Annotated in this window: 42 protein-coding genes, 1 tRNA gene and 2 pseudogenes (2 of these 45 cut by a window edge); 27 read left to right on the forward strand and 18 right to left on the reverse strand. The window is 68.2% G+C overall.

All coding sequences use genetic code 11. The features are described from left to right. The 5 genes from AB0B61_RS11705 to AB0B61_RS11725 form a co-directional block, all read right to left on the reverse strand. Window positions 1-680, reverse strand: partial view of a DUF2637 domain-containing protein gene (locus AB0B61_RS11705; RefSeq protein WP_358431008.1) — the 5' portion only. The gene continues 28 nt to the left of window position 1, outside the view; 680 of the gene's 708 nt are visible here — the first part of the coding sequence; its start codon is at window positions 678-680; the stop codon falls past the left edge of the window. Between the two features lie 27 nt (window positions 681-707). Next, complete coding sequence (locus AB0B61_RS11710) at window positions 708-2,042, reverse strand: FtsK/SpoIIIE domain-containing protein (protein ID WP_358431011.1); 1,335 nt, start codon at window positions 2,040-2,042, stop codon at window positions 708-710. Continuing rightward, window positions 2,035-2,364: a hypothetical protein gene (locus AB0B61_RS11715; protein WP_358431013.1), complete on the reverse strand. Its 330-nt coding sequence runs from the start codon at window positions 2,362-2,364 to the stop codon at window positions 2,035-2,037. The genes AB0B61_RS11710 and AB0B61_RS11715 overlap by 8 nt, the downstream gene beginning before the upstream one ends. Window positions 2,365-2,686: 322 nt before the next feature. Next, window positions 2,687-3,889 (reverse strand): helix-turn-helix domain-containing protein, encoded by a 1,203-nt coding sequence (locus AB0B61_RS11720; RefSeq protein WP_358431016.1) that lies wholly within the window; start codon window positions 3,887-3,889, stop codon window positions 2,687-2,689. Next, window positions 3,886-4,194: an antibiotic biosynthesis monooxygenase gene (locus AB0B61_RS11725; RefSeq protein ID WP_358431019.1), complete on the reverse strand. Its 309-nt coding sequence runs from the start codon at window positions 4,192-4,194 to the stop codon at window positions 3,886-3,888. Before AB0B61_RS11725 ends, AB0B61_RS11720 begins: the two co-directional genes overlap by 4 nt. A gap of 174 nt (window positions 4,195-4,368) precedes the next feature. Here AB0B61_RS11725 and AB0B61_RS11730 point away from each other — a divergent pair, with 174 nt between their 5' ends. Continuing rightward, window positions 4,369-4,797, forward strand: coding sequence for an ATP-binding protein (locus tag AB0B61_RS11730; protein ID WP_358431023.1), 429 nt, complete (start codon window positions 4,369-4,371; stop codon window positions 4,795-4,797). On the opposite strand, the gene AB0B61_RS11735 is transcribed toward AB0B61_RS11730, so the two are convergent. Next, window positions 4,790-4,960, reverse strand: coding sequence for a hypothetical protein (locus AB0B61_RS11735; protein ID WP_358431025.1), 171 nt, complete (start codon window positions 4,958-4,960; stop codon window positions 4,790-4,792). The genes AB0B61_RS11730 and AB0B61_RS11735 overlap by 8 nt on opposite strands. Before the next feature lie 827 nt (window positions 4,961-5,787). On the opposite strand from AB0B61_RS11735, the gene AB0B61_RS11740 reads away from it, so the two are divergent. The 6 genes and pseudogenes from AB0B61_RS11740 to AB0B61_RS11765 all read left to right on the forward strand — a co-directional run bounded on the left by AB0B61_RS11740 (window position 5,788) and on the right by AB0B61_RS11765 (window position 14,997). Beyond that, window positions 5,788-11,928, forward strand: a complete 6,141-nt coding sequence (locus AB0B61_RS11740) for a DNRLRE domain-containing protein (RefSeq protein WP_358431028.1) — start codon at window positions 5,788-5,790, stop codon at window positions 11,926-11,928. Between the two features lie 76 nt (window positions 11,929-12,004). After that, window positions 12,005-13,039 carry a hypothetical protein gene (locus tag AB0B61_RS11745; protein ID WP_358431029.1) on the forward strand — a complete coding sequence of 345 codons (1,035 nt, stop codon included), beginning with the start codon at window positions 12,005-12,007 and terminating at the stop codon, window positions 13,037-13,039. 186 nt (window positions 13,040-13,225) lie between these two features. After that, on the forward strand, window positions 13,226-13,648 hold the full coding sequence (locus tag AB0B61_RS11750) for a transposase family protein (protein WP_358431031.1): 423 nt from the start codon (window positions 13,226-13,228) through the stop codon (window positions 13,646-13,648). A 32-nt stretch (window positions 13,649-13,680) separates the two neighbouring features. Beyond that, complete coding sequence (locus tag AB0B61_RS11755; protein ID WP_358431033.1) at window positions 13,681-14,397, forward strand: ISAs1 family transposase; 717 nt, start codon at window positions 13,681-13,683, stop codon at window positions 14,395-14,397. Then, window positions 14,394-14,611 (forward strand): annotated as a pseudogene (locus AB0B61_RS11760) (polymorphic toxin type 30 domain-containing protein). Before AB0B61_RS11755 ends, AB0B61_RS11760 begins: the two are co-directional and overlap by 4 nt. Window positions 14,612-14,628: 17 nt before the next feature. Continuing rightward, window positions 14,629-14,997, forward strand: a complete 369-nt coding sequence (locus AB0B61_RS11765) for a hypothetical protein (RefSeq protein ID WP_358431393.1) — start codon at window positions 14,629-14,631, stop codon at window positions 14,995-14,997. Between the two features lie 612 nt (window positions 14,998-15,609). Here AB0B61_RS11765 and AB0B61_RS11770 read toward each other — a convergent pair. Together AB0B61_RS11770 and AB0B61_RS11775 are read right to left on the reverse strand one after the other, a co-directional pair. Continuing rightward, window positions 15,610-15,732 (reverse strand): annotated as a pseudogene (locus AB0B61_RS11770) (hypothetical protein); the annotation flags it as partial. A 584-nt stretch (window positions 15,733-16,316) separates the two neighbouring features. Then, the gene (locus tag AB0B61_RS11775) at window positions 16,317-16,907 is read right to left on the reverse strand and encodes a TetR family transcriptional regulator (protein ID WP_358431036.1); all 591 of its coding nucleotides are present in this window, start codon (window positions 16,905-16,907) and stop codon (window positions 16,317-16,319) included. Between the two features lie 51 nt (window positions 16,908-16,958). On the opposite strand from AB0B61_RS11775, the gene AB0B61_RS11780 reads away from it, so the two are divergent. The 3 genes from AB0B61_RS11780 to AB0B61_RS11790 all read left to right on the forward strand — a co-directional run bounded on the left by AB0B61_RS11780 (window position 16,959) and on the right by AB0B61_RS11790 (window position 18,934). Beyond that, window positions 16,959-17,732: an SDR family oxidoreductase gene (locus AB0B61_RS11780; RefSeq protein ID WP_358431041.1), complete on the forward strand. Its 774-nt coding sequence runs from the start codon at window positions 16,959-16,961 to the stop codon at window positions 17,730-17,732. A 226-nt stretch (window positions 17,733-17,958) separates the two neighbouring features. Next, window positions 17,959-18,690 carry a hypothetical protein gene (locus AB0B61_RS11785; RefSeq protein ID WP_358431044.1) on the forward strand — a complete coding sequence of 244 codons (732 nt, stop codon included), beginning with the start codon at window positions 17,959-17,961 and terminating at the stop codon, window positions 18,688-18,690. Between the two features lie 107 nt (window positions 18,691-18,797). Next, window positions 18,798-18,934 (forward strand) — tRNA-OTHER (locus AB0B61_RS11790). Window positions 18,935-19,026: 92 nt separating this feature from the next. Here AB0B61_RS11790 and AB0B61_RS11795 read toward each other — a convergent pair. Then, the gene (locus tag AB0B61_RS11795; RefSeq protein ID WP_358431046.1) at window positions 19,027-19,611 is read right to left on the reverse strand and encodes a TetR family transcriptional regulator; all 585 of its coding nucleotides are present in this window, start codon (window positions 19,609-19,611) and stop codon (window positions 19,027-19,029) included. 186 nt (window positions 19,612-19,797) lie between these two features. Beyond that, window positions 19,798-20,169 carry a hypothetical protein gene (locus AB0B61_RS11800; protein WP_358431048.1) on the reverse strand — a complete coding sequence of 124 codons (372 nt, stop codon included), beginning with the start codon at window positions 20,167-20,169 and terminating at the stop codon, window positions 19,798-19,800. Between AB0B61_RS11800 and AB0B61_RS11805 the strand changes: the two genes are divergently transcribed. After that, window positions 20,153-21,718: a hypothetical protein gene (locus AB0B61_RS11805; protein WP_358431050.1), complete on the forward strand. Its 1,566-nt coding sequence runs from the start codon at window positions 20,153-20,155 to the stop codon at window positions 21,716-21,718. The two genes, AB0B61_RS11800 and AB0B61_RS11805, sit on opposite strands and share 17 nt — an antisense overlap. 81 nt (window positions 21,719-21,799) lie before the next feature. On the opposite strand, the gene AB0B61_RS11810 is transcribed toward AB0B61_RS11805, so the two are convergent. Together AB0B61_RS11810 and AB0B61_RS11815 are read right to left on the reverse strand one after the other, a co-directional pair. Then, entirely contained in the window at window positions 21,800-22,837 is a 1,038-nt protein-coding gene (locus AB0B61_RS11810; RefSeq protein WP_358431052.1) for a class I mannose-6-phosphate isomerase, read from the reverse strand. A gap of 24 nt (window positions 22,838-22,861) precedes the next feature. Then, window positions 22,862-23,851, reverse strand: coding sequence for a tagatose 1,6-diphosphate aldolase (locus tag AB0B61_RS11815; protein WP_358431055.1), 990 nt, complete (start codon window positions 23,849-23,851; stop codon window positions 22,862-22,864). 428 nt (window positions 23,852-24,279) lie between these two features. Here AB0B61_RS11815 and AB0B61_RS11820 point away from each other — a divergent pair, with 428 nt between their 5' ends. Next, on the forward strand, window positions 24,280-25,059 hold the full coding sequence (locus AB0B61_RS11820) for a DeoR/GlpR family DNA-binding transcription regulator (protein ID WP_358431058.1): 780 nt from the start codon (window positions 24,280-24,282) through the stop codon (window positions 25,057-25,059). A 13-nt stretch (window positions 25,060-25,072) separates the two neighbouring features. Here the strand turns inward: AB0B61_RS11820 and AB0B61_RS11825 are convergent, their stop codons facing one another. The 4 genes from AB0B61_RS11825 to AB0B61_RS11840 all read right to left on the reverse strand — a co-directional run bounded on the left by AB0B61_RS11825 (window position 25,073) and on the right by AB0B61_RS11840 (window position 28,802). Next, a complete protein-coding gene (locus AB0B61_RS11825; protein WP_358431060.1) occupies window positions 25,073-25,873 on the reverse strand; it encodes an ABC-2 family transporter protein in 801 nt (266 codons plus the stop codon). Beyond that, window positions 25,866-26,660 (reverse strand): ABC-2 family transporter protein, encoded by a 795-nt coding sequence (locus tag AB0B61_RS11830; protein WP_358431063.1) that lies wholly within the window; start codon window positions 26,658-26,660, stop codon window positions 25,866-25,868. The genes AB0B61_RS11825 and AB0B61_RS11830 overlap by 8 nt, the downstream gene beginning before the upstream one ends. Beyond that, window positions 26,657-27,583: an ATP-binding cassette domain-containing protein gene (locus AB0B61_RS11835; protein WP_358431065.1), complete on the reverse strand. Its 927-nt coding sequence runs from the start codon at window positions 27,581-27,583 to the stop codon at window positions 26,657-26,659. Before AB0B61_RS11835 ends, AB0B61_RS11830 begins: the two co-directional genes overlap by 4 nt. A 229-nt stretch (window positions 27,584-27,812) precedes the next feature. After that, window positions 27,813-28,802: an LLM class flavin-dependent oxidoreductase gene (locus AB0B61_RS11840; RefSeq protein WP_358431067.1), complete on the reverse strand. Its 990-nt coding sequence runs from the start codon at window positions 28,800-28,802 to the stop codon at window positions 27,813-27,815. Window positions 28,803-28,933: 131 nt separating this feature from the next. Between AB0B61_RS11840 and AB0B61_RS11845 the strand changes: the two genes are divergently transcribed. The 11 genes from AB0B61_RS11845 to AB0B61_RS11895 all read left to right on the forward strand — a co-directional run bounded on the left by AB0B61_RS11845 (window position 28,934) and on the right by AB0B61_RS11895 (window position 53,337). Further along, on the forward strand, window positions 28,934-41,926 hold the full coding sequence (locus AB0B61_RS11845; protein WP_358431069.1) for a hemopexin repeat-containing protein: 12,993 nt from the start codon (window positions 28,934-28,936) through the stop codon (window positions 41,924-41,926). A 9-nt stretch (window positions 41,927-41,935) separates the two neighbouring features. Then, window positions 41,936-42,919, forward strand: coding sequence for a T3SS effector HopA1 family protein (locus tag AB0B61_RS11850; protein WP_358431070.1), 984 nt, complete (start codon window positions 41,936-41,938; stop codon window positions 42,917-42,919). Between the two features lie 15 nt (window positions 42,920-42,934). Next, on the forward strand, window positions 42,935-43,939 hold the full coding sequence (locus tag AB0B61_RS11855) for a T3SS effector HopA1 family protein (protein ID WP_358431072.1): 1,005 nt from the start codon (window positions 42,935-42,937) through the stop codon (window positions 43,937-43,939). A 113-nt stretch (window positions 43,940-44,052) separates the two neighbouring features. Next, the gene (locus AB0B61_RS11860; RefSeq protein WP_358431075.1) at window positions 44,053-44,754 is read left to right on the forward strand and encodes an FCD domain-containing protein; all 702 of its coding nucleotides are present in this window, start codon (window positions 44,053-44,055) and stop codon (window positions 44,752-44,754) included. A gap of 17 nt (window positions 44,755-44,771) precedes the next feature. After that, window positions 44,772-46,019, forward strand: coding sequence for an extracellular solute-binding protein (locus tag AB0B61_RS11865; RefSeq protein ID WP_358431077.1), 1,248 nt, complete (start codon window positions 44,772-44,774; stop codon window positions 46,017-46,019). An 11-nt stretch (window positions 46,020-46,030) separates the two neighbouring features. Continuing rightward, complete coding sequence (locus AB0B61_RS11870; protein ID WP_357653893.1) at window positions 46,031-46,858, forward strand: sugar ABC transporter permease; 828 nt, start codon at window positions 46,031-46,033, stop codon at window positions 46,856-46,858. Continuing rightward, a complete protein-coding gene (locus AB0B61_RS11875) occupies window positions 46,855-47,664 on the forward strand; it encodes a carbohydrate ABC transporter permease (protein ID WP_357653894.1) in 810 nt (269 codons plus the stop codon). Before AB0B61_RS11870 ends, AB0B61_RS11875 begins: the two co-directional genes overlap by 4 nt. Next, a complete protein-coding gene (locus tag AB0B61_RS11880) occupies window positions 47,664-50,675 on the forward strand; it encodes a hypothetical protein (protein ID WP_358431080.1) in 3,012 nt (1,003 codons plus the stop codon). Before AB0B61_RS11875 ends, AB0B61_RS11880 begins: the two co-directional genes overlap by 1 nt. Continuing rightward, window positions 50,672-51,904: an enolase C-terminal domain-like protein gene (locus tag AB0B61_RS11885; RefSeq protein ID WP_358431082.1), complete on the forward strand. Its 1,233-nt coding sequence runs from the start codon at window positions 50,672-50,674 to the stop codon at window positions 51,902-51,904. Before AB0B61_RS11880 ends, AB0B61_RS11885 begins: the two co-directional genes overlap by 4 nt. Window positions 51,905-51,994: 90 nt before the next feature. Beyond that, window positions 51,995-52,387, forward strand: coding sequence for a peptidase inhibitor family I36 protein (locus tag AB0B61_RS11890; protein WP_358431084.1), 393 nt, complete (start codon window positions 51,995-51,997; stop codon window positions 52,385-52,387). A 188-nt stretch (window positions 52,388-52,575) separates the two neighbouring features. Continuing rightward, window positions 52,576-53,337, forward strand: coding sequence for a hypothetical protein (locus AB0B61_RS11895; protein ID WP_358431086.1), 762 nt, complete (start codon window positions 52,576-52,578; stop codon window positions 53,335-53,337). Between the two features lie 50 nt (window positions 53,338-53,387). Here the strand turns inward: AB0B61_RS11895 and AB0B61_RS11900 are convergent, their stop codons facing one another. Together AB0B61_RS11900 and AB0B61_RS11905 are read right to left on the reverse strand one after the other, a co-directional pair. Beyond that, window positions 53,388-54,293, reverse strand: coding sequence for an aminoglycoside phosphotransferase family protein (locus AB0B61_RS11900; protein ID WP_358431087.1), 906 nt, complete (start codon window positions 54,291-54,293; stop codon window positions 53,388-53,390). 127 nt (window positions 54,294-54,420) lie between these two features. Next, a complete protein-coding gene (locus tag AB0B61_RS11905; RefSeq protein WP_358431089.1) occupies window positions 54,421-55,029 on the reverse strand; it encodes a TetR family transcriptional regulator in 609 nt (202 codons plus the stop codon). Window positions 55,030-55,140: 111 nt separating this feature from the next. Between AB0B61_RS11905 and AB0B61_RS11910 the strand changes: the two genes are divergently transcribed. The 4 genes in view from AB0B61_RS11910 to AB0B61_RS11925 are tightly spaced (at most 39 nt apart) and all read left to right on the forward strand, a layout consistent with a single transcriptional unit that may run on beyond the window. Beyond that, the gene (locus AB0B61_RS11910; protein ID WP_358431091.1) at window positions 55,141-56,004 is read left to right on the forward strand and encodes an oxidoreductase; all 864 of its coding nucleotides are present in this window, start codon (window positions 55,141-55,143) and stop codon (window positions 56,002-56,004) included. Between the two features lie 39 nt (window positions 56,005-56,043). Further along, on the forward strand, window positions 56,044-56,655 hold the full coding sequence (locus AB0B61_RS11915; protein ID WP_358431093.1) for a TetR/AcrR family transcriptional regulator: 612 nt from the start codon (window positions 56,044-56,046) through the stop codon (window positions 56,653-56,655). After that, window positions 56,652-57,326 (forward strand): VC0807 family protein, encoded by a 675-nt coding sequence (locus AB0B61_RS11920; RefSeq protein ID WP_358431096.1) that lies wholly within the window; start codon window positions 56,652-56,654, stop codon window positions 57,324-57,326. The genes AB0B61_RS11915 and AB0B61_RS11920 overlap by 4 nt, the downstream gene beginning before the upstream one ends. Further along, window positions 57,323-57,671 carry the 5' portion of a DUF6069 family protein gene (locus AB0B61_RS11925; RefSeq protein ID WP_358431098.1) on the forward strand. 35 nt of this gene lie beyond the right edge of the window, so 349 of the gene's 384 nt are visible here — the first part of the coding sequence; the start codon lies at window positions 57,323-57,325; its stop codon lies off the right edge, out of view. The genes AB0B61_RS11920 and AB0B61_RS11925 overlap by 4 nt, the downstream gene beginning before the upstream one ends.

Here is a 57,671-nt window from a genome sequence, read left to right on the forward strand (position 1 = left end):
CGGAGCAGGTCCGCGGCGAGTTGGCTGGACACGCCCAGGCGGGCGCGGAGTTGGTCGCGGGTGATGGGCTTGCCGTGGGCGGTGTGGTGTTCGTCGGCGACGCGGCGGGCGTAGTCGATCAGCGCGGGGTCGGGAGCGGGGCCGTCGCCGGGGTGGCTGTCCTGGTCGTTGTCGTGGCCGGGGATGAGCGCGGGCCGGTCGGCTTGTGGGACGGCTTGGGGACGTTCCGGGACGGGCGGGGGCGCCGCTGTCCAGGGCGGGGACGTCTGCGTGACGTCCGAGGGCGGCTCGGGATGGGCTGTGCTGGCGCGACGCTCCAGCATGGAGACGGCGACGAGGAAGGCGGCGGCCGGGGTGGCGGCGGTGATCCGGCCCCAGGCGGTTGGGTCGGCTTGTTGCAGGTTGGCGGCCAGGGACAAGACGATGCCGCCGGTCAGCACGAGGACCGGCCAGGACACGGGCCCGCGCCGGACGCGGCCGGTCTTCTTGTCGCGTTGGCGTTCGCGGGCGGCCATGACGCAGGTCAGGTCGATGCACACCGCTACGGCCCAGGACATCCATCCGTGCTGGCCGTGCTCGGTGGCGGTGTCGCGGATGTGGGTGAACGACCCGGCTCCAGCGATGAGGGCCAGGACCAGGATGGGGCCGGTGTCGAGCAGTCGGGCGGCGAGGTAGCGCATGGTCTGTCCTCCTCTCAGTGCTTCCGGTCAGGCCGTTTGCTGGTCGGGGGTCTCGTATGGTTGGCCGGCCATGACGTCGGCCCATGGCGGGGCGAGGTCGGCGTAGGTGTGGGCGGCGTGTTCGGCCGCTTTCTCGCTGACGTAGAAGGACCGGGCGCGATACCACTGGCCGTCTTGTCCGGCGACGATGGCGACGCCGGGTGTTTCGGCGGCGATGGCTCGCGCGGAGTCCAGCGCGGCGGGGTCGAGGTCGCCGAGGGTCATGGTGGCGGTTTCGGGGTCGTTGACGCGGTGGCAGATCCGTCCGGAGCATTGGGCGCGTAGGGCGGTGACGCCGGGGCCGAGGTCGGAGCCGATGCGTTGGCCGCAGCAGAACAGGTAGATGCCGAACGCCCGGCCGAGTTGGGCGACCCGCAGCAGGGCGGTGGAGGTTTTGGCGATCTCGTCTTTCTCGGACTTGTCGGCCATCAGGTAGAGCTCGGCCAGTTCGTCCACCAGGACCACGACGGGGACTGGGCGCAGGGTGGGCGGGAGTTGCCAGATGTTGCGGGCGCCGGTCATCCGGCAGACGCCCATCCGGTCGGTCATCAGTGTCAGCAGGTCGTCGAGCAGCCCGCCGCATTCAGCTCTGCTTGTCGCGAGTGCGGACAGGCGGGGCGCGTACGGGGTGAACTCCACCCCGCCTTTGAGGTCGAACCCGACCAGCGCCACCGGTTGCGGGGCCAGGCCGACGATGAGGGCGTTGGCCAGGTTGGACTTGCCGGACTGCGTTGCCCCGGCATTGAGCCAGTGCGGCACGGTACGGAAGTCGACGACCCATGGGCGGCCGGTCTCCAGACGGCCCACGGTGATCTTGAGCAGTTCAGTCGAAGGCGGTAGTTCATCGACCTTGACCAGCGGGTCGCGGATGGTGGCGGCCAGGCGTACCCGGCCGGGTTTGTCGGAGGTGACGCGGATGGCGTGCACGCCCCAGGAGTGCGCGAGCCGTTCGGCGACGTCGGCGTAGTCGGCCGGGATCTGGCCTTCCAGGGTGTGCAGGGTGACCCGCCAGCCGTGCCGGGTGGGCAGCGGTAGCCACATGAACGGCTTGGTGTCCACGGCGATGCGCTGCCACTTGCGCCGTACCCGGACGACGCCGGTCGAGGCGACCAGGCCGGGGACGGTGGTGAACCAGAAGCGCTGCCGCTTCTTGGTCAGGCCGCAGCCGAGGGCGACCTTGCGCCAGGACGCCCGCACGCTGACCGCCGTGAGGGGGAACCCGACGACGAGCCAGAACGACGGGTAGTGGAAGCGGCGCCAGGCCCAGAGCCCGGCCGCGACAGCGGCCAGGACCCCGAGCACCCAGATGGGCCGGTCAGACATCGGCGGCCTCCCGTAGCGGGAGGAGCGCGGTGGCGCGGTAGGAGATGCCCCAGCGGCCGGCGATCTCCCAGACGTAGCCGAGCAGGCCGACGGCGTTGACGGGGTCTCCGGCGGTGATGGGCGGCTCTCCAGTGATGCCGATCTTGACGAGTTCGATCCGGCCGAACTCGTCCTCCACGGAGACGGTGACCTCGTAGACGGTGTTGCCGTTCTTGTCGGTCTTGATCTCGCCGGTGTCGCGGTTGAGCACGCGCGGACGCGGGGCCTTCACGCAGGTGATGGTGAGCTTGCTGGCGTCCACAGGGATGGGGACGGTACGCATGGCGAAAACACCTCTCGTCAGCCTGTTGATCAGGCGTTTCAGGACGAGGGAGCCCGTACCGTCAGCTCGGACGCGATAGCATCGAAGCGCCAACTAGGGTGCTAACGCATCCGGCCTGGGCGGGTCTCCCGCTCAGGCCACTTTCATGTGTGGCCTCTCTTCGCTTTCCGTGAGCGGATCTCCTTGATCCACCTCTGAAACGCGAAGAGCGTTTGTGCTGGGCTGCCACCCTCCGGTTACGGAGAGTTCCAGCTACAACACAAACGCTACCTGATACTGAGAGTAACTGCTAGTACTTTCAGTACTACTCAACGTACTTTTTCTACGCGCCCACCCGATCAGCCAGCCCACGCAGGTCAGGCGAAGCAGGATCCTGCATGGACAGCAGGTCAGACGCCAACTGGCGGACCACGCGATGGTTACGGATCTGCTCCGGCGTGATGGACTCGGCCTCCAGGAGCACGGCCACCGCCTCATCGACCTGACGACGCTGTGCATGCGCACGAGCGAGATCGACGTACAGCCGGCCCTTGCGCTCGCTCGACAGCGTCGAGGTGTCCACTGCGGTTCCAACTCGCAGCGCGTGACCGGCGTCGCCCAGCTCGACCGCGACGGCCACCTCGTGGAGGGCGACGTTGGCCGGTCCGAACTCGGTGTTGTAGTCGTTGCGCCCGTCACCGACCCGCTCGGCCATCTCGCGAGCCCGCGCGAGGTGCTCGTAGGCGGTGTCGGCCTGGTTCAGCCGGGAGGCGGCCACGGCGCGTTGCAGGGTCAGGCCGCCCCACAGCGACATCGCTTCGGGCTTGCCCTGATCGGTGAGGAACCACAGGGCGTCGGCGGCGGTGCGAGCGGTCTCTTCTGCCTGGTCGAAGTGGCGCGCTCCGAGAAAGACGAAGCCGAGCCGGAAAGCGCCGGCCGCCATCATCAACGGATCACCCGCACGCTCGGCCGCACTGATGGCTCGGTCGGCGGCGATCCACGCCGCTTCCGGCTCACCCAGCTTCGCCAACGACGCCGAGCACGCCTGATACGTCACCGCCAGCAGCTCGAACAACTCGGCCTGGCGCTCGGCCGGGGCCGAGCGGACCGCGTTCTCCAGGGTGGGCACCAGGCCGCGAAGCAGGTCGGCCAGCTCGTCGTAGCGGGCTTCGTGGGTCAGCTCCCACGCGTGATCCACCCGCGGCTTGAGCTGCTTGGTGGCAGGCACAGGAGTGGCGTGCAACATGGCCTGGAGTGAGTGAGCGCCCGACAGCACGAGGCGCAGACCGGCCGTACCGGGCACCTCGTCGTTGGTGGCGGCGATCACAGGAGCTTCGGCGGCCAGCTCTGAGAGCGGCAGATCGAGCGTCTCGGCGACCTTCTCCAGGACCGACATCCGATCGACCTTGCGCACGCCGCGCTCCACCTGGGAGATCCACGCCACCGATCGGTCCACCAGCCGGGCCAGCTCTACCTGGGACAGGCCGCGCCGTTTGCGCTCCTGGGCGATGCGTCTGCCCAATGCCCGTTGGTACTCGGTGCTCACGACGCCGTGCCCTTCCCGCTCTGCAGTTCCAGCCAGTCAACCTCGACCGAGGCCAGTAGCGCTTCGCGAGCCCCCAGGAACCGCTTGGTGTGCTCGGTCTGCTCGTGGGCGTCGAAGGCTGAACGATCTCGGTACAGCTCGTAGAAGATCCGCTGGAGCGGCTGGCCGTCCACCCGATGTGAGGCGTACACGAGCGTTCCCGGCTCGTGCCGGCGGATCGCCTCGATTGTCTCACCGACGAGCTCGTCGAACGCCGCGGCGCTCGTCTCGTCCTTGCAGGTGAATCGCACCATGAGTCCGAACATGTGCACCCTCCTCGGGCCGCCGCCTCTAACTGGATCTCTGCTCTTTACTTGACCAGTACTTATTGTGCGGCGCAAGTACATCAAGTCGCTTGTACAAGAAGTATAGCACCAGTACTTTAAGTACTGATAGCAGTTGGCAGGGCTTTGACCTGCACGAACGTGAGGTAAGCCGACGTGACAACAGCCTCGAAAAGCCACAAAGAGATTCACCGATGGTGTCGCAACTTCCCAGGCACCAGGAGCCAGGTACGTGAAGCCCGCCGCTTCGTCACCAGCTACCTGGCCGACCGCCCCGAAGCCGACACAGCCGCACTCATCGTCTCCGAGCTGGCCACCAACGCCATCCGCCACTCCCGCAGCGGCCAGGTCGGCGGCAATTTCGGGGTGACCATCCACGCGGGCGGTGAACTGCTGATCCTCGCCGTCCTGGACGATGGCGGCCCGACGGGCCCGCACATCCGGCAAGCCGCCGAACACGAGCAGACCGGTCGTGGCCTTCACCTCGTCGAGGAACTGACGACACGCTGGGGCGTCTACGGCGACGAATACGGTCGGACGGTCTGGGCGCTCCTGGCCTTCGCATCAGCCCCGCCTGTCAGGTGACATCGTGCCTGGCTCCCCATGTGCCGCAGCCGGAGCCGCACTGCACCCCATTGATCTGGATGAAGCCACGCAACGACCCGCGGTGCCGGGTGATCGCCTGGACCTGCGACTGCGACGAGGTCGTATATGAGCTGTGCGCCGCCAGCGGCCAGACCTTCATCAAGCGCACACACCTCAGCAGCCCTACCACCCATGAAACTCACCGCATGAGTACACGCGAGGGAAGAGACATCTGGCGGGCGCTACTGTCCGGGCAAGTGCGATAGGCCAGGTAGTCCGCGCAGCCAGCCAGGAACTGTCTAGGACGCTAGGCACAATCAAGATCATCCAAGACGCGCTCGCAAAAGACGCGCTCGACTCTGGATGAGAACTTTCTCTACGTCTTCAAGGGCGGTCCGCTCCGCGGCCCGCCGCGCGTTGGGCGGTCGCCGGCCGCGCTGCGGCTCTTCGGCCGGTCGCGGCCGCGCCGCCCACACGCTTGCGATCACCGGGCTGACGCCTCGCAAGACGAGAAGGTTCTTTATCGATGTCGTTGAGGTAGCAGCCGTAACAATCGCTCACTTCGGTGCCGGGCTCCACGCGCTCGATGCTCACAGAAACCCACCTGCTCCATCACCGAAAAGGATCTTTACATAAGATCGCAACACATGTGATGATCACTCCGTTTTGTCAATTTCGTTCGAAAGGCTGGAGTGAACACATCACGAACAGCGTCGGGCTTATCCGTCGGGACGCGCCGTCGCGCGGCCCTGCTTGCAGCTCTGACGCTGCCGCTCTCGCTGATGAGCGCACCCGCAATCGCGCAGGGCCTCACGCCACCCCCCCACCACTCCGACAAGCATCCCCACGACGCTTCCGCCGAGCGCGCCCGCCACCCCCACCAGCAAAGCGCTGACGCAGGCGAAGAAGGACAACCGTCGCGTCGAGATCGAGTCGCTACGCTCAGAAACCGCCACCGTCTACGCCAACCCCGACGGCAAGACCCTCCGGATGGAACTGCACAGCCAGCCAGTCCGGGTCAAGAACACCGACGGCAAGGGCTTCACCTCGATCGACACCACGCTCGTCGAACAGGCCGGCGTGATCAAACCCAAGGCGATCAACGGCACCCTCACGCTGTCTGCCGGGCAGGACAAGACTCTGCTCAAGAGCCAAGCAACGGCAGGCGCCGACACCGCGAAGATCACCACACCCTCGACGCTGCCCAAGCCCACACTGACGGGCAACACCGCGCGATACCCAGCCGCCTACGGCAAGGGCCGCGACCTCGTGGTGACCGCGACCGCGACCGGCTTCCGGCAGCAGATCGTCATCACCGAACGGCCCACCGGCCCGGTCACCTTCAAAATGCCGGTGGCACTGCCCGCCGGACTCTCCTTCAGCAAGAACGCTCAAGGCCAGCCCATCATCGTGGGTAAGGACAGCAAGACGCTGACCGAGGTGCGGCCAACGCTCCTGCAGGACGCCACGGCCGCCGACGCCTACGCGCCCATCGACGCGGGCAAGGTCGGCAAAGCCGCCATCAGCCTCGATGACGACGGTAAGTCGCTGGTGTTCACCCCGGACGCCACATTCCTGGCCGACCCAACGGTCACCTACCCCGTGACCATGGCGGCCGTGGCGGCCGACTGGTGGGAGACCCACACCGGCGCAGGCGGCCTGCCCAAGCAGGGCTGGGACACCTTCGTCAACAACGCCGACTACCAGGACAGCTGGGACAACTTCACCCTGGACCGGATCCTGGTCGGCAAGTCCAACAGCGGCACCGTCCGCTGGCGCAGCTACATCAAGTTCCCCGACATGCCCGCCGAGTTCCGCGGCCTCAAGGTACAGAACGCCGACCTGATCCTGTGGAACCACCTGTCCAACGACTGCGGGACCTACGTCGGCTCCGGGATCACCACCCGGCAGGTCACGTCCCCCTGGGACGAGGCGACCATGACGTGGAACAGCCAGCCGTCGGTCACCTCAACGGGCCAGATCACCGAGGGCGCCGCCTACAGCCCCAACTGCACCAGCGGAGCCGCGAGCTGGGCAGGCAAAGAATGGGACCTGGTCTACTCGATCGACGAGATCGCCCAGGCTTGGTCGAACGGCGAAACCAACTACGGCGTCCAACTCACTGCCGGCAGCGAATCGGACAGCACCAACTGGCGCCGCTATCGGACCGACGAAGCAGGCGGCTGCAGGAGCACCCCGCTAGAGGCCTGTAAGGGGCAACTCCACCCACCCATCCTCACCGTCGACTTCCTGCTCCCGCCGAAGGCCTCCGTCGTGATGCTAGACGCGGGTGAGACAGCGCCGACCACGAAGGGAGAGATCGGCCAGCTGGCCGCACGCGGACGCGTATCGAACACTCTGCCTCAACCGGACCCCATCTCGGAGGCCGAGGCGGCGGAGTACCGCCGCAACAGCGACCAGGACTACGTCGCCTCGCCGGAGGACGTTGAGGCACCACTGCCGCCACCGACGGACGACCTAGCCGGCCGCTGGTCCTTCGACGAGGCTTCCGGCACCCAAGCGGCCGACGCGTCAGGGAACGGGCATCACGCCACCGTCAACAGCGGAACCTCCTGGACACCCGGCGTCAGAGGTTCGGCCGTGACTAACATCGCCGCGACCACCGGCTCGAGGCCGCAGCCGGAGAGCCCACAGGCTGCACGAGCGATGGCATCCGGTCTCGCCGCAGGTCAAGGCCGCGACGTGGAGGTCACCGAAGAAACCACCGCCACCAGCATCACCTATGCCTTGCGAGACGGACGTTCGTTCAGAACAGAAGTCGCGGCCGGTCCGGTGCGGACCAAGCGCAACGGGGGGTGGGTGCCCATCGACACCACGCTGAGGACTCAGGACGGCAGATTGACGCCGAACGTGATCGCCGACGGTGTGGCTGTTGAGCTATCCGCTGGTGGCACGGATGCATTCGTCAAGATGACCGCCGACGGGAAGTCCTACGCGCTGCGCTGGCCTACGCCGTTGCCGAAGCCGACTGTCAAGGGCAGTGTCGTCACCTACATCGACGCGGCGGGTGTCGGGGCTGACCTGGTGGTGACGGCGTTGCCAACCGGGTTCCGGTATGAGGTGGTGCTGCGGCAGAGGCCGTCGAAGCCGCTGGAGTTGCGTATCGGCGTAGACGACGACGGCCTGACCCTGACCGAGGGCAAGGCCGGCCGGCTGCTGCTGAAGGGCAAAGACAAGAAGCTGGTGGCCTCGGCACCGCAGCCGGTCATGTGGGACGGCAGCACCAAGGGCCGCCGCCTGCTGGCCAAGAGCTCCAAGGTCGGCACCGAGGTGGTCACCAAGGATGGCCGCACCGAGCTGGTGCTCAAACCCGATCACCGGTTCCTGGCCGATTCCGTCACCATCTACCCGGTCCGGATCCAGCCTATGGCTGCGTCGACGAGCAGTGAGGACGTCACGCTCGCCAGCACCGACAGGGTGGACTGGCCGGCGTCCCCCGGCAGCCCGATCCTGATCGCCGGCGTGCAGCAGGACCAGAAGATGCGCTCGTACCTGCGCTTCCTCACGGGAAGTCTGCAGGGCCAGACGGTGACCGACGCGAAGGTGTCGCTGTACAACTTCGAAAGCTCGGCCTGTGGAGCGTCGGTCGGTGACGGCCTTCAGGTTCGCCGGGTGACCGGCGCCTGGGACGCCGACAACCTCTACTGGGCAAACAAGCCGGCCGCGACCACCGAGGACGCGCAGACCAACAAGGCCGGATACGACCTGACCTGCTCCGGCGGGGCTCAGCGCCTGGAATGGAACGTCACCGGCATCGCCCAGGACTGGGCCGCCGGCGCCGCCGACCACGGCCTGGTGGTGCAGTCACCGACCGAGGGCACCGCGACCAACTGGCGCTACCTCACAGCCTCCGAAGACACCGACTTCAACCAGCCGCCCACGCTGACCATCACCACCAGCGGCCCGGTATCGAAGCCGGTCGTGTCGAACCTCGCCATCACGCCGGCACAGAGCGTGAACGGCGTCACCGTGACAACCTCATTGGCCCCGCAGCTTGCCGCGACCGTCGCCGACACGGCGAGCGGCCGTCTCACCGGCGAGTTCGAGGTCGAGCACGATCCGGCCGCGACCGGGCAGGGCTCCGGCCAGATCTGGGCCGGAGCCTCCGCGGTGGTCACCTCCGGCGGCCAGGCCACGGTGAGCGTCCCCGCCGGGAAGCTGGCCGACGGCTGGAAGATCCGCTGGCGGGCCCGCGCGTCCAACGCGACCGCCGCAACCACCTCGGCATGGTCCGCCTGGCAGACGGCCACAGTCGATGTCCCCAACCCCGCCGTGACCGGTCTTCAGGTGACACCCTCGACCCTGGTCGAGGGTGTCACTGTGAGCACCAGTGTCACGCCGAGCCTGCTCGCTACCGTCACCGACCCCGGCGGGCAGCCCGTCCGGGCCGAGTTTGAGATCGAGCACGACCCGGCTACTACCGGGCAGGGAACCGGCCAGATCTGGACCGGCACCGTCGACAACATCGCCTCCGGCAGCCAGGCCAGTGCCACTGTTCCCGCCGGGAAGCTGACCGACGGCTGGAAGATCCGCTGGCGCGCCCGCGGGGTGAACCCGAGCACCACCGTCGCGTCGCCCTGGGCGGGTTGGCAGAGCGTGATGATCGACGTCGCCGACCCGGTCTCCGAACCGGCGGTGACAGCCCTGCGAGTCGATCCATCGCAGGTCGTCGACGGGAAGACGCACACCGCCTCGCTCACGCCTAGCCTCCTGGCGCAGGTCTCCGACCCGACCGGAGGGAGGCTCAGGGCCGAGTTCGAGGTCGAGCACGACCCGGCCGCTACCGGCCAGGGTACGGGCCAGATCTGGGCGGGTGGCGTCGATGACGTCGCCTCCGGCAACCAGGCCAGTGCCACCATCCCCGCATCCACTCTGGCAGATGGCTCGCAGATCCGCTGGCGAGCCCGCGCCGTGTCGCCGACGGCGGCGTCGGCCTGGTCGGAGTGGCAGTCGCTGGCCGTCGCTCTGCCCAAGCCGACCGTCAGCGGTCTCGCGGTCGCCCCCTCCGCCGTCAACGGCGGAACGACCGTGATCACCAGCCTCACCCCTGCATTCATGGCCACGGTCACGGATCCTGGAGGGCAGTCAGTCGAGGGTGAGTTCGAGGTCGACCACGACCCGGCGGCCACCGGCCAGGGCACGGGCCAGATCTGGGCCGGAGCCTCCGCGGTGGTCACTTCCGGCGGCCAGGCCACGGTGAGCGTCCCCGCCGGGAAGCTGGCCGACGGCTTGAAGATCCGCTGGCGCGTCCGCGCTGTCAACTCCGGGACCTCCATGGCCTCGCCATGGACCGGCTGGTCCAACGGCTCCATCGACCTGACACCCACCCAGGCGGCGCCCCTCGCCCAAACTTCAGGGTCGGTGATGCGGACCGATCAGGCATTCACTGTCGGCGCATGGCTCAAATGGGACGAAAAAGACGGAGGCTATTCCGTCATCGAGCAAAGAGGAGAGCACCAAGCGGCCTTCACTCTCGGGAACGACCCCGAACATGGCCTCGTCTTCACCTTCACCGGCAGCGACCAGGCGGCAGCCGCAGTGGAAGGCGTCTTGTCCGGAGTTGAACCGCCTGTCGGCGAGTGGTTCCATCTCGCTGGCACATTCGACCCGGTCAGCAAGGTCGCGACCCTGTACCTCAATGGCAACTTCATCGGCACGTCGCAGCTCAGCTTCGCGGCTTGGAACGCGAGCGGGCCGACAATGCTGGGCGCCTCCATGAGAGGGATGCTCGACGAGACATGGCTCTTCTCCCGCGCGCTCGAAAGCGGCGAGGTCTTCGCCCTGTACGACGGCAGCTCTGCATCGGCTGCCGAAGGCGCGGGCGTGGCGGCACGAGCCGCGGCTCCAGCGCCGCGCTATGACCGGGTGGATCCCGATGACTGCCGCAAGCTGCACGGCTGGCTCAAGCGCAGCTACGGCTACCTCAAGAACCGATACAGCGGCTGCTGGCGGCACGCCGTCCAGGTGATGGAACCCGACGACGAGGAGGACTCGGGTGAGCGGGACGAAGTCCACGCGATGCAGTCGATCGACATCATGTTCGTCGCGAAGACATGGTCAGGTCTGCGCGAACTGGAGAGCGCCTCGGCGCGCGACATCTGGTTCGACCTCTACATCGGCACGACCGGCAACGTCAATGACGTCTGGAACCGCGTCGAATCGGTCCTCCTCACCATCGGGATAGAACCGGACCGCAGCCAGACCGCCTGTCAGCACGTCACCAGCTTCGGTGGGGCCACGCAGGTAAATCACCTGACGAAGTCTGTCGAGGACTGGACGGCCATGGGTGTCAAGGTCGGGGACACGACGACCCCTTGGAAAAAGGCCGGAACCTTCCGATTGACCGCGCCCCAGAGCGCGTCCCCCGACCCTGTGGACAACATCACCAGCTGCAACTTCCAACCGTACGCCGCAATCAGTTTCGAGGACGAAGGCGACGACGACGGCGAATGGGTGGAGTGGCGTTACGGGACGACCCAGACCAAGATGCACGTCAGATGCGACAACGCGGAAGGCGTGTCCCGCCGTAAGGGCGGATGCATTCTTCCCGTCATCCCCTCGGTCCAGTGGAAACTCGGAAACAGCTACGACGCGGCCTACGTCCACTACTGGAGCGCCTGCTACAACAAGGCCGTGACCTTCCCGTACAACCCGCAGAAGACAATCCCGGGCTGCGCGGTGAACGGTACGGCACGTCCACCCGCCAACGCATATCTGGCCAGAACCGGCAGGACTCCCACCCAAAACCACGACCAACTCGTTGACAACATTCGTGCGAGGGCTGTCACTCGATGCCGCAGTCTGTGGCCGGGCTATGGCGCTGCTGGGCAGGAATGCGACGAGTACCCCTACGCCGCGGCGAGCAACCGGACTGTCGACACGGACAAGGCAGGCCACCTGTCCGTCTGTGCCATGCCCGGAGGAAAGACCGGGCCGAACCGGATCGCCGGCAAGGTGCTCAACCGGCTCTTCAACGAGGATCGGGTCATCTTCGAAGACCACTTCTTCAACCGGTTCGCCACCACACTGACCAATCCACCACGGATGGAGGATCACTGCTGGCCGGGCCACATCAACACCAGCTCGCCGTACTACACCGGCGTAGGATGATCTAGCCGACATCGGTGTCTTGACCGGCGCGGGATTCCGCGCCGGTCAAGACGCTACTCGCAGAGGAGACACATCAGTGATCGGCGATGAGGCGCTCGAGTACTATCACGAACTTCTCCGCACGGACCCCGATCTGGAGTCGAGTCTGTGCTGGACGGTGATCCAGCCCCTCGATGGCCCTCCTTCGCTGCGTGAAACGGCCAGACGTCTCACCGGCGGCGGCCGTCCTGACGTGGTCGACGTAAACCCGGAAGACCCGTACCCACCAATCCATGCACACGAGACTCCATCCGGCATCGCCCTGCTCGAAGAGGATGGGTTCACGTATGCGGGCCTGGATACGGTCCTGTGCCGGCTCAGTCGCCACGCTCGGGTGTGGCATGTCAGCTGGAATGTGGTGGGCGCGTTCTTCTTCTACGCGGCGAATGGTCACATACTCGCGCAGATCAAAGACTTTCCCCTCCCTCGGTCGTATCTGCTCGGCTCGGAGCAGGTGTTTCTCCAAGCAGAAGCAGAGACGCTCGGTTCGGGCGCCTCGCGGATCTGGCCGTCCAAACGGGCCAGGGCATTGGCGATGATCGAGGCACGCTCAGGCGTACGGCTCCCGCAAGGCTTCTTGGATCGACCTCATCTCGGAATTGAGATCGAGCAACCGATCTCAAGCGAGATTCCGCCCCTTGATTTCGCCTGCCACGAGCCAGGGCTGGACGCTTGGATCCGCAGCGCGCCCGCGCCTGTCCGCAACATCATGCTGCGCCGTGTCGCGGTGACTCTCTTCGACATTTTCGGGCCGGAGGGCGCCGCTATTGAGAGCGTCATCGGACAAGCACGCGGTGGTGAGCAGTTCGACGCGGCCATTCTCTCCGAGGTGAAAAGAGACGTCCTAAATCTCGGATCATGGTGGGAGGGACAGCTCTTCGCTCACCGTGATAGCAACGAAGACGTATGGCGGCGATGGGTCGCGGGCAGGGGTATCTACCACTGTCTGCGCTCTGTATCCGAGGGGGCTACGTATCTCGACGGGCTGACGTACGCGAAGTTTGCCTTGGGAGAGGGCTGGGACAATGCAACGCTCTGGATGCGAGAAATGGTTTTGGAAGAAACACGCTGACAACCTGCCCGAGGTACGTCGGACGGTCTATCAGCAGGGCGATTTCAATGTCGCCCATCTGGGGTGATCGTTCCCCTGCGTCCGAATCGGTCTCCGTTACGGAGCGTGACACCGAAACAAGGATGACCTTCTGTCTGTGATCATGGGAGTTCTCACGCTTCCACATCACCTACAAGAAGGCCATCAGTGTCAGTTTCTCACGCCCGTACCGATGTTGGATCACTGCTGGAGATGCTGGCAGGCATCACCGATCCACGTGACTCACGCGGGATCCGGCACCCGCTGGCGGCCGTGCTGGGAGTCGCCGTGGTGACGACGCTGGCCGGCGCCGCCAACTATCGGGAACTGGGCTCGACGGCCGCTGACCTGCCGCAGACCCTGCTCGGCCTGCTGGGCGCGCGCCGGCATCGACTCGGCCCGTACCTCGCCCCCAGCGCGGCCACCCTGCGACGCGTGCTGATCAGCGTGGACGCGAGCGCACTCGACGCCGCGGTGGGCGCATGGCTGCGTGCGCACGCGTCCTGCGATGAGCAAGGGTGGGCGATCGCGCTGGACGGCAAGGACCTTCACGGCAGCTGGAACTCCGACGGGCGACTGGTGCTGTTCTAGGCCATGACACACCGCGGGGACGGCCGGAAGCCGTGGTACTCGGGCAGATCACCGTCCCCGAGGGGACCACCGAGACCACCCAGGTCTGCTCTCTGCTGGCCGGCATCGGCATCGCCGGAGCGCTGGTCACCGCCGACGCGGCGCACACCTGCGCCACCACCGCCCGCGACCTGGTCGAAAAGCATCAAGCCGATTATCTGCTGACGATCAAGGGCAATCGGCCATCCCGGTATGCAGCCGCCCTGACGCTGGGATGCGAACTGATCACCGAAGACCCCGCTCACGTGAGTACCGAACGCGGACACGGGCGGATCAACCGGTGGACCACCTGGGCCACCGACATCACCAGCGATGGCATCGGCCTGCCGCACGCCGCCCGCCTTGCGGTCATCCGCCGCGACGTGGCCGACCTGGCAGGCCAGCCCCGCAGCAAGCAGGTCGTCATCGTGGTCACCAGCCGCGTCCACCTGCCGGCGGCAGAGATCGCCGCCCACGTACGCCGGCACTGGGGCATCGAGAATCTGGAGCATCGTGCCCGCGACACCGTCTGGCACGTAGACGACCATCAGGCCTACCTCGGCAACGGACCGCGAACCATGGCCACGCTGCGCAATCTGGCCCTCGGCCTGTTCACCATCCACGGCATCACCAAGATCAAGGAGACAGTGCAAGCAATCGGCCGCAACCCCCTGCGCGCGCTCCCACTACTCACGCAGCGTCATACTCAGCCATCAGCCAGCCGACTTTGAAATCGCCCTGGGCCCGACCTCGGCCCACACGCGGCCCCAACGCCAACAGCGGCCCCATCTACCGCATCCAGATCGGGCACCAATTCCAGGACCAGTCAGGCGAGCTCTACACGCGAAGATCGGAAACCCGAACAGTCCGAACTATAATGAGGCGGCGATCAACGACCCCCACATTCCGTGGACTAGCCATATATCGGTGCCGTACCCGCACTGAACTGGAAGACGGGACGTATGGAAAGCAAGCATTATGTCGACTTCCTCCGAGACCTTCTGAGTCTCGACGAAGCGGTGCGTACGGAGGCGAGCGACCGCGTTCAGGACTTCGTGAACTTGCTCTCCGGCACCCAAGCCAGAGTGGTAGGGGACCTGATCGCCATGCTGGCCCCGCACGAGGAGTCCCGGGTGGCCCTGGAGGCGCTCCTGCACGCGCTGACCGATCTCGACGGATGCGGAAAGCTCGACGGTGTCGATCTCTCGCCCCTGGGGGAAATCCCGGAATCCGTGATCCACGTGGAACACCGCGAGTACATGGAGGAATTCGTCCCTCGCATCGCCAGCGCGAGTAACGGCACTGCAGAGTGGGATGATCTTCCGCCCTAGGCGACCGTTGCGCTTGTTCGTGCATCTCGCGAAGCTGAGCTGGCTGTGCCATCTCCGCTCTCCTGGCCCTGGTGTTGGTTGGCTGACGCCGTGACGATCGCGGACTTCGGTGCACGCCGTTCGTGGTCGGGGCGATCGCCGCCAGGCCCCTCCTTCGTCGGGTCCTGCCATCGGGTGACCACGGCTGAGGTGACAGCTGTGCTGACGGGAGCATTTCGCGCTGGCCGATCTTGCTAACGCAGTTGCTAACGACGACCATGGACGATCACGGACGTAGATGGACTGGGGTCGCGCGATAGAGGGCCCGTGACCAGCATGTCGAGGCACTTGTGGACAATCGTGGACGATCGTGTTCTCACTCGTAATGAAGGGGTCTCGGGTTCGAATCCCGAAGGCGGCTCCAGGTCGGAAGCCCCCCGCGTGATCGCGGGGGGCTTCTGGGCGTCTAGGTGAGTGACCAAGCCTCCCGATCTCATGTCTTTCCGATCCATGGCCACTGCGCCTTCCTGAAGTACGGGGCGGATCTGCTTGCGGTAGACCAGTTCGGTTACCGCCGTCACTGGCGTGAACGTGGCTTCCGGGGCGGACGACGTAGCCGCCCACTGCTCGCGTGTCGAACAGCCAGCCCAGCGCACCTTGGGTGTTGGCCAGAGGCACGTCGGCAGGGGCGCTGAAGTAGAGGTGCGGTCCGCCTGGAAGGACTCCAGGGGCAGCCTGTGCCCCTTGACGGCGCACAGGGCCGCGAACACGTCGGCACTGTCATGGATCGGGGGTGCCGCAGGTTTTGGCCCTGGCGGCCGCCCGGAAGGGGCAGCCCGCCAGGCGGGCGATCATGAGCCGGAACCGGATGTCGCGCAGGTGGGCTATCGACTTCCGCGACGGGGTCGCCAAGGCGGTCGTCCAGCACCGCGCCGCGCGGGGGTTTCGGCCCTCGACTCTACGGCATCGATGTTCCCAAGGCGGGACGGATCTTTGAAGGTGCTCTGTTCGAGGCGGTCGGTTCGGAAATGCCCTCGATACGCGGGGCACCTGAAAGGTGTGCCGTTCATGATGGGTTCTTTGTGGTCGAGCCTTGGGGTATGAAGCGCTTGTAGAGCTGACGCGGAATACAAGGCGGCTCTTCAGACTGGTATTCATCGTCCATTGCCAGCCGATAGACCGTCGATTCTCTCGCTCGGAAGCCGAGCGGCTCATACAGCATGTTCGCCGCCACGCGATCCAGGCGAGAGGTGAGATCAACGGTGCACGCCCCCGCTTCTCGGGGCAGTCGGAGCGCATGTCCGGGTCAGCACGGCAGCGACGTCATAGGCCCCCGGCCTTCAGAATGCCGTGTCGAAGGCTGAGGTCAGGGCCTGGCGCATGAGGGTGGGGAGGTCCTGCCGGCCGTCGCCTTCGGCCCAGCGGATAAGGGCGACATGGATGACCGCCAGGCAGGCGGCGGTCGTGCTGCGGATGCGGAATTCCAGGTCAGGGTCGGTGGTGCCGGCGCAGAGGGTGTCAACGACGGCGATCTCCGTGGCGTACTGGCTGTCCAGATGGCGGGCTTGCAGGGCGGGTGTGGAGATCATCAGGTTGAGGCGGGCGAGCAGGAGGTCGCGGTCGGAGTTGACGGCCGTGGCGGCGGTCTGCACCAGGGCCCGGCCGATCCGCTGGCGCAGTGGCTCCTCCTGCTGTTGTGCCGCCAGCGCCGCCGCGGTTTCCCGGTCGAACTCGTCGTAGAGCACCAGGTCCTCTTTGGTGGCGAAGTGCCGGTACAAGGTCATCGCGGATACCCCGGCTGCCTCCGCCACGTCGTTGATCGTGGTCGCGTCGTAGCCCCGCGCCATGAACAGGCGTACTGCGTGCGTCTGGAGCGTGCGCCTGGTCTCTGCCCGGCGCCGCTCACGCAGGCTTGCCGTCTCCGCTATCACCTGATAGAACCTACCATGCTGATAGTTACTAACAAATCTGCGGGGTACGCAATGAAAAAGCTGGCTGAGAAGACGGCACTGGTGACCGGGGCCTCACGCGGTATCGGGCGGGCGATCGCCGAACGTCTCGCCGCCGACGGGGCCCTCGTCGGCGTCCACTACGGAAAGGGCGCGGCAGCGGCGCAGGAGACGGTCGAGCGGATCGAACGGGCCGGCGGGCGCGCGTTCCCGATCGGCGCGGACCTGGAGGACGAGGGGGCTGTCGACGCGTTGTTCGCCGAGCTGGAAGCCGGCCTGGCCGGGCGGCGCCTGGACATCCTGGTCAACAATGCCGCGGCCGCCCCGGCCGGGGCGATCGAGACCGACACGGCAGAGCAGTTCGACCGGCTCTTCGCGGTGAACGTCAAGGCGCCGTACTTCATCATCCAGCGGGCGCTCCCGCTGCTGGCCGATGGTGGGCGCGTCATCAGCCTCTCCTCGGCCGTCACCCGGATCGCCAATCCCGCGCAGACCTCTTTCGCCATGACCAAGGGCGCGGTGGAGACCATGAGCCGCACCCTCGCCCTGGCGCTGGGCGAGCGCGGCATCACCGTGAACGTCGTCGCACCGGGCGCGACCATGACCGAGGCGAACACGTCGCTGTTCCCTCCTGAGGCGGTGGCGTTCCTCGGCGGGCAGGCAGCGCTGGGGCGGGTCGGCCGGGCCGAGGACGTCGCCGACGTGGTGGCCCTCCTCGCCTCCGATGATGCCCGCTGGGTGACCGGGCAGGTGGTGGACGCCAGCGGTGGCCTCCACCTCGGGGCTCGGGTAGCGCTTGCCACGTGAGTCGTACGGGATGAGGAGTTGTCGTAGGGCATCGTCACGATGGACTCGTCGGCCGCTTTCGACGATCTTCCCGGCGTGCGGGATCGGGCCGTTCCCCGCTGATCGTTGACGGCAACGTCCATGGCCGCGGTCGTACGTGCGGCGAGCTATATGAGTTGCGTACGCATAGCGCCATCGCTGTACGCTCTGCCCTGTCCCGCCCACCCCCAACGAACGGAAACCCTCCGTGGCGAAGCTGAACCAGATCCTCGCCGTAGAGAAGGGCGTGAAGGCCAGCACGCAGCGCGCGGTGTCCGACGCCTATCACGCCATTCAGAAGGCACCGCTCCTGTCGGGCCTGTCTCGTACCTATCAGCCGATCGACGACGAGGGCGAGCAGTTGCCGCCTGAGTCGACGCGCGTCCAGGTGAAGACCGAGGCGATCATCGCGGACGTCGCGAAGGCGCTGACGCGGCTGTTCGACGTGACGGCGACCAAGGACTGGACCAACGCCACCGCCAAGGCGGACGTCGTGGTCGACGGCGAGACTCTCATCGCCGGTGCCCCGGTCACGTACCTGCTGTTCCTGGAGAAGCAGCTCGTCGACCTGCACACGTTCGTGTCGAAGCTGCCGACGCTCGATCCGGCCGAGACGTGGTCGTTCGACGACAACGCCGAGACCTGGCGCACCGAGCCGGTCAAGACGACTCGCACCAAGAAGGTTCCGCGTAATCACGTGCTCGCCGAGGCGACGGACAAGCACCCCGCTCAGGTGCAGGTGTTCACCGAGGACATCGTGGTCGGCTACTGGACGAAGACCGCTTTCTCCGGGGCCCTGCCGGCCAAGCGCGTGAACGAGTTGCTGGCCCGCGTGCAGAAGTTGCAGGACGCCGTCAAGTACGCCCGTGAAGAGGCCAACGCGACCGCCGTCGATGACCAGGAGGTCGGCGACGCCGTGTTCAGGTACCTGTTCGCCTGACCCATGACTCCCCGTTGAGCGCGGGGTGCGCGTAAGCGCAAAGCTGAAGCTCAAGCTGAAGCTGACGAACGGCTCAAGTGGAGGTTCGAGTCCTCCCCGGGGTACGCGCCTCGGTAGCCCAAATGGTAGAGGCGGCCGATCAAACTCAGATTCTCGCTCTAGCCTCAGTATCGCCGTCGAGCGCCAGATCAACCGAGGATGGACTGTGATTGTTGAGATGCCGGTTCGAATCCGGCTCGGGGCTCTTCGTGCCCCGGTGGCTCAATGGCAGAGCGCACGTCGTCAGGACTGATCCGTTCTCTTAAACGCCGCTGGCGCCACATGTGGCGGCACACATCAGGCCCCCCGGCTTGGGTAGTCCGGGGGGCCGCTGCCATTCAAGGGCACGGTCGTCACGGCGCGCTGGACGCTCTCGCGGAGCAGGGTGCGGCGCTGCTCGTGCAGCTCCGGCGGCTCCTCGGCCGTCGCGGCGTAGACGTTGCTGACCGGCGACCACGCCATGGACATCGCGATGACCAGGGCCATCACGTCGAACGGATCACCCGGCCGAACGATGCCCGCGGCCTGCGCCTCGGCGATGGCGCGCAGCTTGTGGTCCTCGAGACGGTCCGCGTCGTCGACGAGGTGGCCGGCGGGACGTCGTTCCAGACGGGCCCAGGTGGCCAGCCGGATGAGGTCGGGGCGGCGGAGGTATTCGTCGTAGAGGCGTACGGCCCAGTCCGCGAGGTCGGTGGCGTCGATCGGGACGACGTTCACGATCCGCTCCAGCGAGTCGGCGAAGATGGCGTCGAACAGCCCTTCCTTGCTGCCGAAGTAGGCGTACAGCTGCGCCTTGTTGGTGCGGGCGGCGGCCACGATCCGTTCGATGCGCGCCCCGGCGATCCCGTACTCGGCGAACTCCTGGGTCGCTACGTCGAGCATGCGACTGCGGGTCGCCGCCTTCAGCGCAACGACGTCCGCTACCGGTTCGTGCTCGACATGTCTGACCTGTCCTGAGTCCGCGCGTAGGTCCCCGTTCGTATACCACGGAAGTTGTAGGTCGCCCGGTAGGGAGTACGGCGTCTGGACGCTTCAAGTAATACGCAGGTTTGACGCTTTCCATTGGCCTCATTCGTATGGTCGGGGGACCGAGCGGAGGAGGAAATCATCAATGAGCACACGATTATCAGCTAGCGGAGCGGCCCGCGGGTACACGCCAAGAAAGGGACGCTCGATCATCATGGTCGTCGTCGCTTTCGTCTCTGCGACATTCGGGTTCATGGCGCCGCCCATATCCGGTAACGGGGAGGCGCGCGCGGACACCGCGACCGCGGGCCACTTCGTTCCCATGGCTTTCACCGCTTTGCTGGACACCCGGACCGGAACCGGCGCGACGAAGGCGAAGATTCCCGCCAACGGATCGGTGACTTTCCAGGTCACCGGGCGTACGGGAATCCCCTCGACCGGTGTCTCTGGGGCCTTCATGACCATCGAAGCCATCAATCCCGCGCAGAACGGTTCGTTAAAGGTGGGAGCGGCGGGTCAGACGCCTTCGGTGAGCGCGCTGAGCTTCAAGGCCGGTCAGAGCGCCTCCAACACCGGCATGATCGAGGTGAACGCGCAAGGAAAGGTGACGGTCACCAATGCCAGCGCCGGCGCCGTCGACGCCACAGTCTCCACCAGTGGCTTTTATCTGGCGGACAACGGCTCGGTGCCGGGGAGTACGTACAGCCCCGTGCCCGCGGACCATTACCTCTACGACACCATTCGCGGCGACAACTGGGGCTTGCCGGGAAACAAGCTGGGCGCGAACAGCTCAGCCGCCTTCGGTGTCAACGGTCACGCGGGCGTTCCCGCCAGTGGAGCCACCGCGGTCGCCCTGAACATCACCGTGCAGGACCAGACCGCGGGCGGTTGGGTGTCCATCTATCCGGTTCTGTCGCTGGACCCCAACGTCAGCGCCCTCGACTACACGGCCGCGAGCGGGCAGACCACCAGCTCCCAGATCGTCTCGCTGAACGCGAGCGGGTTCCTGGCGTTCACCAACCACGGCAGCAGTCCGATCAACGCCTCGATCACCATCCGCGGCTATTTCACCGCTGAGGGGGATGGCCCGGACGGCCTGAACTACACGGAGATCCCGCCCCAGGCGATCGTCGACACCGCCAACACGACCGCGATCCCCGCCGGCCAGTCCTTGACCTTCAACTCCTCGCAACTCGCCGCGACGCCTGACTCGGTCTCCGCCGCGGCGCTCACCGTCACCACACGCGACGCGCAGCAGGCCGGCTGGCTGTCGGTGTATCCCGCGGACAGCAGCGACCCGAATCTGCCGAGCGTCTCCTTCCCCGCCGGCCCGGGAAATGCCAGCGGGTCGGACACCGTGGTCACCAGCGGCGACCAGAAGATCACCTTGACGAACCACAGTTCCGGCGCTGTGCACGTCCAGGTCGCGGTCAGTGGGTACTTCGTGTCGGACGGGACACCCATCGACGGCGCCCCGGCCCCGGCCGGGGACCCGACGGGCGGGAGCCCTGACACCGTTCCCGACATGCCGACCGCGGTGCCGACTGATGACTCCGACCCCGACGACGTATCCGCCGACCTGGAGTCTCCCACTGTCTCCACGGGTATCGACGACGCCTCGCCCTCGAACGCGTCGGCAGCCACGAAAGTCCCGTGGACTTCATGGTGCGTCTATTCGGCCTCCAGGCCGTTCATTCTCACGAAGACCTCTCGCGACATCCACGCCAAAGGAAAGAAGAAGTCCTGCGGAGGGAGCGCGGGTCCTCCTGACAGGTGCCATGCCGGGGTCGACCTCGAGGCCTGGAACCTGATCGGTGATCACCAGTGGCACGTCGTCGCGCACAACGGTGGGAAGTGGACCAAGTGCAAGGGGCAGGTCGTGGCGACCTACAAGAACTGCCACTACCAGCCAAGATACCGAGTCTGGTACCGGACGGCGCTCTGGCTCCAGATCCAGAAGAGAGGTTTGTTCAGCACACCGGGCTGGTCTTACAGCAAGACCAAGGACTTCTACTGCGACTGATGTGACCGCGCGACCTTCCTGATCCGAGGCGCCCCGCCTGACCCGGCGGGGCTGTCCTCTGCGCCACCGCTGGAGGACGTCTCAATCCGGCAAGCCTTCAGTGGACTTCTGGGCTGGTTTGCAGCGCACCGCCGCGGCGCCGCGCAGCGTGCACCATCCGGCCGCGTACGGGAGGAGCAGCGTGTCTCCGGCCTTGACCGGGACCGGCGGGGCATGTTCGCTCGTGACGAGCCCGGCGCCGTCGGTGACCGCGATGATCGAGTACGCCGGCTCCAGCACGCTGACGGGATCGGGACGCAGCCTCTCGGCGGCGAAGAACTCATCGGCGAACTCGGCGAAGAGGCGGCGAACCCCGGGCCGGGCGTCAGCCGATGGGCGGGCGCGGCGTAGCTCGTTCAGCCGTTCCGCGCCCCAGCCGCTCCGGTCGACGCAGCCGAGTGCCTGGTCGTAGCCGAGGCCCAGGTGTCCGACGGCCGGGCCGTCGACGGCGAAGCCCTCCCATTCGAGCAGCACCGAGAAGTCGGTCGGCTCCTGTACCTCCACCATGAGGATCCCGGCCCCGATGGCGTGCGGCAGACCCGCGGGGCACACGATGGCGTCGCCGGGCCGCACCGGCACGCGGTTCGTGGCGTCGAGCATCTGATCGATTCGCTGGTCCGCGACCCAGCGGGCCAGTTCGCCCGGCTCGACGTCCCTGGTGAAGCCGAGATGCACCGCCGCCTCCGGTTCGGCCGAGACGATCACCCAGGCCTCGGTCTTCCCGTACGGCGAGGCCAGGTGGTCGGCGGCGAATCGCCGATCGGGGTGCACGTGCAGCGGTAGCCGTTCCCCCGCGTCCAGCAGCTTCACCAGGATCGCGGGGTCGGCGCCGTGTTCCGCGACGTGTTGTTCGCCCAGCCACCACAGGGGATCGCCGGCGATCGCCTCGGCGAGTGACCGGCCGTCGGGCAGCGTGGTCAGTCCCGCGGGCGCCGCCCCGTGCCGGCTGGTGGTCGAGGCGACCCAATCCTCCGGATAGTAGAGATCATCGGCGGACGGTATTCCGCGGAACCGGCCGATGCGCCCGGCACCCCGGTAGAACGAGCGTGGAGTGTTCGCGGGCAGGAGGAAGCTGGGCATGCAGGTGCTCCGGGGTCAGGCGTTTCATGATCGGTACCATTCGCTGGGTAGTTCCTTCACCACTACGTCGAGCGGCCGGGCCGGGGTGAAGGGGCGCCCATACCGCCGCGTCACCTCGTTGAGCTCCTCGAGTCGCGCCCTGGCCGCCGCGGTGGCTTCCGCGCGGGCGGCGGGGTCGTGGGTGGACACGGCGTCGCGCCAGATCGACCGGCCGGCGAGGTAGCCGGCGGCGCCGGCCTGGCAGGCGATCTCGACCTGCGTCTTGAAGTCGGCATATTCCACCCCGGCGGACAGGATCACCCACGGTACGCTCACCATCGAGTCGAGCTCCGCGCAGGCGGCTGCCGCCTGCTCACGTCCTTCTTCCGTGTCGACGTAACCGGGGAACTCCACCTTGAGCATGTCGACGCCGAGCTTTTCGGCGGCCGCGGCGGAGGCGATGATGCCGCGCACCCGCTCGGCCTTCCACTCGGCGGTGGTCGGGTCCTCGCCCGGCAGCGGGTACCAGATCGGCTCGACCACCAGGGGCAGGCTGAGCTCGGCGCATTCGGCGACGAGGCCGGCCACGAGCTGCCGCTGCTGCTCGGCGACGACTCGACCGCCGTCGGGGCGGTAGAACCACAGCAACTTGCACATGTCGGCGCCGGCCATCTTGATCCGGGTGGCGCTCCAGTCCGCGCGCAGCCGGGTACGGCGCGGTCCGTCCGCGTGCCGGTAGTCCTCGTCCTCGATGCTCGACATCAGCCCGACGGTGCCGGGCACCGCGCCGGAGGCCACGAGGTGGCCGAGGGCGTACAACGGGTCGAGCAGCACGGCCGAGATCGACGGGGCCACGGCGCGGACCACCGCGTCCTTCGCGGCGACGACATCGGCGAAGGTGACGCTCGCCGGATCGGGCGCGAGCAGTTCGGCGAAGTCGGACAGGTGGTCGAGGGCGCAGATGAGGAAGTAGCCATCGGCACTGGTGACGCGCTGCAGGCCACGGATCTTGCCAGGATCGATGATCGAGTTCACTGGGTGTCTCCAGGTGCTACTTGAACGTAGGGCTCAAGCGGTGGCCTGCTCCGGCTCGCCCGCTCATCGTGCGGGCAGTCGGAGAGCAGCACGCCGGCGACGAATATGTCGTCGAGCCCGATCGTGTTGGGCCCGGATGGGCCAGGTACGGCGTCGGCCCGCCGGACAGGGAACCGCAGCAGGCCAGCAGCGGCGCGCCGTCTGAAGGGCCGAGGCCTGCTGGCTGTCATCGCTTCTCCTAAGACGCAGGAGTCTGAACGCAGTGGTCCGGGGGATGACAAGATTGCGGGTTCCTGCCGTATTCGCTGGGCAGGCTTGCCTACATCTGCCACAGTATGCTTGTTATTGCGAATGGGTCAATGGCTAGATCGCAAGAAATCGCAGAAACCTGAAACTAGCCGCAACTAGCCGCATCGCAGGAGTGAATCATGCAGGACACGGCATTGCCCGCGAAGCGTCGCGCCGAACTCGTGCGGCACGTCCGCGAACGCGGTCACGCCACGGTCGCCGAGCTGGCGGAACGTTTCGCCGTGTCCATGGACACCGTCCGCCGAGACCTCGACCACCTCGCGGAGCGGCGGCTGATCGCCCGCACCCACGGTGGCGCGATGCGCACGGACGAACTGGCCACGGCCGACATCCCCTTTGACAGTCGCGCGGCCGTGCACCACCAGGCCAAGCAGGCCATCGGCATCGCCGCGGCGCAGCTCATCTCCAACGGCGAGACCCTGATCGTCAACGGCGGCACGACCACGCTCGCGGTGGTCCGGGCGCTGGCCGGCAAGCGTGACCTCACGGTGGTGACGAACAATCTGCGCCTGCCCCCCGAGATCCCGCAGGACGCCGTGCGCGACCTCTATGTCATCGGCGGCAGCTGCCGCATCTCGTCAAATGTCACCATTGGGCCGGTGACGTTCGCCGACACCCAGGGCATCAGCGCCGACACCGCGGTGATCGGCGTCGGCGGCATCTCGGCCGATGGCGGGCTGTCCACCAGCAACCTGCAAGAGGCCCAGATGATGCGCCAGATGATCGACGCGGGCACGCGGGTCGTCGTCGTGGCCGACTCGTCGAAGTTCGGCAGGAGCGCTTTCGTGCACATCTGCGGCCTCGACCGGGTATCGGTCCTGGTCACCGACGCGCCGCCGCCCGAGGACCTCGCCGTGGCATTGAAGGACGCCGAGGTGGAGCTGGTCACCGTGGGATGAGGCCCCCGACGTCCTAGCTGCCCACGCTCTGGTAGTGCCGGAGCTGGTGGCACCAGAAGCGGTAGGCGAGGGTGAACAGGGCGAGCCCCAGGAGCGGGCTGCCGTACGCCACGAAGGCGGGGACGTTCAGCGACGCCGCCTTGCCCAGCAGGACGCTCGCCGGTACGTACGCCACGAACGCGACCGGCAGCACGAACGTCAGCAACCACTGCGTGACCCCGCCGAACACGCTCATCGGGTACGAGCCGAACTTGCTGAACACGTCATCCAGGAACACGCGCAGCGCGCCGGTGTCCAGCATGCGCATCGACAGGGACGCCAGCGACAGGTGGACCGAGGCTTCCACCAGCGCGCCGCCCACGACGGCCAGCAGGCAGAGGGCGGCCATGGGCGGGCTCCAGGCGGGGGCCGCCACGAACAGCAGGACGAGGCCGGTCAGCAGGTCGCCCACCTGGCCGATGCCCATGCGTTTGGTCATGATCTGGAGGAGGGGGTTGAGCGGGCGGAGCAGGACACGGTCCAGTTCGCCCTCCCGGACCAGCCACTCCATGAAGATGAGGCTGCTCAGCGGCAGCATGCAGAGCGCGTGGGCGGTCAGGCGCAGGCCGTACAGGAACGCGATCTCCTGTAGGGTCCAGCCGGCCATGGAGGCGAAGGTGTGCATGACGACCCAGACGAAGGCGAAGCCGCTGCCCTGGTAGACCGCTCCGGTGGCGATGCCGATCAGCGCGTTGAGCCGATACTGCAGGGCGCCGCGCATGGTGGCGCGCTGGAGTCGCCAGTACAGGCGCAGGGTGCGGGCGAGTTCAGCCACCGTTGATCACCACCCTGCGATGCGCCCGCTGCCATACCGCCCACAGCAGGACCGTGAGGCCGGCGACCCACAAGGCCTCGGCGGCCAGTGCCTGCCGGACCGACGCGCCCGACAGGTGACCCACGTAGACGGCCGCGGGCACGTAGCCCAGGTACTTGAACGGCAGCGCATCGGCCAGAGTGCCCAGCGCGCCGGGGAAGAACGACAGCGGGACCAGGGTCCCGGCGAAGAACTGGCTGGTCAGCCGGTACAGCAGCGCGATCGCGCTGGTCTCCAGCGTCCAGAAGCCGATCAGGCAGATGAGCAGTGACAGCTGCACCGAGATGGCGTAGCCGAGCAGCAGTGTCCCGGCGTAGGCGAGCGGCTGGCCGGTGGGGGTGATCGAGCCGACCAGCAGGACCACCGGGATGGCGGGGGCCAGCAGGAGAAGGCCGCCGGCGGTGTGCCCGGCCTGGAAGGCGGCCAGTTGCGGCAGGTAGCCGGTCGGGCGGGACAGGTCGAAGAACACCATGCCGGTACGGATCCTGAACAGGGCGATGTGCGGGACGACCGGCGTGGTGGCGAACGCCTGGAGGTTGGCCAGGCTCAGGTAGGCCAGGAGCTGCGGGAGCGTCATGCCCTGGGCCTGCTGCTGCGCGCCGTACACCGAGGTCCAGACCATGCGCAGCAGGAAGACCTGCGCGATCAGCGTCAGCACGGTCATGATCACGCTGCTGCGGTAGGCGAGCTGGAAGCGCAGACCGATGCGGGCCATGCCGATCAAAGGGCCGATCAGGGGGCGGATCATCGCGTGCTCTCGATGTACAGCTGCTTGATCACGCCCTCCAGGTCGGGCTCCTGGATGGACAGGTCGCGGATGGTCTGTTCGGCGGCGACCTGGCCGATCAGCTCGGGGACGGAGGCGCCGCCGGCGATGTCGAAGGTGCGGGTCTGGCCGTCGGCCAGGTGGATCGCCAGCCGCCGGGGCGGGGCGTAGGCGGTGACGAGCGCGTCGATGCCGCCGTCATAGAGCACCCGGCCCTTGTCGATCAGGATGATGCGCTTGCACAGCGCCTCGACGTCGGCCAGGTCGTGGGTGGTCAGGACGACCGTGGTGCGCCCGGACTGGTTGGTGTCGGAGATGAACTCGCGTACCGCCTGCTTGGCCAGGACATCGAGGCCGACGGTCGGTTCGTCCAGGTACAGGATGGGCGGGTCGTAGAGCATCGCGGCCGCCAGGTCGCCGCGCATCCGCTGGCCGAGGCTGAGCTGCCGGACGGGGGTGTCCAGGAAGTCGTCGAGGCCGAGCAGGTCGCGCATGCGGCGCAGCGCGGTGGTGAAACGGTCGGCGGGTACGTCGTACAGGTCGCCGACCAGGCGTAACGACTCGATCAGCGGTAAGTCCCACCAGAGCTGGCTGCGCTGGCCGAAGACCACGCCGACGGACCTGGCGTTGGCCTTCCTGTCCCGCCACGGCACCCGCCCGGCCACCTCGACCAGGCCGCTGGTGGGGGTGAGGATGCCCGTCAGCATTTTCACGGTGGTGGATTTGCCGGCGCCGTTGGGGCCGAGGTAGCCGACGACCTCGCCTTCGGGGATCTCGAAGCTGACGTCGTCGACGGCGATCCGCTCGTCGTACTGGCGGGTGACGAGGGTGCGCAGGGCGCCCAGGGGGCCGGAGAAGGTTCGAGGCCGGCGGAAGGCCTTCGTCAGTGACTCGACCTTGATCATGAAGACATCCTTCAGCGAAGGATGTGGCGTGGCAACTAGTTTCCGGCCGGGAAACAGCTGAGGCCCCGCCAGTGGTCTGGCGGGGCCTCGGCCTTACGAGTGCGTACCGGTGTGCGTGTCGCCTCTCGGCGAAAGGCGCAACGCGGCTCCAGCCGAACGGTATTCCGCGAAGGCAATAGGTGAGGCCCGGGGACACTGGGCACACCGGCCACGAGTCATGTAACCGAAGTCAGCCGCCAGACATTCCCGTGACCGGGGCCAGCAATTCGAGGGAGCGCAGCCAGGCCTTCCGGTCGGGGGCCATGGAGACGACGATCAGCTCGTCGGCCTGGGCCTGCTTGGCGAAGCGGTCCAGGTAGTCCCGCACCTCGGCGGCGGTTCCGACGCCGGAGTACTTGGCCATCTGCAGGAGCTGCTGTCCGGCCGGTGAGGCGAGGATGACGTCGGCCTCCTCCGGGGTGAACGTCTGGCCCCGGCCGAGGAACCGGGTCACCCGGCTGCGCTTGGCGTTCAGGAACTGCGCCTCCGCCTCTTCCGTGGTGTCCGCCGCGATGACGTTGACACCGGCGATGACGTACGGCTCCGCCAGCTGCCTGGACGGCTGGAACTCGCGCCGGTAGAGCGCGACGGCGTCCTCCAGCGCGGTGGGGGCGAAGTGGGAGGCGAAGGCGTACGGGAGGCCGAGCATGGCGGCGAGCTTGGCGCCGAACAGGGACGAGCCGAGGATGTAGAGCGGCACGTCAGTGCCCTTGCCGGGGGTCGCGTCGATGCCCGGGATGCGGGATTCGCCGGTCAGGTAGCCCTGGAGCTCCAGTACGTCCTGCGGGAAGTCGTCGGCGGAGGCCGGGTTGCGGCGCAGGGCGCGCATGGTCTGCTGGTCGCTGCCCGGCGCCCGGCCGAGGCCCAGGTCGATGCGTCCGGGATGCAGGGTTTCGAGCGTGCCGAACTGTTCGGCGATGGTCAGCGGGGCGTGGTTGGGCAGCATGATGCCGCCGGCCCCGAGGCGAATTGTCGTGGTCTGTGAGGCTACGTGGGCTATGAGGACGCTGGTCGCGGAAGAGGCGATGGAGGGCATGTTGTGGTGCTCCGCGTACCAGATCCGCTGGTAGCCCCACTCCTCCGCGCGCTGGGCCATGGTCACGCTGGCGCGGAAGCTGTCACCCGCCGTCTCTCCGTCTCCGATGTGTGCAAGGTCAAGGATGGAGAGCGGGAAAGCCATGAAAGGTGCAACCCCCGACGAGCCGGGGTTATTTCGGCGACCGAACAGTTACCTCGACGGCCAGTATTCCTCCCCCCGTAGCTAGGCGAACATGAGTCGGCACACACGGGGATCCAACAGGGGGGATCACATTGCGCAGGGATGACGCATTACCCAGCTATGAGCAGCTCTTCGGCGAACTCGACTTCTGGGAGGGCGACGAGGCCCGGTCGGTCTACTCACCGGCCGCCTATCTCGTAGACCTCCTCAGGCTCCTGGAAGGCGTTTTCCGGGATCCGGACCTGCTGGCTCGACGGCCCGATCTGGCCAAGATCCTGCTCGACGCCGAGCACACGTTCACCGAGTCGCCCTACCTCGACATCGTCAACGAGGTGCTGGAGACGGTCGTCGGGAGCGAGCCGTACGAGACGCTGCGAACGGCCCGCCACCCGTTCGGGATGCCGTTCTCCCTGCTGGCCGAGCAGCTCACGATGTACCTGCGCCGGCTCAAGGTCGCGCCCGAGGAGTTCTACCGGCTCTTCGCCCCCGACGTGGATCCCGACGTGGTCGCGCGGCTGTCTCTCGCGCTCTCGGCCGAGGACGTCCAGGTCGTGACCGTCCCGGTCACCTCGGAAGACCAGCTCAGAGCCGACTACGGGCTCGGCGCGGAGGAGCCGCTCAGCGCGCTGGAGGACGTCGAGCGGTTCAGGCGGGCGACCGGGCTGACCACGGTCGAGGTACGCGAGCTGGTCTATCAGAGCGAGGATCCGCAGCGGCCGCCGTCCACGTTCTTCGTCAATGGGGGAAATGACACCTCTACCGCCATAGACAGCCGGCGACTGGTCGGTGCCGGGTTCGCGTGGTTCGAGCGGGTCAACAGGTTCGTCCGGCTGGCCCGCAAGACCGGCCTGAGCATGACCGACCTCGATCGGGTGCTCACCACCTGCTGCGAGAACCAGCTGGACCTGGCCGCGCTGCGCACCATCGCCGTGGTCGTGTTCCTCCAGAAGGGCTACGAGCTGACCGTCGACGGGGTGTGCGGCCTGGCCGTGCCGATCGAACCGGCCGAGCTCGAGGATCTGCCCGACGTGTCCGGGGACATCCTGGCAACACACAACAAGGAGTACCGTCGCCGTTTGGCACGTTCCATCGAGACGGCCGAGAACGACATCGTCGACATCGTGACGCGCTACCGCGACAGGTACAACGCGCTGGAGCCGAGCCCGTTCGACCGGGGGGAGATCGGGCTGTCCGCGATCGCGCTGCTGCAACGGGCCGGGCGGCTCGTCGCGGCGCTCGGCTTGTCCGTCGGTGAGCTGTTCGACCTGCTGGAGGTGCTGGAGAGCGATCCGTCGCTGCAGCGGTACACGACGTTCCCGATCCTCGGCGGTACGGAGCCGCGGACCCGCGACTGCTACCGGATCCTCGAGGGCTCGGACGTGGCGTCGAGCCTGTGGCTGGCGCAGACGCTGCTCGCCGTCGGGCGCTGGATGCAGGACGGCGGGTTCAGCGCGCAGGACCTGGCCGACATCCTCGGCGGGGGGACGCCGGCCGACGACGACCAGGTGACCGTGCTCGACGGGATCAACCGGCGGTTCGAGTCGGCCGTGATGACCCCCGAGCTGTTCGTGTCGCGCCGGTTCGGCGAACGGGCGTCCCACGTGCTCCACGACGTCCTGACCGCCTACGACGACGGCGTGGTCTCCGCCCGGGACGAACGCCTGCTCCGCCTCGACCGGACCAAGGCGCGGCAGGCCGCCTACGACGCCGTCACCGACCTCGGGCTGATCGTCAAGGAGGACTTCGTCGGCCTGGGGCTGGACGAGCGGCTGACGGCGAAGATCTTCGCCAACCTGGTCTTCGCGGGCCGCCTCCAGAGTGACGGCGCGCTCGTCGCCGACGGGCTGCCGAAGACGGTGGCGGAGCTGCGGCCGGCGAGAGACTACAGCTCGTTCGCCGAGCCGCTGTTCAAGCTGATCAACAGCCTCGGCAACGGCACCGCTTCCTTCTTCCCCTCCGACCTGGCCTCCCTCGGCAACCTGACGGAGGAGCAGCAGGCCGAGCTGTACGACAACCTCGTCTTCAACGGCTACCTCGACAGCGAGGGCGACGTCACCGACCCCGGCTTCTTCGCGGACGAGGCGAACGCCGGGCGGTTCATGGTCAACGCGGACCTCGACGACGTCGCGCCGGGCGTACTGGCCGAGCTGCTCGACCGGGTCGACCGGTTCAGGCAGGAACGGCTCACGCTCGACCCCGAGATCTTCACCGAGCTGCGGGTGGACGAGGCGGCACTGCTGGCCAGCCTGCGCTTCAACGGCTACCTCGACGAGGACGGCGTCTATCTCGACAAGGCGGCGCTGGCCGGGCTGCGGCTGGACGACTTCGGGCTGGCGCTGGAGTTCTATCCGCGCCGGCGGGCCGTCCTCGACGCGATGAAGGAGCAGATCGCGGCCTTCCAGAAGGAGACGTACGCCTTCACGCCCGACGACTTCGTGGACGTCGCCGACGACGCGATCGCCCAGCGGGTGATCGACGCCCTCGAAGGCACCTACCTCCAAGAGGGCCGGGTGCTCGACGAGAGCGGTGAGGTGGACCTGGGGGACGGGTTCGTGCCCGCCGAGCAGGTGATCGTCGCCGGCCGGATCGCGGAGATCCTGAAGGACGAGCAGCCGTACCGCCTCGACCTCCAGGCGGTCACCGACCTCGGCTTCGACGACGGGGAGCGGGCCGATCTGGTGAGCGTGCTCGTCGCGGCCGGGCATCTCGACGAGGCGCTGGCCGTGCCCGAGGACCGGCTCGACTACTTCCGCGCCGCGACCAACGCGCTCGACTTCACGGTGCCCGGCGTGGAGGACTACGCCAAGGAGCTGTTCTTCCTGCTGCACCCCGTGGCCAAGGAGCTCGCCGCGGCGGTCGACGAGGTCACCGACACGCTGGAGCGGCGGGCCGAGCAGCAGCAGGCGGCGCTGTGGTCGGTGCTCGCCGACGCGTTCGGCGTGCCCGCGGCGACCGTCGAGGCGATCTGCGTCGCGGTGATCGGCGGCGTCCAGGAGGCGCTCGACGTGCTGGCCGCGCCGGCCCTCATCGCGGCCGAGGAGAGCGGCGAGGTCACGGTCGTGCCGCCGGATCCGCACTTCCGGCAGGCCTACCGGCGGATCCGGCGCTTCGCGCTGCTCGCGGCCAAGCTCGGCCTGGACCCCACCGAGGTCGCCGTGTCCTTCCAGGACCAGGACCTGGTCGGCAAGTACCCCGAGCCGCTGGCGCTGCCGCCGGGACTCGACCGGTTCGACGCCGTGCTGGACAGCTCCGACGGCAACATCTACCTGTTCGGCGAGGGCGGCTACTGGACTTACGCGAAGGCCACGTACGCGCTGGCCGACCCGCGGCCGAAACAGCTCATCGAGCTGTCGGCCCGGTTCACCGGGCTGACCGGCGTGGACGCCGCGTTCGCGCACCCCGACGGCACCGAGTGGATCATCGGCCACGGCGGCGACGGCGGCTCACACGTCTTCGTCAAGGAGCGCGGCGGCACTCGCTGGGCGGCGAAGGAGCAGGTCTGGGGGAAGGTCAGGAACAACTTCGACGACCCCCAGCGGATCGACAGCGCGTTCGTGGACGAGGACGGCAAGACCTACCTCTTCTCCGGCGATCAGTACATCCGCTACACCACCCCCGAATACGGTGTGGTCGACGAGGGCTACCCGCGCGGCATCGACGAATGGTGGGAGGGGGAGGGCCACGACACGCCGCTGCCCAAGGCGTTCAAGAAGTCGGTCGACGCCTCCTTCCAGGACCGCGACGGCGGGATCCACCTCTTCACCGGGCAGCGTTACCTCGCGGTAGGGGGTACGGAGGAGGCGATCACCGACAGGTGGGGCCGGGTCCGCAACGTCTTCGACGGCGCCGAACGCGTGGGCGCGGCCTACGCCGACGCGACCGGCGTCCACCTCTTCGCCGGCAACCAGGTGATCCGCTACTCCGGCAGCATCGAGAACGACGGCCTCCGCGTGGACGACGGCTACCCACGGCGCATCGAGTCGGACTATCCGGGCATCCCCGGGCAGTTCGAGTCGGGCGTCGAGGCGGCCTTCGCCGACTGGGACGGGGCCGTCCACCTGTTCAAGGACGGCCGGACGGCCAAGGGCGACGGCGCCGCCGTCCCGACGGCCGAGCGCTGGGGGGTGCAGGCTCCCGTGCTGCCCAGCGGTACGGTCGACGCCGCGTTCACCGGGCTGGACGGGAAGACCTACCTGTTCAGCGGCGGGAGATACCTCAGATACTCCGGCGCCGACTACTCCGTCGTGGACCTCGGCTACCCGCGCGCGATCGCCGCCGACTGGGGCGGGCTGCGCGAGGTGGGCGCCTCGTTCGTCATGGACGGCAAGACGTACCTGTTCGGCGAGGGCGGCGAGCTCTTCGACGTGCCGCTGGAGCAGGAGAACGAGCTGAACGCCGGCCGCCTGTCGCCCGCGCTGCGGCGGCGGTTCATGGAGCACGGCCTGACCTTCGCGGAAGGAGTACGCGTCAGCGGTACGGCCACGGACTGGCACGTCGTCACCGAGCAGCGGATCGACGTCACGCTCGTCCGCGAGGCCAAGCGGATCCGGGTGCAGGCCGACGCGGGCCACTTCTACGTCCGCTACTCGACCAGGGACTACACCACGCCGGACGTCGGCTACCCCAAGCCGGTCGCCGACAACTGGTGGAACCTGCCCGCCGCGCTGGCGGACGACCCCGCCTTCACCACGATCGACGCGGTCTTCAGCGCCGGGGACGGCCAGACGTACCTGTTCTCCGGTGATCGTTTCGTGGTGTTCGACCACCGGCACCGCTGGTGGTCCGAGCCCCGCACGCTGCGCGAGCACTGGGACAGCATCCCCTTCACCAGGGTGGACGCCGCCTTCATCGGCAAGGACGGCCGGACGTACGTGTTCTCGGGCGACCAGTACGCCCGCTACTCCACCCGCGACTACACCCGGATCGACGACCGCTATCCCGCGAGTGTCCCGGCGTACTGGGGCAACGTGATCAGTAACCTGGCCAGGACCGGGCGGGTCGACGCCACGCTGGTCATGGACGCGACGGAGCTGGTCGAGGGCGTCGAGGTGACGCGTACGTACACGTACCTGTTCTCCGGCAACCAGTACGTGCGCTACGAAGGTCACGACTACACGACCGTGCAGGAGGGTTACCCGCGCGCGCTCGCGGAGCTGTCCCGGGAGCCGCGGCTGGGCAACCTGAGCGTCACGCTCGACGGCGTGGACGCGGCCTTCGCCGATCGGCGCAACGTCTACCTGTTCAGGGGGGCGCGGTGCCACGTCGTCTCCAGCGAGCTGTACCGGAGTTACGCCGATCTCGCGCCGGTGAGCTGTGCCTTCGTCGAGGACGGCGCGGTGCTGGTCGAGGGACCGGACGGCTGGCGACGGCTGTCCGCGATCGAGGGGACGACCGTCACGACGACGCCGGTCCGGCCGCGGACGCTGCGCCCGGTGCCGGAGGAGTTCAGGACCGGCCTGGACGCCGTCCTGGAGGGCGCCGACGGCACCACGTACCTGTTCAAGGGGCCGAACTGCTTCAACACCCGGCTGAACCGGGCGTACCCGCTCACCGAGGAGTGGGGCCGACCCCGTAACACGATTTATCAGGACAACGCGGTGGACGCCGCGTTCACCGGGCTGGACGGGAAGACCTACCTGTTCAGCGGCGATCAGTTCGTCACCTACACCGGCACCAGCGACACGATCGACGGGGACCCGCTGCCCATCGCCGACCACTGGGCCGGGCTGACCGGCGTGGCGCTCGCCTACGTGCGCGACGGCAGGACCTACGTGTTCGAGCACCCGGACGACGACGGCATGCTGCGCTACCTCGTCTATTCGGGGGAGGACTACCGGCGGCCCGACGACGGCTACCCCATGGTCACGGACGCCGGCTTCTGGGAGGTCCCCGGCGACGAGAGCGACGTGGTACCGGACGCGGTGCTGTTCGAGGGCGGCACCATGCTCCTGCTGTTCGGCGAGCGGTGCGTCCAGTTCGATGAGGCGACCGGGCGGTGGTCCTACCCTCGGCCGACCGAGCGGATCTGGCGGGACTTCGGCAGCGGCCTGGAGCCGGGCGACGCCCTCAGGACCGCGTTCAGCGCGGCCGACGGCGCGACGTACTTCTTCTTCCGGGAGAGCTACGCCCGCTACGCCGACCGCGCCTTCTCCCCGCTCGCCCCGATCCGCGAGCGGTGGGGCCGCGCGCTCCACCCCTTCACCACGGTCGACGCCGCCTGCGTGTACCGAGGCGAGACCACCTTCCTGTTCTCCGGCGACCAGTACGTCCGCTACACCGGTGCCGAGTACCGCTACGTGGACCCCGGCTACCCGAAGAAGATCATCGGCAACCTACGCCAGGAGGAGGCGTTCGCCGGCCTGCCCGAGGCGTTCGAGGACGCGGTGACGGACCGGCCGCTGGACGCGGTGCTCGCCAACCGGCGCAACCTGTACCTCTTCGTGGGCGGCGCCTGCCACGTCGTGTCCGTGACGGCCGAGGCCGACTACGACCTCGGGCTGCTCGGCGGCGTGCGCAACACGCTCGTGGAGCGGCAGAAGGTCGACGCGGCCCTGGTCAGGGGCCCGCACACGTTCCTGTTCTCCGGCGACCAGTACGTCCGCTATTCCGGCACCGAATACGACACTGTCGACGACGGCTACCCCCGGACGATCGACGGCTCGCTCAGCTGGGACCTGGACCTCCCGAACCTGCCCGACGCGTTCGCCGACGGGCTCGACGCGGCCTTCCGGGGGCTCGACGGCGGGACGTACCTGTTCAAGGGCACCCGATACCTGCGTGCCGACCGGGCCGAGCCGGACCAGGCGGTCAACAGCCTGTGGGGCAAGGTGCGCAACGCGTTCGCCGACGGGCCGGGCATCGAGGCCGCCTTCGCCGCGCCGACCGGCGAGCTGTACGCCTTCAAGCACGGGCAGTACATCCGATACCAGCCCAACGACCTCGAATACGTCGCCGCCGGCTATCCCCGGACCGTCAAGGACGACTGGGGCGACCTGCCCGCCGCCTTCGAGGAGGCGGGGCCGGACGGCGCCTTCGTCTTCGAGGGCCGGACGTACCTGCTCAGGGATGACGAGTACGTCCGCTATTCGGGTGCTTACGACGCCGTGGACCGGACCTTCCCGCAGCCGATCAAGCACCGCTGGTCGGACAGCGCCGACTACCGGCTGAGCGATCTGCACACCATCGTCAGGTTCGTCGAACTGGCCCGGTCGCGTCCCGACGGCCTGGCCGCGTTCCTGCTGAACGGACCGGCGGCCGTCGAGGATCCGTACCGGTACCTGGCGGACCTGTTCGGCTGGGACGCCGACGAGCTGCGCTGGGCCAAGCGCAACGCCGCCCTGCTGACGGCCGGCACGCCGGAGGAGGACCGCTTCGAGATCGAGTTCGTGCTCAAGCTGGTGGACGTGTTCGCGGTCGCCGACACGTTCGACGCGGGACCGTCCACGATCTACACCGATGTCTGGTCCCGCGTCTTCGGCGCGACCCCGGCTCCCGAGGCCGCCAACACCGCTCTGTCCGGCCTGCTCGAACGGACGGTCAGCCCGGCGGACTGGGTCACCCTGTCGGGCCAGATCCACGACGAGCTGAACCTGCTCAAGCGCGACGCCCTCGCCCCGTCGGCGATCATCCGGCTGGACGGCTTCAGGACCACCCGCGACCTGTACGAGAAGTTCCTGATCGACGCGGACATGGGCGGCGCCGGCCGGACCTCGCGCGTCAGGGAGGCCATCGCGGCCACCCAGCTCTTCGTGCACCGCTACCTCCTCGACCTGGAGGAGGTCACGCTCCCGCCGGGCCGGGACGAGGAGGAGATCAGGCGGCGGCTGAAGACCTGGTGGGGGTGGCTGAAGAACTACCGGCTCTGGGAGGCCAACAGGAAGGTCTTCCTCTATCCCGAGAACTACCTGCGCCCCGAGCTGCGCTCCGACAAGACGCCCGCGTTCGAGGCGCTGGAGAGCGACCTGCTGCAGGGCGAGATCACACCGGAGACCGTACAACGGGTCTACAAGAGGTATCTGGACGAGTACACGGAGGTCTCCAGGCTGGCGATCGCCGGCGGCTACGTCTACCCCGAGGACGGGGCCGATGAGGGCACCCGGCGCCTGGTCCTGTTCGGCCGGACGCGGACGGCGCCGGCCCGCTACTACTACCGGGGCGCGGAGTTCAGGGACGGCGTGAACCTCTCCGCCACCTGGGAGCCGTGGCTCAAGGTGGACGTCCAGATCGACGCCGAGCGGGTCTACCCCGTGCACGCCTTCGGCCGCGTGTTCGTGTTCTGGACGGTCACGGAGACGGTCCCGGTCGTGGTCACGTCCGACACGACCATCGACGCCACGAGAACCGGCGACACCCAGAACGTCAAGACACCACCGCCGAAGTACCGCGTCAAGATCTACTACTCCTTCCTCAACCTGAACGGGGAATGGGGTGCCGCGCAACTGCTGGCCGCCGACGACGCCCAGGAGAAGCAGATCACCGGCGTCCGGCTCTATGTGCAGGCGTCGAGGACCGTCCCCGGCGGGCCGGACGGCCTGCACGACTCGATCATCGTCACCTGCTCCGACGCCGTCGGGGTCCGGTCGGCGTTCGCGCTCACGCCCGAGCTGTACGCGGTCAAGGCGGAAGGCGTGGCGGAGCCCCCGCGCGCCGTACGGCTGGACAAGATCTTCGCCGAGCCCGACACCAGCCCCGTGGACGAGCCCGGGGCCGTCCGGTTCAACATGCCGGCCGGGACCCTGGACCGGCCGTGGCTGAGCGTCGACCACAAGGGCGGCAGCTTCCTGTGCCGGCCGGTGACCGCGCCGAGCGGGGAGGAACCGCTGCTCCCGCTGGGCGACAACCCGGACAAGCTGCCGAAATGGCAGCGGATCGACGCCGCGTTCGAGCTGCCCGATGGCCGGCGATGCTTCTTCGACAACGCGGGCAAGCGCTTCAAGCTCGGCACCGAGAAGCTGGCCTCCATCAAGGACCGGTGGGGGATCATCGGCACCGGCCTGCTCAGGTCCGGTGTCGTCGACGCCGTGCTGGTGCGAGGCGGACACATCTACGTCTTCTCCGGCGCCGAGTACTACCGCTATTCGGGCCCACCGTTCGGGGCGCCCGACACCGGATACCCGAAGCCGCTCAACACCAACCCCGACAATCTGCCGCATTGGACCAAGGTGGATGCCGCGTTCACGCTCGACGGCACGGAGTACTTCTTCTCCTTCGCGGCGAAGCGGTATGTCGACTCCACGAACCCGACCGAACTGAAGCCGATCAGCTCTCGCTGGGAGCTGCCCAAGGACTTCGTGGCGGACTCGGCCTTCGCTCACCGCGACCGCGTCTACTTCTTCGCGGGTGACACCTACATCCGCTTCAGCGGCAAGACGCCCGACGACGGCCCGCAGCCGTTGAGCGAGAACACCGAGGGCCTGCCCCAGAGCGGTCCTGTAGACGCGGCGTTCTCCTACGACGACGGCCCCTACTTCTTCGACAACACGGCGGGCACCTACCTCGCCCCGGGCGGCCGGACCTCCCCGACCAGGGAGCTGGGCCGCATACCCACGGCCATCGGCACGACCGAGGCCGTCGACGCCGCGTACGTGGACGGCGACAAGCTCTACCTGACCAGCGGCCTGGAGCTGGTCCGCTACACGCTCCCCAAGGACGGAACCGTCCCCGACTACATCGACGACGGTTACCCCAAGAAGCTGAAGAGCCAGGTCAAGGCCGTGATCCAGCGCAACAGGCAGCGCTACGTGCTCGGCACGAGCGAGTACGCGCTGCTGGAGGCGGGGCAGGAGCCGACGGGACAGCTGGCCTACCGGCCGGTTCCCGGCAACTGGGGCGGCCTGCCCGCGGACTTCCAGACCACGTTCACCGGCGCGCTCGACGGCGCCAAGCTCTACCTGTTCCTCGGCGCCGACTACGTCGTCTACGAGTCGGAGCCGACGGCCCAGCGGCCCTACGAGTTCGCCGGGCTGCCGCACGAGATCGTCCGGCTGACGTCCAGCACGGCCTACCGGCTGAACAAGGAACTGCTGACCGGCGGCGTGGCGGCACTGCTGGCCCCCGAGACGCAGGAGACGGACGAGCTGCCCGCCTTCAGCTTCGAGGACTCCGACGCGACCACGATCAAGGTACGGCCGCAGGTGGCCGGGACGCCGTCCAGCTCGCACCTGGACTTCCAGAGCGCCAACGGCATCTACTACTGGGAGATCTTCTTCCACGCCCCGCTGCTCATCGCGCAGGCGCTGAACAACGCCCAGCGCTTCGAGGACGCGCGGATCTGGTACGAGTACGTCTTCGACCCGACGGAGCGGGTGAGGTACTGGCGGTTCCTGCCGTTCCTGGCGGTCGACCTGCGGGCGCTGGTCGGCAGTTGCCGCGCCGACCTGGCCGGGCTGGGCCACGACGGTTCAGCCGTCGCGACCTCACTCGAACCGATCCTCGCCCGGCTGGAGGGGCTGGCCCCGGTGTTCGAGCAGGTCGGCGAGCTCTCACAGGAGGACAAGGACTTCCTGGCCGGCCTGGCGGGCACCTGGCTGAAGGACATCGAGAAGACGCTGAAGGCCCTGCCGGGGGCGTCCGGCCTGCGGGAGCGGGTCGCCATGATCGGCTGGCTCCGGCGGCAGTACGACCTCATGGGCGACCGCGGGAAGCTGATCACGGCGTACATGGACGATCCGTTCGACCCGCACGCGATCGCGGAGCTGCGCCCGTCCGCCTACCGCCGGGCCGTGGTGATGGCCTACATCGACAACCTGCTCGACTGGGGTGACCTGCTCTTCCGCCAGTACACGGCGGAGAGCGTCGACGAGGCCAGGATGCTCTACATCTTCGCCTACGACCTGCTGGGGGAGCGGCCGGACGTCCTCGGCCCGCGCCCGCTGTCGGCCGCGCTGACCTACGAGGACCTGCGTCACCTCCCGCTGGCGGAGCTGGACGAGCTGGACGACGAGCTGAAGGCGCTGACCGCCGGGGGAGCCCTGCTGGAGGGGCCCGGGGAGGTGCACAAGAGCGTCGCGAGCCCGTACTTCTACGTGCCCGAGAACAGCGTCTTCTTCGAGTACTGGACCCGCGTCGAGGACCGGCTGCGGAAGATCCGGCAGTCGCTCGACATCATGGGCATCAGCCGGCCGCTGCCGCTGTTCGAGCCGCCGGCCGATGTCATGTCGCTGGTCCGCGGCGCCGCCTCCGGAGCCTCGCTGGACCGGATCACGCAGGGGATGGCGGCGCCGGTCCCGCACTACCGGTTCGCCTTCGTGTTCAGGAAGGCCCAGGACCTCGCCGACAAGGTCCGGCAGTTCGGCAACGACCTGCTCAACGTGCTGGAGCGGCGCGACGTGGAGGAGCTCGCCCTGCTGCAGAACCGGCAGGAGGGCACGATCCTCGCCTTGACGCGCGGCATCAAGGAGGCGCAGATCAAGGTCGCCGAGGAGAACCTGGCCGAGCTGGAGGCGAGCCGGGACGGGGCGACGGCGCGGGTCCAGCACTACGAGAAGCTCATCGCCGACGGGCTCTCCCCGCTCCAGGTCGAGCAGCTGACCCGGATGAAGAGCGGCTCGGACGCGCACTTCGTCGCGGGCGGCCTGAAGATCGCCGCCTCGATCGCCCTGGGCGTGCCGCAGGCACTGCTCGGCCCGTTCATCTTCGGCACGGGCTTCGGCGGCGAGCAGATCGGAAACGCCCTCGACAAGGTGGCCGACGTCTCCTCCACGCTGGCCGAGGGCTACAGCACGCTCGGCGAGCTGATCGGCGTGCGGTCGGAGCAGCAGCGCACGGCGCAGGACTGGGATCTCCAGCTCAACATGGCCAAGAGCGACGTGACCCAGCTCGGCCACCAGCTGACCAGCGCCCAGCACCAGCTGACGATCGCCCAGCGCGAGCTCGCCGTCGTCACGCAGGACATCGCCAACCTGGAGGCGGTGGCCGCGTTCATGAAGGACAAGTTCGCGGGCTCCGAGCTCTACCACTGGATGGCCGGGCGGATGTCCGGGCTGTACTTCCAGACCTACAACCTGGCCTACGAGATGGCGCGGTCCGCCGAGCGGGCCTACCGGTTCGAGCGGGGCGACTCCAACGGCGACAGCTACATCCAGCCGATGTACTGGGAGAGCCGGCGCAACGGCCTGCTCGCCGGCGACAGCCTCGGCTTCGACCTGGAACGGCTGGGCAAGGCGTACGTCGACACCGACAGCCGCGGGATGGAGATCACCAAGAAGGTCTCGCTGCTGGGCCTGGACCCGCTCGCCCTGCTGGCCCTGCGCGGCGAGGGGCGCTGCGAGTTCGCGCTGACCGAGGCGCTGTTCGACCGGGACTTCCCCGGGCACTTCCGGCGCCGGATCCGGACGCTGTCGGTCTCCTTCCTGGGCGCGGACGGGCCGCTCGGCGTCTACGCGACGCTGACGCAGCTCGACAGCAAGACCGTCCTGGCGGCCGACCCGAAGGCGGTCAAGTTCCTGCTCGACCCGAAGGGCGCGCCGCCCGACACGCTGCGCCCGGAATGGCGCTCCGGCCAGCAGATCGCGCTGTCGGACATCGAGGAGTACAAGGAGAACAACGGGCTGTTCGAGCTGCGCCTGGACGACGACCGTTACCTGCCGTTCGAGGGCACGGGGGCGGTCTCGCGGTGGCGGCTGCAGCTCTCGGGCCCGGCTCCGGCCGGCCTGAGCGACGTGGTCGTCACCGTCAAGTACGACGCGGACCAGGGCGGGGAGGCCTTCGCCAGCGCGGTCAAGGGCATGCTCAAGCCGTATGCCTCGGCCCGCTACTTCGACGTGGCGAGCGAGTTCCCCGACGAGTGGGCCCAATTCCAGGAGGGCGAGGACGACCAGCTCGTCCTGCCGTTCACGCCGGAGCTGTTCTCCGCCATGAGCGGGCGGCAGATCACCGGCGTCTACCCCAGGTACGAGCTGGCCGGGCGCGGTTCGGTGCGCTTCCTGCTCAACGGCGACAAGAGGCTCGCGCTCAACGACGGCAAGCTCCTGCGCACCCCCGGTCTCAGCGTCGGCGGGAACCCGTGGGTGCTGGTCCTGGAGGGTGACAAGGCGGCTCTCACCAACCTCGGCCTGGTGCTCACGTACCGGGCGAGCGTTCAGTAGGGGGCGGACATGTCGCTGTGGAGCAAGCTCAAGAAGGCCACCACCAGGAAGAAGACGCGTAAGTCCGGGCCGGCCGACACCGCGAAGGGGTTGGCCGGCACGGTCGTGCTGACCAAGCCCAAGCGGTCGGACTCGCTGGTCGACCTGTCGCCACCCGCCACGCCGCCCAAGGCGCCGGTGAACCCGCCGTCGGACCGGGCCTTCCTGGAGAACGCCTACCAGAGGTACTACCTCAACGGGGTCCGTACCCCGATGGCCAACCGGCGCAAGCGCATCTACTCCTTCATGGGCAAAGGCGAGACCGGCTACCTGGAGCACGCGGTCACGGACGCCGAGTTCCACGACTTCGCCGCCGACAACCCCGACTACAGGGTGTCCAGCCAGAACGCGAAGCCCCTGGATGAGGCGCTGGCGGCAGGCGACTATTTCCACGTCAGCAACAAGGCCTACAAACCCAGAGCGCTGGAGAACCGGGCGCGGCGCATCATCGTCAACGTGAAGACGCAGGAAGCCGGGCTCAAGGTGGCCAATGCCCTGACGCCGCTCTTCAAGGACGACGACGTCTCGCCGTACTTCAGGAAGTTCAAGATCTACCTGTCGGGGACGGCGGCCGCGAAGAAGAAGGTGAAGTACGACAAGCTCGTCATTTACTACATGACCTCCGACGCGGACGTGAACGGGTCGGACCTGGTCGGAGACCGCATCGCCGACACCATCAACCGGGCGGTGCGGCCCGACGAACTGGACGACGCGTTCGCCCCCTTCTACAAGACGCGCACACCGGGGGTCGCCTTCGCGGAGGAGCCGAAGTACTTCCTGAACAAGCAGGCAGGCAGCTTCACCAGCAACCGCCGCGACATCATCGCGGACGTCATAGAACACAACGACAAGGTGGGCAGCGCGGACGACTTCATCGACCTGGTGAACGCGGCCTTCACGGCCAAGGGCGTGAACCCGGCCGCGCCGCACACCCACCTCGCCAAGACGCCCTGACGCCGGAGACGGTCGATGCCCAAGAACAAGCTCAAGAAAAAGAAGAAGAACAAGCGTTCCACCACTCCGGGCGTTTCCGGTGCCTCACACGGCGTCGTCAAGTCGGTGAGCAAGACCAAGCGCGCGGCGGTGATCGCGAATGCCGGATCCCAGCCCGCGCACTCGGCCCCGGCCCCGGCCCGCCGCCCGAGTGACGCCGTCATCAACCGGAACTTCCTCGCCAAGGCCTACCGGGAGTACTACAACAGCGCCGGCCGCAGACGCCCCCAGAACGTGGTCAAGCGCGTGTACTCCTTCATGGGTGAGGGCCCGCCCGGCTACCTGAACACGCCGATCGGCAACCGGGACTTCCAAAGTCTGCTCGACGACCAGAGGCAGGGCGGCTATGAGGTGGAGGCCCAGAACTCGTCGGACAACTGGAAGGAGCTGCGGGACGGCGACTACTTCCACCTGACCAACGAGGCCTTCCCGTTGCCGCGCGCGCAGAAGACGCAAACCCTGACAAATCGCGCTCGGCGCCTCATCGTCAACGTGAAGAACCAGGCGGCCGCGCTGAAGGCGGTGCGCGGTCTCGTCCCGTTGTTCAAGGATGGCAACGTCGGCCCGTTCTTCAGGTCGTTCAAGGTGTTCCTGTCCAGCAGGGCGGACGCCCAAAAATCCGTCAAATACGACAAGCTGGTCGTCTATTACGCGCTCAAGGACCCGAATGGCGCCGACGACGTCGGTAACCAGCTCGTCTCGGCGATCGAGACGGCCGTCCCCGAAGGGGACCGGGACTCGGCGTTCGCCCCCTTCTACTCCTTCCTCACCCCCGGAGTCGCCTGGGCGGAGGAGCCGAAGTACTACGTCCAGAAATTGGACAACAGCTTCACCGAGACCCGGGCGAACGTCATCGATGACGTCATAAAGAACAACGACGCGGTGCCCAATGAGGCCGCGTTCGCCACACTGGTGGACAACGCGTTCCAGCGTGAGCGCATAGATCCGGTGAAGCCGCACCGGCACGTCAAGACGCCCTGAGGCCACTGGTCGCCGCCTGCGCGAGAACCCCGCCAGGCGGCGACCTGAGGTTCTTTGCGCAAAGCTAATCTCCTCATAGACGACCATGAGGAAAAGTGATTAGATGACTTGATATGTCCGAGGTAACGCGGCCCAGCCTTTCCGACGCTCTGACCGAGCGCATGCTGGAGCTCATCCGTACAGGTGGGCACCGGCCGGGCGACAGGCTGCCCTCGACGCGGGAGCTCTCCCAGCGCTTCGCCGTCACCACCCCGACGCTGCGTGAGGCGCTGCGCAGGCTCGAGGCCACCGGGGCCATCGAGATGCGGCACGGATCCGGCATCTACGTCGGAGCCGACATCGAGCGGCTCGTGCTCCCCAACCCCAACATGCGGGAGATGCACGCCGCCCAGCTGCTCGAGTTGCTCGGCGCGCGCATCGTCATCGAGCCGCCGCTGGCCGCGATGGCCGCGGCACGCGCGACCGGCGAGGAGCTGGTCGCGCTCCAGCGCGTGCTCGAGGCCGCCGCCAGGCACCTGCGCGGCCAGGACGCCGAGCTGCACGACACCAACATGACCTTCCACCGGGCGACGGCCCGGCTGGCGGGCAACAACGTGCTGCACGAGGTGGTCGACTCGCTGCTGACCGTCCATGGTCCCGAGCAGCGGGAGATCCTGCAGATCTTCGACGACCGGCGCCGTGACTACGACGAGCACCTGGCGATCCTGGAGGCCATCGAGGCGCGTGACGCCGCGGCGGCCGAGGAGCGGATGCGGGCTCACCTGGTGGACGTCAAGACCGTAATAGAGCAGAGGTTGCAACACCCCCCCAAATGAAACAAGGAGGCCGGGGCATGATCCGGTCACGCGTTGTCACGCTCGGCGTGGCAGCTCTCTTTCTCGCCGCTTGTGGCGGCAATACCGAGGCGCCGCAGAAGAAGTCCGAACTATCGCTCTACAACGACAAGGGCGCCTGGAGCAAATACTTCGACGAGATGGGCGCTCTGTCGAAGCAGCAGATCAGTTTAGGAATGAAGCCGGTCGGCTACACCGATTCGGCCCAGTATCAGGCCTTCATCAAGGCGTCGTTCCGTACGAACGTCAAACCCGACCTCTTCACCTGGCAGACCGGCGGGATGCTGGAAGAGATCGTCAAGCAGAAGCAGGTGGCCGACACCTCGGCCATCTGGCAGGAGGCGATCAAGGCCGGCGACCTGTCGCAGGACCTGGCCCCCTATTACACGGTGGACGGCAAGCAGTACTGCGTGCCGATGAACGTCGCCTACTGGGGGATGTTCTACAACAAGAAGGTCTTCGACAAGTACGGCCTGCAGCCCCCCACCACGTGGGACGAGCTGGTCAAGGTGGCCGACACCCTGAAGAAGAACAACGTCAAGGCCTTCTACCACACCAGCGTGCTGTTCTCCTTCGTCTGGTTCGAGCAGCTGATGGCGGGCATGGACCCCGACCTGTACGACCGCCTCTCCACGGGCAAGGCCAAGTACACGGACCCGGGTGTGGTCCAGGTGATGGAGAAGTGGAAGCAGCTCATCGACGCCGGATATTTCATCAATCCCGGTGATAAAACCGACCCCGGCGACGTGCTGAAGAACGGCAAGGCGGCCATGGTCTCCTTCGGCACCTGGTTCAACACCAGCATGACCCAGCGCGACCTGAAGGCCGGCACCGACTACGGCTTCTTCGCCATCCCGAACGTGAACGCCTCCCTCCCCAAGACCTCGATGATCTTCGAGAGCGGCCCGCTCTGCTCGCTGACCAAGGCGGCCGACCCCGAGGCCGGCCAGAAGTACCTCAAGTGGTGGACCACGCAGCCCGCCCAGGACAAGTGGGCCACGACCCGCGGCGACGTCAGCGCCAACCCCAAGGTGACGATCAAGGACGAGGCGCTCGGCCAGGTCACCAAGGACGCGGGCAGCGGCAAGTACCGCCTGGTCAACCGCTACTTCGAGGCCACGCCGCCACCGATCCTGACGGCCGCGCTCGACGGCTTCAGCAAGTTCGTGACCGAGCCCGGCACGTACAAGGAAGTGCTGGAGACCATTCAGAAGGCCGCTGACGAGTACTGGAGCACGCATCAGTGATGCGCGCACCAATGCTTGGCCGTTTCCGGTACGGCTATGTCGCTCCTGCCGCGCTGTTGGTCGCCGGGCTGCTCTACGTGCCCTTCCTGTGGACGGCGTACCTGAGCTTCACGAAATACGACGGGCTCGCGCCGCCCGAGTGGGTCGGCCTGCGTAACTTCGGCAAGCTGCTCGACGACCCGGCGCTGCTCACCGCCTTAGGCAACACGCTCATCTGGGTCGTCGGCACGATGGCGCTGCCGGTCGGGCTCGGCCTGCTGGTGGCGGTGCTGTCGTACGACCTCAAGGGCGGCGTCTGGTACCGGGTGCCGTTCATGCTGCCCTACGCGCTCAGCGGCGCCGGACTGGCCATGGTCTGGAGCCCGATCCTGTCGCACGACGGCATCGCGAACATCCTGCTCGGCGTCGACACCGCCTTCCTGCAGAAGGCGCCGCACAACACGATCGCCATGCTGCTGGTCTGGACCTGGCAGCAGCTCGGCGTCAACACGCTGCTGTTCGTGGTGGGGCTGCAGTCCATCCCCAAGGCGCCGATCGAGGCCGCGCGGCTCGACGGGGCCTCCGGGTGGCAGCTGTTCCGGCACGTCATCTGGCCCCTGATGGCGCCCCTCACCGCGGTCGTGGTGGGGCTGGCGCTGGTGGCGAGCCTGAAGACGTTCGACATCGTCTGGGTGCTGACGCAGGGTGGTCCTGGGCGCAACTCCGAGACGCTCGCGGTGACCATGTACAAGGACACGTTCGTGGCCAGCGACTACGGCTACGGCGCCTCGGTCGCGGTGATGCTCACCGTGGTCACGGGGCTGGCGTCCTACCTCTACCTCAGGAGGCAGGTGCGATGATCCGGCGTGCCGTACTCATCGTGCTCGGCCTGATCTGGCTGGGCCCGACCTACCTGCTGCTCGTCAACGCCGCGCGGCCCGCGGCGTCGTACGACCCGTCGAAGGCGTGGCAGCCGTCCGGCAGCTTCGCGCTGTTCGACAACATCGCGCGGGCCTTCGACAGCGCGAACCTGTCGGACAGCCTGGCCAGCACCGCGCTCTACAGCGTCGTCTCGCCCACGCTCGGCGTGCTCATCGGGGCACTGGCCGGCTACACGATCGTGGTGCTCCGGCTGAGACACGGCTTCTGGTGGTTCCTGCTCATCTTCGGCGGCACGATCTTCCCGTCGCAGATGCTGCTCGTGCCGCTGTTCGTGGGCTACAGCGACCTCGGCCTGTACGACACCAGGGGCGGCCTGCTCCTGGTCTACACGGCGATCAACGTGCCGTTGGCCGCTTTCGTGCTGCGTAACTTCTACAGTGGAGTGGCGTTCTCGATCTTCGAGGCGGCCCGCATGGACGGCGCCACCACCTGGCGGATCTTCTGGCGCATCTACCTGCCGCTGTCGGTCAGCGCGCTGGCGGCCGTGTTCATCCTCGAGTTCACCTTCATCTGGAACGACCTCATCTTCGGCCTGACGCTCACGCAGACCGAGGACGTACGGCCGGTGATGACCGCGCTGGCCGGGCTGATGACCGACGTCTACGCGGGCACCCCGGTGCCCGTGGGCCTCGCGGCGGGGCTCACGGTCTCGCTGCCGACGGTCCTGCTGTTCCTCGCCACCCAGCGGCTGTTCGCCCGTGGCCTGTCTCTAGGGAGTGTTTGATGACCAGCCGGTTGCTGCAGCGGAGCCTCGGCTCGCCGGACTACGACGGGATCAGGCAGGCGCTGCGCAACGACACCTCGACCGCGGTGATCGGCGTGCGCGGCGTGGAGGTGCGCGTCGCGGTGCTGCCGCTGTTCACCCACGACGGCCGGCAGGCGGTCCGGGTGACGAGCACCGTGCCGTTGACGCACGTGCTGGTGGGCGAGGACAGCGCCTCCGGCACCGACGTCACGCTGCTCGTGCCCGAGGTGAGCGCCCCCCGCGTGCTGACCCTGGAGTCGCGCGACGACGCCGGGCTCATCGGCTCCGCGGAGATCACGATCACCCCGCAGCGCAAGTGGAGCGTGTTCGTCGTCCACCACTCCCACCTCGACATCGGCTACACCGACCCGCAGGGCACGGTGCTCCGCCACCACCTCGACTACCTCGACGCGGCACTCCGGCTGGCCGAGGAGACCGCCTCCTGGCCGGACGACGCGAGGTTCAGATGGTCGGTCGAGTCGTCGATGCCCGCGCTGAAGTGGCTCGACGCCCGGCCCGCCGACCAGGTCGCCAAGTTCGCCGCGCTGGCCCGCGCCGGCGTCATCGAGGTGACCGCGCTGCCGTTCCAGCTGCACACCGAAGCCTGCTCGACCGAGGAGCTCTACCGGCAGCTCCGCTTCACCACGCGGCTCCAGGAGAAGTACGGCTTCGCCACCAAGTCGGCCATGCACACCGACGTGCCGGGCGCGGTGGTCGGCGTGATCGACGCGCTGAACGCCGCCGGGGTGCGCTACCTCGCTGCGGCGCACAACTGGGCCGGGCGGTCCGTGCCGTACCTGCACGGGGGCGACAAGCTGACCCGGCCGTTCCGGTGGCGGGCGCCGAGCGGCAAGGAGGTGATCGTCTGGTTCACCGACACCCCCCACGGCATGGCGTACATGGAGGGCAACACGGTCGGGCTCACCGACTCCTACGAACTGGCCGACGACCTGCTGCCGCGCTACTTGTCGGCGCTGGCCTCGCGGGGCTACCCCTACGGGCCCGGTACGTTCGGGTGGCAGGGTCCTGACGCGCCGCGCGAGCCGTACGAGCTGGACGTGCTGCACCTGCGGGTCCAGGGCGCGCACGCCGACAACGCGGGACCCTCGATCGTGCCCGCCTCCATCGCGCGCAAGTGGAACGAGCAGTGGGCCTTTCCCCGGCTGCGGTCCGCGGTCAACAGCGACTTCTTCGAGCACGTGGAAGAGCGCTACCACGACCGCCTGGCCGTGCACGAGGGCGACTGGACCGACTGGTGGGCCGACGGGCTCGGCTCCGGCGCGCGGCCCCTCGGATACGTACGGCGGGCGCAGTCCGCGCTGCGCATCGCCGAGACGCTGCACACGATCGCCGGCGCCGACGCGACCGAGCAGATCGACGAGGCCTACGACAAGGTGGCGCTGTTCAACGAGCACACCTGGGGCGCGGCCAACCCCTGGGAGGACGCCGAGGAGGCGGGCGACTCGGGCGGCCTGCAGTGGACCCGCAAGTCGTCGGGCGCCTACGACGCCCAGGACGACGCGGCCGACCTGCTGCACGCCGCCGCCCGCCGGTTCGGCGCCGCGCTCTCCGACGACGGTGTGGCCGATGCCTCGGCGCTCGCGTCCTTCGCCGTCTTCAACCCCGGTACGGCGAGCAGGACCGACGTCGTCCGCGCGTTCCTCCCCCGGGACGTGGTCCCGGCGGACGTGCCGATCGCCCTCGTGGACGCGCGCACCGGCGAGACGATCCCGCACCACGAGGAGTTCGTGGACCCGGCCGACTGGCCGACCCGGCCGATCGGGCGGCACCTGCACGCCGTGGTGCCGGAGGTCCCCGGCTACGGCTACGCGCGGATCGACGTCGTCAGGGGTGAGGTCCGGGCGGCCGAGCCGGTCGAGCTCGACCTGGGCGGGGTGATCGAGAACGAGTTCTACCGCGTCGGCTACGACGTCCGCGAAGGCGTCATCCGCTCGATCTTCGACAAGGCGGCCGGGCGGGAGCTGGTCAACGACAGTGCCGCCGCCGGGTTCGGCCAGTACGTCTACGACCGCTACGCCACCGCCCCGCACTTCAACCACCTGTCCGGGCACGTCGGGGCGCACGACCGCACCCTGCTCGGCGACCGGGCGATCGGCAGGAACGCCACCATCGTCAAGGCGCAGCGGACCGCCGTGGGCGAGAAGCTGGTCGTCGAGCTGCAGGGCAAGGGCGTCGACTGGCTGCGCACCACGATCGAGCTGCACAACGGCGTCGCCCGGCTCGACCTGACCTACCAGCTGGCCAAGCAGGGCACGCCCGCCAAGGAGGCCGTCTTCCTGGCCTTCCCGTTCGCCTCGGGCCCCGCGACGGCCTGGGAGCTGACCGGCGGCGTGGGCGGGCCGGACGTGCCTCGGGTGCCGGGCTCCGCCGAGTACATGCTGCCGATCAGGCACTGGATCGCCTTCGAGGACCCTGAGCTGACCGTCGCCTGGGCCACGCTGGAGGCGCCGCTGGTGCAGCTGGGCACCATCCACATGCCGTACGCGCCGTTCCCGCCGACGCTGGACGAGGAGCCGGGCACGGTCTACTCCTGGGCGCTGAACAACATCTGGGACACCAACTTCCCCGCCCAGCAGCAGGGGGAGACCACGTTCCGCTACTCGATCATGTCGGCCCCGGGCATCGAGGGCAGGCGGCTGGGCGCGCGGGCGGCGGCCGGGCTGACGGACCAGTTCGTCGGCGCGCTGCTCACCAGCGCGCCGGACGCGGTCAAGTCGTTCGTCTCGGTCGACCACCCCGACGTGCTGGTCACCTCGCTCGGGCAGAACGGCGACAACGAGATCGTGGTCCGGCTGCAGTCGCTGGCCGCCGAGCCGGTCGAGGCGACGGTTCGGCTGCCAGGACTCCGGCGCGCTCTGGTGAGCGCCGGTCTGGAGCGGGAGCTGCGGCCCCTGGAGGTCTCAGGGGAATCGGTCAAGGTACGGCTGCCCGCGTGCGGTGTGGCCGCTATTTGGGGGACGTGCGAGTGAAGATCGTTGACATCCGGGCCACCACGGTCGCCGTTCCGCTGGAGGCGCCACTCCGGCACAGCAACGGCGCCCACTGGGGCCGGTTCGTCCGCACGATCGTCGAGGTCGAGGCCGACAACGGGCTGATCGGCCTGGGGGAGATGGGCGGGGGCGGGGAGAGCGCCGAGGCGGCGTTCCGGGCGCTCATGCCGTACCTGAAGGGCCATGATCCGTTCCAGCTGGAGGCGCTGCGGTTCAAGATCGCCAACCCGACCGCGTCGCTCTACAACAACCGCACCCAGCTCCTGGCGGCCATCGAGTTCGCCTGTATCGACCTGATCGGGCAGCATCTCGGCGTGCCCGCGAGCGACCTGCTCGGCGGGCGGCTGCGCGACACCGTGCCGTTCGCCTCCTACCTGTTCTTCCGGTACGCGGCGGAGGGATACGCCGAGGTACGCACGCCGGACCAGCTCGTCGAGCACACCAGGCAGCTGAAGGCGGCCCACGGGTTCACCGTGCACAAGCTCAAGGGCGGGGTGTTCCCACCCGACTTCGAGCTGGAGTGCTACCGGGCGCTGGCGGCGGCCTTCCCCGACGACCGGCTCCGGTACGACCCGAACGCGGTGCTGTCGGTGGCCGAGGGGCTGCGGTTCGGGCGGGCCATCGAGGAGCTGAACAACGAATACCTGGAGGACCCGGTCTGGGGGCTCGAAGGGCTCAGGGCCATCCGCGAGCAGGTCAGGGTGCCGCTGGCGACCAACACCGTCGTCGTCAACTTCGAGCAGCTCGCCTCCAACGTGCTGCGCCGGGCCGCCGACGTGGTGCTGCTGGACACCACCTTCTGGGGCGGGATCCGGCCGTGCGTCAAGGCGGCCGGGGTGTGTGAGACCTTCCAGCTCGGGGTGGCCGTGCACTCCTCCGGCGAGCTGGGCATCCAGCTGGCGACCATGCTGCATCTCGGCGCGGTCCTGCCCAACCTCACGTACGCGGCCGACGCCCACTACCACCAGCTCCGCGACGACGTGATCGAGGGCGGCAAGCTGTCCTACGCCGACGGGGCCATAGCGGTGCCGACCGGCCCGGGGCTGGGCATCCGGCTCGACAAGGACCGGGTCGCCCGCTACGCCGAGCTCTACCAGGAGCTGGGCGGCTACCCGTACGACCGGGACCCGGGGCGGCCCGGCTGGTACGCCCAGGTCCCGAACGAACGCTTCGCCGACCCGACCGTATCCCTGGAAGTCAGCACATAGGAAAAGAATCGTCCTTGTTCGCGTGAGTCTGCTTCTGCTGCCCCGGGCCCTGAATCAGGGTGGGGTTACTCACGCGAACAAGGAGGCAACGTGCGGCTCATCAGCAGCGTTGTCGTGGCGGCCCTCTGCGCCGTGCTCGTCCCGGCCGTGAGCGCGTCGGCGACACCGAGCGGCAGGTGCGCCGGTGGCCGGGTCTGCCTGTACGCGGGCTCCGACTACAACCGGGGGACCGAGGACTACTGGCACGACTTCGTCGCCGACGACGCCGACCTGAGCGACGACACCTGGCTCGACCGGGGCCACGGCAGCACCCGGCACAGCATGACCGACGAGACGAGCTCGTTCATGAACCGGATCGGGTGCGGCGCCACGCTGTGGCAGCATCCCTACTTCACCGGGGCGCACAGCACGTTCATCGCGAACGAGAGCGACGACTACTTCGCCGACGACAGCGTCAGCTCCGTCGACATCTGGTGTCGCTGACCATGGACGGCGAAGCCGGGTTCGGGAGCGGGCGACCGGCGACCGGCCGCGGTGCTCTGGGGGGACCGGGGACCGGCCGCCGGAGACCGCTGCCATCCCCACCTGCCACTGTCTGGGCCGGTACGTCGTTGCTGCTCGTCGTCACGGCCTGCGCGGCGGCGCCGCCCCCGGACAGGCCCTACGTACCTGTGTCTGTGGCGTCGGTGGCCGATCTCGTGCTCCCGTTCGACGCCTACAAGCCCACCCCGGAGCAGCGCGTCCTGCTGGCCAACGCCCAGGCCCGGCTGGTCGCGCGGTGCCTGCGCCGCCACGGCGTCTCGGCCGCCCCGCCCATGGTCGCGGTGGCCGCCGTCAGGGCCGGCGATCCGGGCAACACCCGCCGCTACGGCGTCGCCGACCCGGCACAGGCCGCGCTCACCGGCTACCACCTGTCCCGCCTGGACTCGCACGGCAGACCACCCCGGTGGGAGGCCAACCTCTCCAAAACCGCCAGAACCCACCTGTACGGGGACAGCGCCGACTCCGGCTGCATAAGCCGCGCCGCAGCCGCCCTGACCCGAGGCGCCCAGCCGGCCGACTGGCCCTGGCTCGCCGTCCAGGACGCCGAGACCCTGGAGAAGGCCGCCACCGATCCCGCCGTCGTCCAGGCCGCCACCCGGTGGCGAGCCTGCATGGTCAAGGCCGGATACGCCTACCCCACCGTCGAGGCCGCCATCGCCGACGCCCGCTGGAACCTGGACCAGCCCACGGTCACCGCCGAGGAGAAGCGCACCGCCACGGCCGACACCAGGTGCAAGTGGGAGTCGGGGCTGGTGGCGGCCTGGTTCGCCGCCGACTCCGCCCTTCAGCGGCAGGTCGTCACCGGCAACCCGGCCCGCTTCGCCGCCCTCCGCGCCAACCTCGGCAGCCGCCTGGCGCGCGCGTCCCAGGTGTTCCAGGAGACCCGCTAAACGCCGCCAACCGCTAACCACTGCTGACCGCTGACCGCCGTTAGCCGTCGCTAATCGAGGTCGGCGATGAGCTCGTCGAGCTGGCGCAGGGCGGCGTCCCGGCGGCCGGGGACGTCGAAGTAGGGGTCGTCGAGAGTGGGCAGCGACGACGCCAGCCCCCAGCCACGGCCCCGCGCCCAGGTGGCGTCGTCGACGTCGAGTGCCGCGCGGAACACGCCGCGCGCCTCGGCGGACAGGAACGTCCACGCGGGCAGCAGATCGCACGCCGGATCACCCACGGCCAGCGTCCCGAAGTCGATGACGGCGCTCAACCTGCCGTCGACGGCCAGCAGGTTGCCCTGCGCCAGGTCACCGTGGATCCACACCGGCGGACCGTCCCACGCGGGCGCCGCCAGCGCCGCCTCCCACACGGCCGTCACCGCGCCGACGTCGACCAGGCCGCGCAACGCCGCGATCTTGGGACGTACGCGGGCCTCGACGGCGACGGAGTCGCGCTCGTCACCCATGGGCACCCCGCGGAAGGCGTTGCTCCACTCGGGCCCCGGCCCGCCGGTGGCGTCGATCTTCTGCAGCGCCGCGATGAACCCGGCGAGCTCGCTCGCGGTCCGTACGGGATCGGCGAGCCGCTCGATGGCCACGGTCTCACCGGGCAGCCACCGGTAGACCGACCAGGGCCAGGGGTAGCCCTCGGCCGGAGCGCCCATGGCGAGCGGTTCGGAGATCGGCAGCGGCAGGTGCGGGGCGAGCCGGGGGAGCCACCGATGCTCGCGTTCGACCTGTCCGACCCAGCGGGGATAGCGCGGCAGCCGTACGGACATGTCCTCGCCCAGCCGGAACGTCGCGTTGTCCATCCCGGACACCTCGACCGGCGAGACGGGCAGCTCCGCCCATCGCGGGAACTGCGCCGCGAGCAACCGTCCGACCAGGGCCGCGTCGATGGATACACCTGTGGACACGCACTCTCCCCGCCATGGACAACGAGGCCTCATCCCACAGGCAGGGAACCCCGCCTGTCCACCGAATTTCCGGTCAGCCGCCTGATCAGCTCGCCCGCGTCAGCTCGCCGGGGTCAGCTCGCCGGGGTCAGCTCGCCCGGTCAGCGCCTGGCGGTCGGGCCAGCCGTTGTACCGCGCGCACCACGCTGGCGCGACGCCGGGCGTGCTCTGCCGCATCGTCGTCGTCGGCACCGGTGAGCATGCGGGCGAGCTGGGGCGCCGAGACCCACCATGCGGACAGCCCGATGACCATGAACGCCAGATGATCGGGGTCGAGGTCGTCGTCGAGGATCCCGGCGCGCTGGGCGGCCGCGTAGGCCCGCGTCTTGCCCTGGTAGAAGGCGGCGCGCTGCGCCTCGTCGGCCACGGGGCCACCGGCCAGGCCCTCCCACAGCAGCAGGCGGACGAGATGGGGATGCGCCACGTGGTAGTCGAAGTTGCGCCCGACGAACTCGCCGATGTTCTCGAAGTCACCCGGAGGTGGCCCCACCGTCTCGGCGAGTTTCTTGAGCTCGTCGGTGAGCACCGTCTCGAACAGGGCCTGCTTGTCGCCGAAGTACTTGTACAGGCGTTCCTTGTTGATCCCGGCCCGCTCGGCGATGCGGGCCATGGTCGTGCCGTCCGGTCCGCGCTCGGCGAACTCAACTGTCGCCGCTTCCTTGAGCCGCCGCCGCGTCCCCTCGGTGTCCCACGCCATGGCGACATCCTAGCGCCACCCCATCTGCAACGTTGCGGTTGGAGTTTTCCGCCGCTAGCATCAAAAAGCAACCGCACCGTTGGAGATGCATTTCAGATGAAAGGTACGGACATGGCAGGCAGCCTTCCCGGTGGGACCCTCACGCTCGCCGACGACCTCACCATCACCCGCATGGGCTACGGCGCCATGCAGCTGGCCGGGCCCGGGGTCTTCGGCCCGCCCAAGGACCGCGACGCGGCCATCGCGGTGCTGCGCGAGGCCGTCGAGCAGGGCATCACCCACATCGACACCAGCGACTTCTACGGGCCCTTCGTCGTCAACGAGATCATCAAGGAGGCCCTGCACCCCTACCCGGCGGACCTGCGCATCGTCACCAAGGTCGGCGCCCGCCGCGGCGCCGACGGCAGCTGGAATCACGCGCTGGAGCCCGAGGACCTCAAGGCCCAGGTCCACGAGAACCTCCAGCGTCTCGGCCTGGACGCACTCGACGTCGTCAACCTGCGCCTGGCCGAAGGAGGCGCCGGCGAGGAGTCGCTCGCGGAGCCGTTCGGCGCCCTGGCCGAGCTGCGGCGAGAGGGCCTGATCCGCCACCTCGGTCTCAGCGCCGCCTCCGCGGCCCAGCTCACCGAGGCGCAGGCCATCGCGCCCGTCGTCACCGTTCAGAACCTCTACAACCTCGCCAACCGGCAGGATGACGCTCTCGTCGACCGATGCGCGGCCGAGAACATCGCCTACGCCGCGTTCTTCCCCCTGGGCGGCTTCACCCCGCTCCAGTCCGAGACGCTCACGAACGTGGCCGCCCGCCTGGACGCCTCGCCGCAGCAGGTCGCCCTGGCCTGGCTGCTGCGGCGCTCGCCCACGATGGTCCTCATCCCCGGGACCTCGTCCGTGGCCCACCTTCGCGAGAACATCGCCGCGGCGAGCCTGGTCCTCCCGGCCGAGGCGATCGAGGAGCTCGACGCCATCGGTGGCTGAGGACTTGCCAGAATTACTCGCGTGAGTTAAAAATTACTCATGCAAGTAAGGAAGGAAGATTCCGTCACGACCTCCGCCCGTCGGGCGCAGATCGTGGCGGCCACGATCGAGACGATCGCCGACCTGGGCTACCACCAGGCGTCCTTCGCCCGCATCGCGGAGCGGGCCGGGCTCAGCAGCACGCGGCTGATCTCGTACCACTTCGATGGCAAGGACGACCTGATGGGCCAGGCGATTGTCACGATCTACGAGGGGATCGCCACGTTCATGACCGAGCGGGTCAGCGCCCAGACCAGCCCCGGCGCCGCGCTCGACACCTACATCCGCTCGCTGATCGGGTTCATCCGGGACCACCGCCGTGAGATGCGCGCGGCCACCGAGATCTTCCTGAACTTCCGGCCGGAGAAGGGGACCACCGCCCAGGAGGCGGCCATGGACCCGGCCTCGCTGGGGCACATCGAGCGGTTGCTCTTCTGGGGGCAGGAGTCGGGCGAGTTCCGCCGGTTCAACACCCGCGTGATGGCGATGGCCGTCCAGCGGGCCATGGACGGCCTGCCGTTCCTGCTGGAGGGCGACCCCGGCGCGGACCTCGACGTGTACGCGGACGAGCTGGTCGAGCTCTTCCGCCTGGCGACCCGGGCCACGCCGTGAGCTCTCGCGCCAAGGCGCTGCTGCTCGTCCTCATCGACATGGCGCTGCCCATCGGCCTCTATTACGTACTGCGCGCGATGGACGTGAGCTATCACTCCGCGCTGCTGATCAGCTCCCTGCTCCCCGGTCTGAGCGTGGTCGCCAGCCTGGTGCGCCGCCGACGGCCCGACGGGCTCGGCCTGTTCATGACGGCCATGATGGTCGGCAGCGCGGCCGTCTCCCTGCTCGTCCACGACCCCCGCTTCCTGCTGGCCAAGGACGGCTGGATCACCGCCATCTCGGGCCTGTGGTTCTTGGCCAGCGTCCGAGGCTCACAGCCGCTGGCGTTCGCCTTCACCCGCTTCGTCCTGGAAGGCCGTATCGGTCCCCTCAAGGACGGCGACGGCTCGGGCCGCGAGTCCTGGGACGTCCTGTGGGAGCGGCTGCCCGCCTTCCGCAGGATCTGGCGGGTGGCGACGGTCATCTGGGGCATCGGCCTGCTGACCGACGCCGCCGTCCGCGTGACCATGGCCTACACCCTGCCGCCCGACGTCGTCCCCGGGCTGGGCGGTCTGCAGTACGGCGTCTTCATGGTGCTGATGCAGGTCGTGATGGCGTGCTACCTCGTCCCCACCGGCCTGTACAACCGCTGGTCCCCGCTCTACCTTCCGCTCAAGGAGACCCCCGCGTGACCGCCTCCCGCAACCTGGTCGTTCCCCGCATCCTGGCCGTGCTCGGCGCGGCCGCCGCCGCCCTGGCCGTCTGGGCCGTCGTCCACGTCCTCGCCGGCGTCGCGCTGGCCTCCACCTCCGGAGAGGTGACCGCCGTCTCCGTGATCGTCGCCGCCCTGGTCGCCGGTCTGGCCGGCTGGGGCCTCCTGGCCGTGCTCGAACGCGTCACCGAACGGCCGCGCGCGATCTGGACCTGGATCGCCGCCGTGTTCCTCGTCCTGTCCCTGGCCCGCCCGCTCACGATGGGCACCACCGGCGCGGCCAAGGCGTCACTGGCCGCGCTGCACGTGGTCACCGCGGCCGTCC

It is taken from the genome of Nonomuraea sp. NPDC049158, assembly GCF_040648335.1.
Taxonomy (GTDB): domain Bacteria; phylum Actinomycetota; class Actinomycetes; order Streptosporangiales; family Streptosporangiaceae; genus Nonomuraea.

What these genes read in the sequence shown, in the direction of transcription:
- AB0B61_RS11830 (WP_358431063.1), bottom strand. Translation starts at nt 26,660, where the DNA reads ATGATCCGCCCCCTGATCGGCCCTTTGATCGGCATGGCCCGCATCGGT.
- AB0B61_RS11780 (WP_358431041.1), top strand. Translation starts at nt 16,959, where the DNA reads ATGAAAAAGCTGGCTGAGAAGACGGCACTGGTGACCGGGGCCTCACGC.
- AB0B61_RS11835 (WP_358431065.1), bottom strand. Translation starts at nt 27,583, where the DNA reads ATGATCAAGGTCGAGTCACTGACGAAGGCCTTCCGCCGGCCTCGAACC.
- AB0B61_RS11810 (WP_358431052.1), bottom strand. Translation starts at nt 22,837, where the DNA reads ATGCCCAGCTTCCTCCTGCCCGCGAACACTCCACGCTCGTTCTACCGG.
- AB0B61_RS11715 (WP_358431013.1), bottom strand. Translation starts at nt 2,364, where the DNA reads ATGCGTACCGTCCCCATCCCTGTGGACGCCAGCAAGCTCACCATCACC.
- AB0B61_RS11710 (WP_358431011.1), bottom strand. Translation starts at nt 2,042, where the DNA reads ATGTCTGACCGGCCCATCTGGGTGCTCGGGGTCCTGGCCGCTGTCGCG.
- AB0B61_RS11840 (WP_358431067.1), bottom strand. Translation starts at nt 28,802, where the DNA reads ATGGCTTTCCCGCTCTCCATCCTTGACCTTGCACACATCGGAGACGGA.
- AB0B61_RS11740 (WP_358431028.1), top strand. Translation starts at nt 5,788, where the DNA reads ATGGAACTGCACAGCCAGCCAGTCCGGGTCAAGAACACCGACGGCAAG.
- AB0B61_RS11865 (WP_358431077.1), top strand. Translation starts at nt 44,772, where the DNA reads ATGATCCGGTCACGCGTTGTCACGCTCGGCGTGGCAGCTCTCTTTCTC.
- AB0B61_RS11905 (WP_358431089.1), bottom strand. Translation starts at nt 55,029, where the DNA reads ATGGCGTGGGACACCGAGGGGACGCGGCGGCGGCTCAAGGAAGCGGCG.
- AB0B61_RS11795 (WP_358431046.1), bottom strand. Translation starts at nt 19,611, where the DNA reads ATGCTCGACGTAGCGACCCAGGAGTTCGCCGAGTACGGGATCGCCGGG.
- AB0B61_RS11910 (WP_358431091.1), top strand. Translation starts at nt 55,141, where the DNA reads ATGGCAGGCAGCCTTCCCGGTGGGACCCTCACGCTCGCCGACGACCTC.
- AB0B61_RS11725 (WP_358431019.1), bottom strand. Translation starts at nt 4,194, where the DNA reads ATGTTCGGACTCATGGTGCGATTCACCTGCAAGGACGAGACGAGCGCC.
- AB0B61_RS11880 (WP_358431080.1), top strand. Translation starts at nt 47,664, where the DNA reads ATGACCAGCCGGTTGCTGCAGCGGAGCCTCGGCTCGCCGGACTACGAC.
- AB0B61_RS11855 (WP_358431072.1), top strand. Translation starts at nt 42,935, where the DNA reads ATGCCCAAGAACAAGCTCAAGAAAAAGAAGAAGAACAAGCGTTCCACC.
- AB0B61_RS11820 (WP_358431058.1), top strand. Translation starts at nt 24,280, where the DNA reads ATGCAGGACACGGCATTGCCCGCGAAGCGTCGCGCCGAACTCGTGCGG.
- AB0B61_RS11870 (WP_357653893.1), top strand. Translation starts at nt 46,031, where the DNA reads ATGCTTGGCCGTTTCCGGTACGGCTATGTCGCTCCTGCCGCGCTGTTG.
- AB0B61_RS11850 (WP_358431070.1), top strand. Translation starts at nt 41,936, where the DNA reads ATGTCGCTGTGGAGCAAGCTCAAGAAGGCCACCACCAGGAAGAAGACG.
- AB0B61_RS11860 (WP_358431075.1), top strand. Translation starts at nt 44,053, where the DNA reads ATGTCCGAGGTAACGCGGCCCAGCCTTTCCGACGCTCTGACCGAGCGC.
- AB0B61_RS11765 (WP_358431393.1), top strand. Translation starts at nt 14,629, where the DNA reads ATGGAAAGCAAGCATTATGTCGACTTCCTCCGAGACCTTCTGAGTCTC.
- AB0B61_RS11875 (WP_357653894.1), top strand. Translation starts at nt 46,855, where the DNA reads ATGATCCGGCGTGCCGTACTCATCGTGCTCGGCCTGATCTGGCTGGGC.
- AB0B61_RS11915 (WP_358431093.1), top strand. Translation starts at nt 56,044, where the DNA reads ATGCAAGTAAGGAAGGAAGATTCCGTCACGACCTCCGCCCGTCGGGCG.
- AB0B61_RS11805 (WP_358431050.1), top strand. Translation starts at nt 20,153, where the DNA reads ATGACCATCGAAGCCATCAATCCCGCGCAGAACGGTTCGTTAAAGGTG.
- AB0B61_RS11800 (WP_358431048.1), bottom strand. Translation starts at nt 20,169, where the DNA reads ATGGCTTCGATGGTCATGAAGGCCCCAGAGACACCGGTCGAGGGGATT.